The 56,595-nt window shown below is 62.5% G+C and carries 52 protein-coding genes (1 of these 52 cut by a window edge); 29 read left to right on the top strand and 23 right to left on the bottom strand.

What is annotated here, in order from left to right:
• Positions 1-523 precede the first annotated feature (523 nt).
• On the top strand, positions 524-2,839 hold the full coding sequence (bamA, locus tag P3T24_RS27290) for an outer membrane protein assembly factor BamA (protein ID WP_083611451.1): 2,316 nt from the start codon (positions 524-526) through the stop codon (positions 2,837-2,839).
• Between the two features lie 305 nt (positions 2,840-3,144).
• A complete protein-coding gene (locus P3T24_RS27285; protein ID WP_429439509.1) occupies positions 3,145-4,569 on the top strand; it encodes a short-chain fatty acid transporter in 1,425 nt (474 codons plus the stop codon).
• 95 nt (positions 4,570-4,664) lie between these two features.
• Here P3T24_RS27285 and P3T24_RS27280 read toward each other — a convergent pair whose 3' ends face one another.
• From P3T24_RS27280 to P3T24_RS27270, 3 genes are all read right to left on the bottom strand, one after another.
• Positions 4,665-5,009 (bottom strand): hypothetical protein, encoded by a 345-nt coding sequence (locus P3T24_RS27280; protein WP_083611450.1) that lies wholly within the window; start codon positions 5,007-5,009, stop codon positions 4,665-4,667.
• Between the two features lie 136 nt (positions 5,010-5,145).
• A complete protein-coding gene (locus P3T24_RS27275; protein ID WP_429439788.1) occupies positions 5,146-6,792 on the bottom strand; it encodes a tannase/feruloyl esterase family alpha/beta hydrolase in 1,647 nt (548 codons plus the stop codon).
• A gap of 71 nt (positions 6,793-6,863) precedes the next feature.
• The gene (locus tag P3T24_RS27270) at positions 6,864-7,970 is read right to left on the bottom strand and encodes an OpgC domain-containing protein (RefSeq protein WP_429286246.1); all 1,107 of its coding nucleotides are present in this window, start codon (positions 7,968-7,970) and stop codon (positions 6,864-6,866) included.
• 275 nt (positions 7,971-8,245) lie between these two features.
• Between P3T24_RS27270 and P3T24_RS27265 the strand changes: the two genes are divergently transcribed.
• The 3 genes from P3T24_RS27265 to P3T24_RS27255 all read left to right on the top strand — a co-directional run bounded on the left by P3T24_RS27265 (position 8,246) and on the right by P3T24_RS27255 (position 13,061).
• The gene (locus tag P3T24_RS27265; RefSeq protein WP_074265370.1) at positions 8,246-9,760 is read left to right on the top strand and encodes an ATPase domain-containing protein; all 1,515 of its coding nucleotides are present in this window, start codon (positions 8,246-8,248) and stop codon (positions 9,758-9,760) included.
• A 7-nt stretch (positions 9,761-9,767) separates the two neighbouring features.
• Positions 9,768-11,447 carry an ATP-binding protein gene (locus P3T24_RS27260; RefSeq protein ID WP_429439506.1) on the top strand — a complete coding sequence of 560 codons (1,680 nt, stop codon included), beginning with the start codon at positions 9,768-9,770 and terminating at the stop codon, positions 11,445-11,447.
• A 258-nt stretch (positions 11,448-11,705) separates the two neighbouring features.
• Positions 11,706-13,061, top strand: coding sequence for an MFS transporter (locus P3T24_RS27255; protein WP_429439503.1), 1,356 nt, complete (start codon positions 11,706-11,708; stop codon positions 13,059-13,061).
• Positions 13,062-13,159: 98 nt separating this feature from the next.
• On the opposite strand, the gene P3T24_RS27250 is transcribed toward P3T24_RS27255, so the two are convergent.
• Positions 13,160-13,669: a dihydrofolate reductase gene (locus tag P3T24_RS27250; protein ID WP_429439500.1), complete on the bottom strand. Its 510-nt coding sequence runs from the start codon at positions 13,667-13,669 to the stop codon at positions 13,160-13,162.
• An 84-nt stretch (positions 13,670-13,753) separates the two neighbouring features.
• Between P3T24_RS27250 and P3T24_RS27245 the strand changes: the two genes are divergently transcribed.
• Together P3T24_RS27245 and P3T24_RS27240 are read left to right on the top strand one after the other, a co-directional pair.
• Positions 13,754-14,317, top strand: coding sequence for a GNAT family N-acetyltransferase (locus tag P3T24_RS27245; RefSeq protein ID WP_429439497.1), 564 nt, complete (start codon positions 13,754-13,756; stop codon positions 14,315-14,317).
• Positions 14,318-14,524: 207 nt separating this feature from the next.
• Positions 14,525-15,253 (top strand): FadR/GntR family transcriptional regulator, encoded by a 729-nt coding sequence (locus tag P3T24_RS27240; protein WP_074265365.1) that lies wholly within the window; start codon positions 14,525-14,527, stop codon positions 15,251-15,253.
• A gap of 101 nt (positions 15,254-15,354) precedes the next feature.
• Here P3T24_RS27240 and P3T24_RS27235 read toward each other — a convergent pair whose 3' ends face one another.
• Entirely contained in the window at positions 15,355-17,097 is a 1,743-nt protein-coding gene (locus P3T24_RS27235; RefSeq protein ID WP_429439494.1) for an IlvD/Edd family dehydratase, read from the bottom strand.
• Between the two features lie 347 nt (positions 17,098-17,444).
• On the opposite strand from P3T24_RS27235, the gene P3T24_RS27230 reads away from it, so the two are divergent.
• The 4 genes from P3T24_RS27230 (at position 17,445) to aspS (ending at position 21,876) form a co-directional block, all read left to right on the top strand.
• Complete coding sequence (locus tag P3T24_RS27230) at positions 17,445-18,542, top strand: sugar ABC transporter substrate-binding protein (RefSeq protein ID WP_074265363.1); 1,098 nt, start codon at positions 17,445-17,447, stop codon at positions 18,540-18,542.
• Positions 18,542-19,531 carry an ABC transporter permease gene (locus P3T24_RS27225; RefSeq protein WP_074265362.1) on the top strand — a complete coding sequence of 330 codons (990 nt, stop codon included), beginning with the start codon at positions 18,542-18,544 and terminating at the stop codon, positions 19,529-19,531. Before P3T24_RS27230 ends, P3T24_RS27225 begins: the two co-directional genes overlap by 1 nt.
• A 12-nt stretch (positions 19,532-19,543) precedes the next feature.
• Positions 19,544-20,314, top strand: a complete 771-nt coding sequence (locus P3T24_RS27220; RefSeq protein WP_429286242.1) for an ATP-binding cassette domain-containing protein — start codon at positions 19,544-19,546, stop codon at positions 20,312-20,314.
• Positions 20,315-20,604: 290 nt separating this feature from the next.
• Positions 20,605-21,876: an aspartate--tRNA(Asn) ligase gene (aspS, locus tag P3T24_RS27215; RefSeq protein WP_429439491.1), complete on the top strand. Its 1,272-nt coding sequence runs from the start codon at positions 20,605-20,607 to the stop codon at positions 21,874-21,876.
• A gap of 142 nt (positions 21,877-22,018) precedes the next feature.
• Here aspS and P3T24_RS27210 read toward each other — a convergent pair whose 3' ends face one another.
• From P3T24_RS27210 to P3T24_RS27200, 3 genes are all read right to left on the bottom strand, one after another.
• Positions 22,019-23,137, bottom strand: a complete 1,119-nt coding sequence (locus P3T24_RS27210) for an alpha/beta hydrolase family protein (protein ID WP_429439488.1) — start codon at positions 23,135-23,137, stop codon at positions 22,019-22,021.
• A gap of 2 nt (positions 23,138-23,139) precedes the next feature.
• Positions 23,140-24,024, bottom strand: a complete 885-nt coding sequence (locus P3T24_RS27205) for an AraC family transcriptional regulator (protein ID WP_429439485.1) — start codon at positions 24,022-24,024, stop codon at positions 23,140-23,142.
• A gap of 175 nt (positions 24,025-24,199) precedes the next feature.
• The gene (locus tag P3T24_RS27200; protein ID WP_429286238.1) at positions 24,200-24,733 is read right to left on the bottom strand and encodes an arsenate reductase ArsC; all 534 of its coding nucleotides are present in this window, start codon (positions 24,731-24,733) and stop codon (positions 24,200-24,202) included.
• A gap of 258 nt (positions 24,734-24,991) precedes the next feature.
• On the opposite strand from P3T24_RS27200, the gene P3T24_RS27195 reads away from it, so the two are divergent.
• On the top strand, positions 24,992-25,258 hold the full coding sequence (locus P3T24_RS27195) for a hypothetical protein (protein ID WP_429408808.1): 267 nt from the start codon (positions 24,992-24,994) through the stop codon (positions 25,256-25,258).
• 198 nt (positions 25,259-25,456) lie between these two features.
• Here P3T24_RS27195 and P3T24_RS27190 read toward each other — a convergent pair whose 3' ends face one another.
• On the bottom strand, positions 25,457-26,191 hold the full coding sequence (locus P3T24_RS27190) for a response regulator (protein WP_429408809.1): 735 nt from the start codon (positions 26,189-26,191) through the stop codon (positions 25,457-25,459).
• A 321-nt stretch (positions 26,192-26,512) separates the two neighbouring features.
• Here P3T24_RS27190 and P3T24_RS27185 point away from each other — a divergent pair, with 321 nt between their 5' ends.
• Together P3T24_RS27185 and P3T24_RS27180 are read left to right on the top strand one after the other, a co-directional pair.
• Positions 26,513-26,929 (top strand): MarR family winged helix-turn-helix transcriptional regulator, encoded by a 417-nt coding sequence (locus tag P3T24_RS27185; RefSeq protein WP_074265355.1) that lies wholly within the window; start codon positions 26,513-26,515, stop codon positions 26,927-26,929.
• Between the two features lie 2 nt (positions 26,930-26,931).
• A complete protein-coding gene (locus P3T24_RS27180; RefSeq protein WP_429439482.1) occupies positions 26,932-28,740 on the top strand; it encodes a chloride channel protein in 1,809 nt (602 codons plus the stop codon).
• 32 nt (positions 28,741-28,772) lie between these two features.
• Here P3T24_RS27180 and rng read toward each other — a convergent pair whose 3' ends face one another.
• The 9 genes from rng to upp all read right to left on the bottom strand — a co-directional run bounded on the left by rng (position 28,773) and on the right by upp (position 37,190).
• Positions 28,773-30,242, bottom strand: coding sequence for a ribonuclease G (gene rng / locus P3T24_RS27175; protein ID WP_074265353.1), 1,470 nt, complete (start codon positions 30,240-30,242; stop codon positions 28,773-28,775).
• Between the two features lie 9 nt (positions 30,243-30,251).
• Entirely contained in the window at positions 30,252-30,881 is a 630-nt protein-coding gene (locus tag P3T24_RS27170; RefSeq protein WP_429439479.1) for a Maf family protein, read from the bottom strand.
• Positions 30,882-31,094: 213 nt separating this feature from the next.
• Positions 31,095-31,565 (bottom strand): 23S rRNA (pseudouridine(1915)-N(3))-methyltransferase RlmH, encoded by a 471-nt coding sequence (rlmH, locus tag P3T24_RS27165; RefSeq protein WP_429286233.1) that lies wholly within the window; start codon positions 31,563-31,565, stop codon positions 31,095-31,097.
• Positions 31,566-31,658: 93 nt separating this feature from the next.
• Positions 31,659-32,108, bottom strand: coding sequence for a ribosome silencing factor (rsfS, locus tag P3T24_RS27160; RefSeq protein WP_074265350.1), 450 nt, complete (start codon positions 32,106-32,108; stop codon positions 31,659-31,661).
• Between the two features lie 4 nt (positions 32,109-32,112).
• Positions 32,113-32,820: a nicotinate-nucleotide adenylyltransferase gene (locus P3T24_RS27155; RefSeq protein ID WP_254368910.1), complete on the bottom strand. Its 708-nt coding sequence runs from the start codon at positions 32,818-32,820 to the stop codon at positions 32,113-32,115.
• A gap of 100 nt (positions 32,821-32,920) precedes the next feature.
• Positions 32,921-33,844: an oxygen-dependent coproporphyrinogen oxidase gene (hemF, locus tag P3T24_RS27150; protein WP_429286232.1), complete on the bottom strand. Its 924-nt coding sequence runs from the start codon at positions 33,842-33,844 to the stop codon at positions 32,921-32,923.
• Between the two features lie 61 nt (positions 33,845-33,905).
• Positions 33,906-35,183 carry a phosphoribosylamine--glycine ligase gene (purD, locus tag P3T24_RS27145; protein ID WP_074265347.1) on the bottom strand — a complete coding sequence of 426 codons (1,278 nt, stop codon included), beginning with the start codon at positions 35,181-35,183 and terminating at the stop codon, positions 33,906-33,908.
• Between the two features lie 276 nt (positions 35,184-35,459).
• Positions 35,460-36,188 (bottom strand): YebC/PmpR family DNA-binding transcriptional regulator, encoded by a 729-nt coding sequence (locus P3T24_RS27140; protein WP_074265346.1) that lies wholly within the window; start codon positions 36,186-36,188, stop codon positions 35,460-35,462.
• A 351-nt stretch (positions 36,189-36,539) separates the two neighbouring features.
• Positions 36,540-37,190, bottom strand: coding sequence for a uracil phosphoribosyltransferase (gene upp, locus P3T24_RS27135; RefSeq protein WP_074265345.1), 651 nt, complete (start codon positions 37,188-37,190; stop codon positions 36,540-36,542).
• A 269-nt stretch (positions 37,191-37,459) separates the two neighbouring features.
• Between upp and P3T24_RS27130 the strand changes: the two genes are divergently transcribed.
• The 15 genes from P3T24_RS27130 (at position 37,460) to P3T24_RS27060 (ending at position 53,332) form a co-directional block, all read left to right on the top strand.
• On the top strand, positions 37,460-38,239 hold the full coding sequence (locus P3T24_RS27130; protein WP_429439476.1) for an SDR family oxidoreductase: 780 nt from the start codon (positions 37,460-37,462) through the stop codon (positions 38,237-38,239).
• Positions 38,240-38,314: 75 nt separating this feature from the next.
• Positions 38,315-38,704, top strand: coding sequence for a methylglyoxal synthase (locus tag P3T24_RS27125; RefSeq protein WP_429439473.1), 390 nt, complete (start codon positions 38,315-38,317; stop codon positions 38,702-38,704).
• A gap of 56 nt (positions 38,705-38,760) precedes the next feature.
• Positions 38,761-39,735, top strand: a complete 975-nt coding sequence (locus P3T24_RS27120; protein ID WP_074265342.1) for a quinone oxidoreductase family protein — start codon at positions 38,761-38,763, stop codon at positions 39,733-39,735.
• Positions 39,736-39,978: 243 nt separating this feature from the next.
• The gene (locus P3T24_RS27115; RefSeq protein WP_063495261.1) at positions 39,979-40,092 is read left to right on the top strand and encodes a hypothetical protein; all 114 of its coding nucleotides are present in this window, start codon (positions 39,979-39,981) and stop codon (positions 40,090-40,092) included.
• A complete protein-coding gene (kdpF, locus tag P3T24_RS27110) occupies positions 40,089-40,181 on the top strand; it encodes a K(+)-transporting ATPase subunit F (RefSeq protein WP_074265341.1) in 93 nt (30 codons plus the stop codon). Before P3T24_RS27115 ends, kdpF begins: the two co-directional genes overlap by 4 nt.
• Positions 40,178-41,983, top strand: coding sequence for a potassium-transporting ATPase subunit KdpA (gene kdpA, locus P3T24_RS27105; protein WP_429408818.1), 1,806 nt, complete (start codon positions 40,178-40,180; stop codon positions 41,981-41,983). Before kdpF ends, kdpA begins: the two co-directional genes overlap by 4 nt.
• A gap of 30 nt (positions 41,984-42,013) precedes the next feature.
• Entirely contained in the window at positions 42,014-44,098 is a 2,085-nt protein-coding gene (gene kdpB, locus P3T24_RS27100) for a potassium-transporting ATPase subunit KdpB (RefSeq protein ID WP_429286228.1), read from the top strand.
• 51 nt (positions 44,099-44,149) lie between these two features.
• A complete protein-coding gene (kdpC, locus tag P3T24_RS27095; protein ID WP_143787615.1) occupies positions 44,150-44,728 on the top strand; it encodes a potassium-transporting ATPase subunit KdpC in 579 nt (192 codons plus the stop codon).
• Between the two features lie 104 nt (positions 44,729-44,832).
• Positions 44,833-47,661, top strand: coding sequence for a DUF4118 domain-containing protein (locus tag P3T24_RS27090; protein WP_074265337.1), 2,829 nt, complete (start codon positions 44,833-44,835; stop codon positions 47,659-47,661).
• Complete coding sequence (gene kdpE / locus P3T24_RS27085; protein WP_074265336.1) at positions 47,654-48,352, top strand: two-component system response regulator KdpE; 699 nt, start codon at positions 47,654-47,656, stop codon at positions 48,350-48,352. The genes P3T24_RS27090 and kdpE overlap by 8 nt, the downstream gene beginning before the upstream one ends.
• A gap of 95 nt (positions 48,353-48,447) precedes the next feature.
• Positions 48,448-48,768 carry a quaternary ammonium compound efflux SMR transporter SugE gene (gene sugE / locus P3T24_RS27080; RefSeq protein WP_074265335.1) on the top strand — a complete coding sequence of 107 codons (321 nt, stop codon included), beginning with the start codon at positions 48,448-48,450 and terminating at the stop codon, positions 48,766-48,768.
• Between the two features lie 226 nt (positions 48,769-48,994).
• On the top strand, positions 48,995-49,606 hold the full coding sequence (locus tag P3T24_RS27075; RefSeq protein WP_074265334.1) for a DUF4126 domain-containing protein: 612 nt from the start codon (positions 48,995-48,997) through the stop codon (positions 49,604-49,606).
• Positions 49,607-49,707: 101 nt separating this feature from the next.
• Complete coding sequence (locus P3T24_RS27070; RefSeq protein WP_429439786.1) at positions 49,708-52,197, top strand: ABC transporter permease; 2,490 nt, start codon at positions 49,708-49,710, stop codon at positions 52,195-52,197.
• 64 nt (positions 52,198-52,261) lie between these two features.
• The gene (locus tag P3T24_RS27065; RefSeq protein WP_429408820.1) at positions 52,262-52,672 is read left to right on the top strand and encodes a group II truncated hemoglobin; all 411 of its coding nucleotides are present in this window, start codon (positions 52,262-52,264) and stop codon (positions 52,670-52,672) included.
• Positions 52,673-52,693: 21 nt separating this feature from the next.
• Positions 52,694-53,332 (top strand): DUF924 family protein, encoded by a 639-nt coding sequence (locus P3T24_RS27060; protein WP_429439469.1) that lies wholly within the window; start codon positions 52,694-52,696, stop codon positions 53,330-53,332.
• Between the two features lie 49 nt (positions 53,333-53,381).
• Here P3T24_RS27060 and P3T24_RS27055 read toward each other — a convergent pair whose 3' ends face one another.
• The 5 genes from P3T24_RS27055 to P3T24_RS27035 all read right to left on the bottom strand — a co-directional run.
• The gene (locus P3T24_RS27055; protein WP_429439466.1) at positions 53,382-54,128 is read right to left on the bottom strand and encodes an SDR family oxidoreductase; all 747 of its coding nucleotides are present in this window, start codon (positions 54,126-54,128) and stop codon (positions 53,382-53,384) included.
• Positions 54,129-54,195: 67 nt separating this feature from the next.
• A complete protein-coding gene (locus P3T24_RS27050; protein ID WP_429408822.1) occupies positions 54,196-54,780 on the bottom strand; it encodes a TIGR00730 family Rossman fold protein in 585 nt (194 codons plus the stop codon).
• Positions 54,781-54,782: 2 nt separating this feature from the next.
• Complete coding sequence (locus P3T24_RS27045) at positions 54,783-55,508, bottom strand: TetR/AcrR family transcriptional regulator (RefSeq protein ID WP_074265328.1); 726 nt, start codon at positions 55,506-55,508, stop codon at positions 54,783-54,785.
• A 172-nt stretch (positions 55,509-55,680) separates the two neighbouring features.
• Positions 55,681-56,379: a diacylglycerol kinase gene (locus P3T24_RS27040; RefSeq protein ID WP_429439463.1), complete on the bottom strand. Its 699-nt coding sequence runs from the start codon at positions 56,377-56,379 to the stop codon at positions 55,681-55,683.
• A gap of 20 nt (positions 56,380-56,399) precedes the next feature.
• Positions 56,400-56,595: the 3' end of a glycosyltransferase family 4 protein gene (locus P3T24_RS27035; RefSeq protein ID WP_074265327.1), read on the bottom strand. The gene runs 836 nt beyond the window's last position; 196 of the gene's 1,032 nt are visible here — the last part of the coding sequence; the start codon falls outside the window, past its right edge; its stop codon occupies positions 56,400-56,402.

The raw sequence follows: 56,595 nt of genomic DNA, 5'->3' as shown, positions 1-56,595 counted from the left end.
CGCAAATTGGTTTACGATCGGGGCTGCCTGAATATTACGTTTTGCCTTCTGCTGGGGGTGTTCTCCGGCGGCGTCTTCTGGCAAAATTTGCGGTCCGAAACATTCGCCCATGTTGGGTAATCCTCTCCTTCAGGGCGAATCCTTGCGTTAAGAACCGTTCGGTCGGGGGCTACCACCTGGCAGATGTTGCGTCGCATATTTTTCGTGTTATGGTATGCAACTTCTCGAAAATTGGCGGCAGAGCGTAAGTATGACCGCAGGGAATGTATGAATCTGTAATAAGTTGGAAGTAGTCCGCATGTAATCGAAGTAAGTCCCGCAGCCACAAAACCGTTCTATACTCCTGACCTGCTCGGCACGAGAAACAGAGCGTGAAGTGTGCGATGCCGTGCGAAGGTGATACCTCCGGCATCAGACTGCGGTAGACCCAAGAGACATCACCCATCCGCGCCGTGGGCCAGAGATTGGAAAAACAAGCGGCGGCGGTTCCCATGTTGCATTGAAATCTTGTCGCTTATCCTGCATGAAGGTTCAAACACTATCGGCCCGCAGCGCCAGGGCGCTGACATTTATCGGCCTGAGCGTCACAGCAGCCTCGGCCTTTGCCACCGACTCTTTTGTGGTTCGCGACATCCGGCTCGAAGGCTTGCAACGCGTCGAACCGAATACCGTCTTCGCGTACCTGCCCATCAAGCAGGGCGACACTTTCACTGACGACAAGGCCTCGCAGGCCATCCGTGCGCTGTACGCGACGGGCTTCTTCAACGACGTCAAGATTTCGACCGAAGGTAACGTCGTCGTCGTGCAGGTGCAGGAACGTCCGGCAATCGGCACCATCGATTTCTCGGGCCTGCACGAATTCGACAAGGACAACCTGAACAAGGCGCTGAACTCGGTCGGTTTGTCGCTGGGCCGCTATTACGACAAGTCGCTCGTCGACCGCGCCCAGCAGGAACTGAAACGCCAGTACCTGACGCACGGCTACTACGCAGCCGAAGTCACGACCACGGTCACGCCGATCGACCGCGACCGCGTCGGTCTGCTGTTCTCGGTGATCGAAGGTCCGAGCGCGAAGATCCGCCAGGTCAACTTCATCGGTAACAAGGTGTTCAGCGACGGCACGCTGCGCGATGAAATGCAGCAGTCCACGCCTAACTGGTTCTCGTGGTACACGAAGAACGACCTGTACTCGAAAGACAAGCTGACCACCGACCTCGAGAACATCCGCTCGTACTATCTGGATCGCGGCTACCTCGAGTTCAACATTGACTCGACTCAGGTCTCGCTGTCGCCGGACAAGAAGGACATGTACCTCACGCTCACCCTGCATGAGGGCGAGCCGTACACGATTTCGGGCATCCATCTGGCCGGCAATCTGCTGGACCGCGAGGCCGAGCTTTCGAAGCTGGTCAAGATCAAGGCGGGCGACCGTTTCTCGGCTGCCAAGCTGAAGGCTGCCACGAAGGCCGTGGTCGACAAGCTCGGTGAATACGGTTACGCGTTCGCCACGGTGAATGCGCAGCCGCAGATCGACCAGCTGCACCATACCGTCGACCTGACGCTGCAGGTGGATCCGAGCCGCCGCGTCTACGTGCGCCGCATCAACATTATCGGCAACACCCGCACGCGCGACGAAGTCGTGCGCCGCGAAATGCGCCAGCTCGAAAGCTCGTGGTTCGATTCGAGCCGTCTGGCGCTGTCGAAAGACCGGATCAACCGTCTCGGCTACTTCACCGATGTCGATGTGACGACGATACCGGTCGAAGGCACGGCGGACCAGGTGGACGTCGACGTGAAGGTCACGGAAAAGCCGACTGGCTCCGTTACTCTCGGTCTTGGCTACGGTTCCGGCGAAGGCCCGATCATTTCGGCAGGCGTGTCGCAGGACAACGTGTTCGGTTCGGGCACCAGTCTCGCGGTGAACGTGAATACCGCAACGACGTTCCGTACGCTGACAGTCACGCAGGTCGACCCGTACTTTACGGTGGACGGCATCAAGCGTATTACCGACGTCTACTACCGTACCAGCGAGCCGCTGTACTACTCGAACACGACCGACACGAGCTTTCGGATCATCACCGCAGGCGCGGATATGAAGTTCGGCATTCCGTTCTCCGAATCGGACATGGTGTACTTCGGTCTCGGCTTCGAACAGAACCGTCTCGACGTCGACGCCACTACGCCGCAAAGCTATATCGACTACGTGAACGACTTCGGCCGCGTGTCGAACAACGTGCCGCTGACGATCGGCTGGTCGCGCGACAATCGCGACAGCGCGCTGGTGCCGAGCCGCGGTTACTTCACGCAGGCGAACGCCGAATGGGGCTCGCCGATCGGCAGTACGCCTTACTATAAGGCCGACCTGCAGGCACAGTATTACTACTCGTTCGCGCGCGGCTTCGTGCTGGGCCTGAACTTCCAGGGCGGTTATGGTAACGGTCTCGATGGCAAGCCGTTCCCGATTTTCAAGAACTACTACGCCGGCGGTATCGGTTCGGTGCGCGGCTACGAGCCGAGCTCGCTGGGTCCGCGCGATGCGACCACGGGCGATCCGATCGGCGGTTCGAAGATGCTGGTGGGTAACATCGAACTGACGTTCCCGCTGCCGGGCACCGGCTACGATCGCACGCTGCGCGTCTTCACGTTCTTCGACGGCGGTAACGTCTGGGGCGACGAAGGCAGCAGTATCGGCGCGAATGGCCTGCGCTATGCGTATGGTGCGGGTCTCGCGTGGATCTCGCCGATCGGGCCGCTCAAGCTCAGCCTTGGCTTCCCGCTCGTCAAGCACTCCGGCGACCAGTACCAGAAGTTCCAGTTCCAGATCGGGACGGCGTTCTAAGTCTCGCATCAAGTCGCAAAACGAGGGCAGCCGGCGGCTGCCCTCAGTCGTTTACTGTCCCTCGCTGCACCTCTCTGCGCACCTTGCGGGCCATCTGCCTGCACGACACGCCGCCGCCGCGAGCGCCGCGGCGCGTGCTGCCGTCCTCAGAGCAGCAAATATGAAAATCAGGTAGGGTTCTTGCCGCGATTACAGCGCACAGTCGTGCGCGTATGCTGCATTTGCCGGCCCTCGGCGTTCTTCGTTCGAGGCTCGGTTCTTGAGAGATGCCGCTCCGGCGAGACGCGGCGAGAGGAAGAGACATCATGGATAACAACGGAACTGGACCAACCCACCCACACCCCCATCCCAGCGAACGCCGGCGCGGCATCGTAGCCGGGCTCGTCTACGTGTTCGAGCAGGTTATGCCGGACCCGTTCGTCCTGTCAATCGGTCTGACCGTGGTCGTCATTCTGCTGGCGTTCGCCTTTGCGCCGCACGCCACTGTCCCCGTGATCCTGACGTCCTGGTATGGCGGTACCTTCAACATTCTGGGCTTCGCGCTGCAGATGATCCTGATTCTGGCGACGGGTTACGCCATCGCCGAGGCGCCGCTCGTACAACGCGGTCTGCGGGCGATGGCAGCCGGCGTGAGCACACCAGCACGCGCCGCGCTGCTGGTCTTTCCGATCGTCGCGGTGGCCGCATGGTTGAACTGGGGGCTTGGTCTGATCGTCGGCGCGTTGCTGTCGCGCGAAATCGCGAAGCGCGTGAAAGTGGACTTTGCGTGGCTCGTTGCGGGCAGCTATTCGGCCTGGTCGGTCTGTAACAGCGGGCTGTCGAGTTCGATCGCGTTGTCGCAGGCTTCGCATGGCAATGCCTTGAACCTGGTGGAGAAAGCCACCGGACAGGTGATTCCGCTGAGCCAGACTGTGTTCGCCCCGTTCGTCTTCATTCCGACTGTGCTGGTGGTGGTGGTCATGACGGCGATCTTCATCCGGATGCACCCGAAGCCTGAACACGTGGTCGCTTTTAGCGAAACCGCGCCGGAAGCGGGCGCCGCTACGAATGGCAGCGCGCAAGCCCAGGCGGACGCCGATCCGCATGCGCGTGGCGCGTCGCCGACTTCGCTCGCCGCCCGCGCCGAGCGCTCGATGCTGGGCACGCTGATCCTGCTCGTGCTGGGCATCGGTTATCTGGCGATGACCTGGTCTGCGAAGGGCTTCGAACTCGACATCAACACGACGATCCTGATCTTCCTGCTGGTGGGGCTCGCGCTGCAGCGCACTCCCATCGCCTACGCCGATGCGATCCGCCGCGCCGCGCGGCAAACCGGTTCGATGCTGCTGCAATATCCGGTGTACGGCGGCATCATGGGCATCATGACGGGGACGGGCCTCGCATCGACGATTGCCAAGACCTTCGTGGCGATTGCCACACCGGTGACGCTGCCGGTGCTGAGCTATCTGAGTTCGCTGATCATTACGCTGCTGATTCCGAGCGCGGGCGGGCACTGGGCCGTGCAGGGGCCGTTCGTGCTGCCGGCGGCGCTGAGCCTGCATGCATCCGTACCGCGTACCGCGATGGGCGTGGCGATGGCCGAGAACGTCTCCAATATGCTGCAGCCGTTCTGGGCAGTCCCCGTCGTAGCGATTGCGGGGATTCGCATTCAGCGTGTGATGGGCTACACGGCTGTCACCTTTGTGGTGTCGCTGGTGATTTACGGTGTTGCGCTCTGGCTAATTCCGTAAGCGTCGCGATGACGGACGGACTCACTGACGCCACGCGCATGCACGACAACGGTGCGCGTGGCTCGCGGTGAAATTCCGGTGAGATCCAGCGAAACTCAAATGGACGGCGCCACCATCAGAATGGCGATGACTTCACCTGCCGTGGCGATCGCTACAGCCGATTCGACCGGGTTGGTGTTGAGGAACGTCCACAGGTCGATATCGTCGCGGAACTGACTCCAGGTGCCGAAAAAACCCAGCGAGAGTATCAGTCCGAACAGCAGGCTAAAGCCCAGTGTGATGCCTAGCCACTTGTCCTGACTCAGCAGATTGGCGGCGAAGGAAAAGGCAGCGAGACAGACGACCTGGGCGGCCAGAACAATGAGCATGCCGGGATGGTACTGGATGCCTTTATACGTAAACGAGCGCGACAGGCGTGAGCGCTCATAGCGGTTGCCCATGGTCTTTCCTTGCGAGTCCCGGCTCGCCAAACGTGCGGTGGTAATGTTAACGGTACGCCCAAATTCAATGAAGTCAAGGCACACCGGCTAAGGATAAGCGAGTAAGGATACCTACGGAATCCTGTCGCCGGTCCGCTCACGGTTCGGCGCAGGCAAAGCTGCTTGCGCGATTGATATTGCCTTTGCCGACATAGCGCGGAAAGGTCGGATACCGGCAGATCGGACGTGTGCGCCCGTTAGTGGCCAAGGCGATATCCGTCGCCGTCAGTGTCTCCGGCGCCACACCGTGCGTGACCCAATTGTCGAGTGCGCCGAGCAGGTCGACCGACGGAATGAACACACCATTGCCATGCTGGTAACCCGGCACCATGTAGAGGCGCATGAACGCATCGACCTTGTCGTTGCCAAAACGCCTGTTGAGCGCTTCGTAGTACGCAATGGTCTGGTTCGGGCTGATGACTTCGTCCGCGAGGCCCTGCAGCGTGATCAGTTTGCCGCCGTGCGCGATGTAGCGCGACAGGTCGGTGTCCATCGCGCCGATCGTTTCCGAAAGCGCGAACAACTGCTGCCGGTAGCGTCCTGGATGCAGCGGATCGAAGTTCAGCGAATTGAACTTCGCATCCTGAGTGACGAAGTAGCGCACGTAACTGTCGCCCTGGGTGAACATATAGCCGTTGGCAACAAACGTGGGCAGCGGCAGGCGCACGGGGTCATGTCCAAGACCGAGTGCGCTGGTGAAACGCGTGCCCTCGAACACGTTGTAGCCTGCATAGCGATTCGCGTTCCACGCGAGCGGGTAGGGCAGGGACAGGCCATCGGTGAGCACGCGCAGCGTCGCGATCTGCGCTTCCGTCAGACACGCGTCGTTGTTGCCCGATGACGCGACGGGCGTGGACGGCGTGGATGGCGGGCAGCGCAACGAATCAATGATCTCCTGCTCGTGCTGGTGGCATCCCTCCACGTCGCTGACGATGCCGTCGGCGGCGCCGTCGAGTTTGTCGCAAATCTCCAGCGAGCGTTGATAGATGCGCTCGAGCATCGCAGGTGGCAGGTAGCCACCCGGCGTGCCGTACTCGGCGTGCCCGAGCACCACACCGAGCAGGCGCACGCCGGAAAAATTCAGCGCGGGCGAATTGGCGATCACGCCGTCGTAGTCGTCGGCAAAACGCTGCATGACCGTGTAGCCTTCGCGGCCGCCGGTCGAGCCGCCCGCAAAGTACATCTTCTCGGGCGGCCGGCCGTACGCACGCTTGATGAGTTCAAGCACGGCATCGTGGGTTTTCTTCAGATGCGCGTAACCGAAATTGATCACAGCTTCGTTGACGAGGCCGAAGTTGGCGAGCGCGGAATTGCCGGTGTGACCGGAGTCGTCGCCGAAGGTCGCATAGCCTTCCGCGAGCGGCGCATGATCCGGCGAGAACGGCATCACGCCGGTGCCGCTCACCACCACGCCGTCATATCCGCCGCCGCCGATCTGCAGTGCGCGGCCGTTCCAGTTGACCGGCAAGTTCAGGTCGAAATGGATATCGGGCGTGTTTGCGTCGAGGGCCAGGATGCTGCCGGTGATCCGGCAGAATTCGCCGCTCTGGTTGCCCGAGGCGGTGGCGGGAATCATGACGGCGCTGTCGATCCGCGCGCCGCGGGTGGGTAAGGCGATCACCTGGGCAGGCAGCGTGCTGCTGGCGAGCGCTGTGCATTGTGCGGCGAGTGCGCCTCTGGACGACAAGGCGGCGGCATCGAGAGGCCTGAAGAGAAGAAGCATCGCGCAGAGCAGCACGGCCATCGCGTACGGCGCCTTGACGATTGCGGCGCGGATGGTTCTGGCGACGCATACGGTCCTTGCCACCGCCGCGCTCATCTGCACCCTGCGCCGGTCACGGCGGGGCGCGACGAATCACCTTTCCAGCCGCTCCAGCCGCGTGCGATGACGAGCATCGCGGTGATCGCAACGAGGTCGCCGCTGAGCGCTACGAGCTCGCCAGTGAGGCCGCGAAAGGCATGCGGCGTAGCCGTATCGACGATCAGGGACACCAGCGTGCCGGTCACGAAACAGACGAGACCGGTGCGCCCGACACGTACTACGGCCGGCAAGCGTTCCGCAATCCACGCGATGCTGCCGAGGCGCACCAGGCGGGTAGTCAGCCACAGAATGGCGAGAAAGTTGATCACGCGATCCACCGAGAGATTCTGTTTATACGTGCCGGGCAGCGGCTGCGTCAGCACGAAGAGTTTGACCACGGCGAAGGCAAGCACCGCGGCGAGGCCGGCACGTACCAGCCAGCGCGCCGTGTTCGACGCATGGAAGGCTTCGCTCAACGGATGCAGGCGGCACACGATGCCGAGTACGAACATCAGTTGCCATGCAAACGGATTGAAAGCCCAATCGATCACGTCGTCAATACTGAAGAACGCCGCCAGCGGCCGCGCCGCGGCCCACACGGCCACGCTCAGCAGCAATGCCGTGACAGCCGAACGCCGCGCGAGCGGCACGATGAGCGGCACGCACAACGCGAACATCACGTACATCGGCAAGACACTCGATAGGTACGGCTGGCGTCGCAACACGAGGATATCGAACGCTTCGCGCAGAGGATGACTGGCGAACGGCGGCCAACCGGTCAGCGCGACCATCGGCGGGTTCAGGTGAGACACCGCCAGCAGCGCGCCGGACAGCAGCGTCAATACGGCGGTCAGCAGATACGCGCGGTAAATCTCCCAGCAGCGTTTGACAAAGCGCATCTGCGCGGCCCCTGGACCACGACGTGTCAGCACCGCCGTATAGGCCGCGGCCGACGCATAGCCGCCAAGAAACACGAACACCTCGGCCGAGTCGCAAAACGCGTAGGCGTGCAGCATCAGATGCGACAGCGCGCTGCCGGGAATGTGATCCAGCACGATGACGATCAGCACGATCCCGCGGAAAAAGTCCACTTCGATCGAGCGTCCGCTTCCTGATTCCATGGAGTTCCCTGGGGAGAGAGGCCGGCTGGAACAGCTGGGTTCTCGCTTGTAAGAAACACCTTAGGAAGGATCGTTCCCGGTCACAGGCAGCGCCGTGCCTAATGGATTCACAACACTGAATTTGCCTTTTCGGAGCGGGGGTTACAGGGCTGGCCGGCGCGGTTGGCCCGCAATTTGCTCGGTTTGTCGCGCCGGCCGGCGGAATGAGCGCCTTTGCTGAGGCTCGCCCGGGCGGCACATGTTCAATAATCACGTCAGACCATGACGTCACAACCATGACGCAGAATAAGGCTAACGAGCGCGCTGCGCGATTATCTTCAGGGATCGAAGGGATCGACGACATCCTCGGCGGTGGCTTGACGCCGCATCGGATGTACCTCGTGGAGGGCGCGCCGGGGACGGGCAAAACCACCCTGGCGTTGCAATTTTTACTGAAAGGCACCGCTGAGGGGCAGAGAGGTCTCTACATCACGCTGTCCGAGACGAAGTCGGAACTGATCTCGGTCGCGGCCAGCCACGGCTGGGATGTCAGCCAGTTCAAGATCGTCGAACTGCTCTCCGACGAGGGGCTCGATCCGCGCTACGAACAGACCGTCCTGCAGCCCGCTGAAGTCGAGCTGGGCGAGACCGTGCGCGACGTCATCCAGCAGGTGGATGAACTCAAGCCCGTGCGTATCGTGCTGGACAGTTTGTCGGAATTGCGGCTGCTGTCGCAGAACCCGCTGCGCTACCGCCGCCAGATTCTGGCGTTGAAGCGCTATCTGGCCACCCGCGAATGCACGGTGCTGCTGCTCGACGACAACACGGCGGAGCCTGGCGATCTGCAATTGCATAGCATCGCGCATGGCGTGATCAGTCTGGACAGCATGGCGCACGACTACGGCGGCAACCGGCGCCGTCTGCGGATCGCCAAGATGCGCGGCATCAAGTTTCGCGAGGGCTATCACGACTTCTCGCTCGATACCGGCGGCATCAAGGTCTATCCGCGTCTGGTCGCGGCCGAGCACCATGCGAAGTTCGATTCGCATGCGCTCAGCACCGGCAGCGAGCGCTTGAACACGCTGCTCGGCGGCGGCCTGATTCCGGGCACCAGCGCGCTCATGATCGGGCCGTCGGGCGTCGGCAAGACCACGACGGTGGTGTCGTGCCTGATCGCGGCGCTCAAGCGCGGCGAGCGCTGTGTCTACTACCTGTTCGACGAGACGCTCAGCACGCTGTTGCTACGCTGCTCGAATCTCGGCATGGACCTGCAACCGCATATCGATGCAGGACTGTTGCACGTGCGCCAGATCGATCCGGCGGAACTCTCGCCAGGAGAATTTGCGGCGGACGTGCGCGATGCTGTCGAGAACCGCAACATGAAGTACGTCGCGATCGACAGTCTCAATGCCTATCTGCAAGCCATGCCGGGCGAGCGCTATCTGCTGCTGCAGATGCACGAGCTGCTCGGTTATCTAAACCAGAAGGGCGCCATCACGCTGCTGGTGCTGGGTCAGCACGGCATCATCGGCGAAGTGCAGAACGATATCGACATCAGTTACCTCAGCGACGTAGTGGTGTTGTTCCGCTACTTCGAGCACGGTGGCGAGGTGTTGACCGCGATCGCCGCGGTCAAGAGCCGTGCGAATGCGCACGAACGCTCGATTCGCCAGTTCCGCCTCGGCGCCGACGGCGTCGAGATAGGCGAGGCACTGCGCGACTTCGACGGCGTACTGACCGGCTTGCCTTCCTACAAGGGCGGCACTGCCTTGTTGTCCACTACGGAAAATGTTATCGCTCGTGCCGGCTAATCCATCCATGGAGCGTCGCGTCCTGATTCTGGCCCCGTTCGGCCGCGATGCCGACGTGATTTCCGAGTTGCTTACCCGGGACGGCCGCTCTTGCGTCCAGTGTGCCGACGCGCAGGCGCTGACGGCCGAGTTGGGCAACGGGGCGGCCACGGCGCTGATCACCGAAGAGGCGCTCGGCGGTGAGCAGGCCGCCGCGCTGTTCGACTGGCTGGAAAGCCAGCCCGCATGGTCCGACTTCCCGATCATCCTGCTCGCCAGCAACCGTGTGTCGCGGCGTTCGGCGCAAAGCCTCGAGGTGCTCGAGCGGCTTGGCAATGTGGTCGTGCTGGAGCGGCCCCTGAACTCCGAAACGCTGCGCCGGGCCGTGACTTCGTCGTTGCGTGCGCGTATCCGGCAGTACGATTCGCGCCGGCATCTCGACGAGTCGCGCCGGCATCTTGCACAACGCATCGAAGCCCAGGAAGCCCTGGTTCAGCTCAATGACTCGCTGGAAAGCAGGATTGCGGCGCGCACGCACGAGCTTGCGTCTGCGAACAACCGTCTGATGAAGGAGATTCACGAGCGTGCCAAGGTGCAGGCCGTGCTGGTCCAGTCGCAGAAGATGGAAGCGTTAGGTCAACTGACCGGTGGCATCGCGCACGACTTCAATAACCTGCTCAACGTCATCATGGTCAACGCGGAATTGATCGCGCGCGTGAGCGCCGATGAGCGCGTACGCACCATGGCCGCGACCGCGAAACGCGCCACCGAGCGCGGCGCGAAACTGACGGGCCAGTTGCTGACGTTCTCGCGCACGAGTAACTTCGATCTGAAAGCGGTGGATGTGGTGGCCTTGCTGCATGGCATGCGCGACATCATCACGGTCTCGCTAGGCTCGACGATCCAGTTCACCACTCACTTCGACGCCGAGGAGTTCTGGACCGAAGCGGATGCCAATCAGCTCGAACTGGCCATTCTCAACCTCGCCATCAATGCGCGCGATGCGATGCCGGGCGGTGGCAAACTCGATGTGCAGGTCGGTCTGCGCACGGCGCCGGATCCCACGCTCGCGGACGGGCACTACGTCGTCGCCGAGTTCCGCGATACCGGTATGGGCATTCCGGTAGACGTCATTTCACGCGTGTTCGATCCGTTCTTCACCACCAAGCCGATCGGCAAAGGTACCGGGCTCGGTTTGAGCCAGGTGTATGGGATTGCTCGCCAGGCCGGCGGCACGGCGCGTATCGAGAGCGAACCAGGACGGGGCACGACGGTGCAGCTATGGCTGCCATTGCGCGAGCGTGTCGTGTCGGAGTCCGAAGCAGTCTCTGCGGTCGAGCAGAAAGTGGAGGGCATCAAGCGGATTCTGGTCGTCGAGGACGACAACGAGGTCCGTGGCATGCTCGTCGACTCGCTCAAGATGCTCGGCTATGTGGTTACCGAGGCGCCGGACGGCAGGGCGGGTCTCGGGCGGCTCGCGAGCGACAAGCCCGATCTGCTGATGGTCGACTTTGCGATGCCAGGGATGAATGGCATCGATGTGATTTCCGCGGCGCGCAAGGTGCGAGATGACCTTCCTGTCATTCTCGCGACAGGATATGCCGACGTCGATATTTCGCGTCTGGCGGTAAGGCGCTGCAGTATTTTGCGCAAACCGTTCCAACTCGACGAACTGGCGCGAACGGTGCGGCTCAGTCTGATCGGATAACGCGGCGCCGGCGGCAACCGTTGCGGCCTTTGTGGCCAGCGCATTAGGGTTTCCTCTGCCTGCTTAATTGTGTGCCGGTGTGCGATTGTGCTGGGTGGCGCCGATCGATGCGGTCGACGCCGGTTGCATCGGGACGTGCGTTCGGCAAAACAGAATTCCCTTTGCCGGTGCCGATCGGGCGACTACCCTTTGGCTACCTGGGCGGATTGCCGCTCAAGCGTCGGTGATCCGCATCGAGTTTCGTGAAGGGGAGCATTCATGGAGATTGAGACCCGTACTCTGGCGCGCGTGACGGCGCGGCTAGTACCGTTTCTGGTCGTCTGTTATTTCGTCGCTTATCTGGATCGCGTCAACGTCGGTTTTGCCGCGCTTCAAATGAACAAGGATCTGGGCCTGTCCTCAAGCGCATTTGGCTTCGGCGCCGGGATCTTTTTCATTGCCTACTTTTTCTTCGAAGTGCCGTCGAACCTGTTGCTGGAGAAATTCGGTGCGCGGCGCTGGATTGCGCGGATCATGTTCACGTGGGGCATCCTTGCCGGCGCGATGGCGTTCATACCGGACCTTTCCAGATACACCGGCATGTCCCCCGCTCACGTGTTCTACACGCTGCGCGTCCTGCTTGGCATCGCCGAGGCCGGGTTTTTCCCAGGCATCATCTTTTTGCTGACGCTGTGGTTTCCCGCCATGTATCGCGCCCGCGTGGTCGGCTATTTCATGGCGGCAATTCCGCTGTCCACGGTGATTGGCTCGCCGATTTCCGGCGCCTTGCTCGGTCTCAATGGCATGGGCGGTATGGCAGGGTGGCAGTGGGTGTATCTGCTCGAGGCGGCGCCCGCTTTGGTGCTGTCGATCGTGGTGTTCTTCTATCTGACCGACCAGCCCGCCAAGGCTACCTGGCTCAAAGACGAGGAGCGCGACTGGCTCGTCACGCGGCTTGCTCAGGAGCGCTCCAAGCGCGAGGCCGTGCGCAGTTTCAGCGTGCGCGAAGCGTTATTCAACCCGCGCGTGCTGGCAATCGCGCTGATCTATTTTGGTGCAAACGCAACCAATTACGGTCTGAGCTTTTTCTTGCCGCAGATCGTCAAGGCGTTTGGCCTCACGAACCTGCAGACGGGCTTTGTGACCTCGCTGCCCTATGTGGTCGGCGTGATCAGCATGATCTTCTGGGGGCGGCGTTCGGATCGCAAACTCGAACGCAAGTGGCACGTGGCGATTGCGCTGCTGGTGGCCGCGGGTGGGATCGGCGCGGCAGCTGGGCTGGATAACCCGGTGTTGAAGATGGCCGCGCTGTCGGTTGCCGGCTTCGGCATTTTTGGTTGCCTGCCGATCATCTGGACGCTGCCGGCGGCGTTTCTGTCCGGCGCAGCGGCTGCGGCTGGCATTGCTACGGTGAACTCGCTGGGCAATCTGGCGGGTTTCTTCGGACCGTATGCGATGGGCTGGATCAAGGATAGTACGGGTGGCTTTGGCGCGGGCCTGCTGTGTCTGTCCGGTGCCGGGCTGGTGGGCGTAGCAGCAGTGCTGCTGCTGCATCACGACACGGCGCTGGAGCACGAGCCGGGAACGCTAGCCACACCTTCGGCTGCGGGGAATGAGGCTGGGCATCACGTCTAGCAGGGTTTGACAAGCGGCTGCGCAGGCACCTCGCTCGGCTCAGGTGCCTGACGCAGGCACCTGAACTGGCAGGTTGATGCTTCGATCCGGCGCCTTGATCAGGTGCCTTGATCCGCGTTACGGCACGTGCGCTGATAGGTCAGGAACGTATACGCCGGTTCGGCGCTGACTTCCACCCGCTCGATGCATTCGAAGTCGGCCGGCAACTCTGGAAACACCGCGTCGCCGACCGGCTCTACTGCGACTTCCGTCAGGTAGAGCGTGTCCGCATAGGGCAAGAACAGCTTGTAGATCTGTTCGCCACCCGCAATGAAAATTTCCGTGCGTGCATCGTCCGCGATGATCCTGGCTGCTTCATCGAGCGAGCGGCACGTCGACACGCGCTCGGCCTCGATCACCTGCGAGCCGATCACAAGCACATCGCGCTTCGGAAGCGGCCGGCCGATCGACTCATAGGTGCGCCTGCCCATCACCACCAGATGTCCTTCGGTCAGTTCGCGAAAGCGCCGCTGTTCTCCGGGCGCCTTCCATGGAATATCGTTGGCCGCGCCGATTACCCGATTCGTTGCCATTGCCGCCACCATCGAAATTCGCTTTCCGTTGAGCATGGTTATTTTCCGTCATCTGGACAGGGCTTCATTCTAGCGGCCGCGTCGTGCTAAGTTGTGAGCACTATTCATACGGGAGTGCCGATGGAATACCGCGTTGAGCTATTGACCGAGCGTCTGCATCTGCGCCGCGCCAGAAAAGGCGATGCGGCCGTGCTGTTTCGCAACTACACCGGCAGTCAGGCTTGTTCGCGCTTCCTGCAACGCCGCGCCGACCCCGACGCTGCTCGCACCCAGTCCATGCTGAGTAACTGGTGCGATGCGGCCTGGAAGCGGGACGATGAGGCGTCGTTCGCATGGGTCATCAGCACACGCGCAGAGGAAGAGGCGGTTGGCCTCTTTGTCGTCATTCCGCATGGACACAAGACCGAGATCCATTACGGAATCGGCGAGCGTTTCTGGGGGCAGGGACTGGTGGCCGAGGCGGGGCGTGCTGCGTTGTCCGCGCTCTGGCGAAACCCGGCCACCCAGCGCATCTGGACGGTTTGCGATCCTGAGAACACGGGGTCGAGGCGCGTGCTCGAAAAACTTGGTTTGCAGTGCGAAGGCACGTTGAAGAAATGGCTGGTGCTCCCCGCGTTCGGCGAAGAAGCGAGGGATTGCCTTGTCTTCTCCACGACTTCGCGCCCCGCAGGCGCGCCGGCGTAAGACCACGCATCCGGGCCGGCAGCCAGAAGTCGTCTGAAGCCTGATCTGCGGCGTAAATGCGGTCTGCCTGCGTGTTATGCTTGGATGCGCCCCGCACACGCTACCGGCAATCCCGCGCGATGCGCCATGGCTACGGGGCAGGAGTCGTCTCACGCGCTGCATCGGCCGCGCCACGATCAAAACAAGCACGGCCCACTTTCTCTTCATATGGATTATCGTCATCTGCAACAACGCAAGAGCCTGCATGGCCGCATCGTGCAGGAACTCGGCATCTTTATCGTCAGCGGCAAGGTTCAGCCGGGACAGCGCTTGCCTGCCGAAGCCGAGTTGTGCGAACGCTATGGCGTGAGCCGCCCGGTGCTGCGCGAGGCAACGCGCGTGCTGGTGGCCAAGGGACTGGTGGTGTCGAAGCCGCGCGTGGGCAGCGTCGTGAGGCCACGTGAAGAATGGCACATGCTCGACCCCGACGTGCTGTACTGGACACTGAGCAGCGTGCCCGAAGGCGAGTTCTTCCGCTCACTGCTGACCGTGCGCCGCGTCATCGAGCCGGCCGCGGCCGCACTCGCTGCGACTGCAGCAACCAGCGAAGATCTGGCCCGTATCGCTTCCGCTTACGACAGCATGGAGCACGCGCCAACCGCCAACGCGTTGCTCGAACCGGACCTCGAGTTTCATCGCGCCATCATGGCGGCCACGCACAACGACCTGCTTGCGCATATCGGCAATATGCTGTCGCTCGCGCTCTCGGAGTCGATCAAGCTGACAAGCCGTCATCCGGACACGCATGCGCTGTCATTGCCGCGGCATAAGGCGATTCTCACGGCGATCCAGAGCCGTGATCCGCTCGGCGCGCGGCAGGCGAGCCTCGTTCAACTCGAGAATGCGAGTGCAGATGCCGAGAGCATCCTCGAAGTGGGACGTGGGCACGCAGCCTGAATCTGCAGACGGCTTTCCCGCTAACACACTTTAGGCTTGCGACGCGGCCGCTCCTGGCACCGCGCGCATCAGCGCACCTTCGCGTCCACCCGCGTGCATGCTCAATGCGAATGCCGCGGCACTTCCGCACCCCGGCATCCCACCAGGAAGTCGAAGTCGCATCCCTGGTCCGCCTGCAATACGTGTTCGACGTACAGGTTCCGGTAGCCACTTGCATCGGCGGAGACCGGTTGTTTGGCCTGCTTCCATTCGTCGAGGCGCGCCGCCAGTTCTGCGTCGCTCACATCCAGGTGTAGACGGCCGCCGTGACAGTCCATTTCGATCCAGTCGCCGTCTCGCACCACGGCGAGTGGACCGCCGGCACGCGCCTCGGGCGCCACGTGCAACACCACCGTGCCGTAGGCCGTCCCGCTCATGCGGGCATCGGACAGACGCACCATGTCCGTGACGCCTTGCGCGAGCAGCTTTGGCGGCAAGCCCATGTTGCCCACTTCGGCCATGCCCGGATAACCCTTCGGCCCGCAATTCTTCATCACGAGCACGGAGTCTGCGGTCACGTCGAGGTCGGGGTCGCCGATGCGTGCCTTGTAGTCTTCGAAATTTTCGAACACAACGGCGCGGCCGCGGTGCTTGAGCAGGGCCGGCGTAGCGGCGGACGGCTTCAGCACCGCGCCGTTCGGCGCGAGATTGCCGCGTAGCACGCAGAGTCCGCCGTCGGCGACGAGAGGTTTGTCCAGAGGACGGATCACTTCGTCGTTATAGAGCGGCGCGTCTTTGCAGTTGTCCCACAAGGTCTTGCCGTTGGCGGTTAGCGCGGTGGGATGCGGCAGCAGGCTCGCCTCGCCGAGGCGCCGTATGACCGCGGGCAGACCGCCTGCGTAATAGAACTCCTCCATCAGGAAGCGACCCGATGGCTGCAGATCGACGAGCGTCGGCGTGCCGCGGCCCATGCGGGTCCAGTCGTCGAGTTCGAGGTTCACACCGATACGCCCAGCAATCGCCTTCAGATGGATCGCCGCATTGGTCGAGCCGCCGATCGCCGCGTTCACTCGAATCGCGTTCTCAAACGCTTCACGCGTTAGCAGTTTCGACAGACGCAGGTCTTCAAGCGCCATCTCCACGATACGCATGCCCGACATATGAGCGAGCACGTAGCGGCGTGCGTCCACGGCAGGAATCGCAGCGTTGTGCGGCAACGTGACACCAAGCGCTTCGGCCATGCACGCCATCGTCGATGCGGTGCCCATCGTATTGCAGGTGCCCGCCGAGCGTGACATGCCGGCTTCCGCAGACATGAACTCATGCAGAGAGATCTTGCCCGCCTTGACCTGCTCGCTCAGTTGCCACACGACGGTGCCAGAGCCGATATCGCGCCCGTGGTGTTTACCGTTGAGCATCGGCCCACCGGTTACCGCAATGGCGGGCACATCGCAGCTGGACGCGCCCATCAGAAGCGCGGGGGTGGTCTTGTCGCAGCCGACCAGCAGAACCACCGCATCGATCGGATTGCCGCGAATCGACTCTTCCACGTCCATGCTCGCGAGGTTGCGCGTAAACATGGCAGTGGGCCGCAGGTTCGACTCGCCGTTCGAGAAGACCGGAAACTCGACGGGAAAGCCGCCCGCTTCGAACACCCCGCGCTTCACATGTTCTGCAAGCTTGCGGAAGTGTGCGTTGCACGGCGTCAGTTCGGACCACGTATTGCAGATGCCGATGATCGGCTTGCCTTGAAACTCGTGATCGGGAATCCCCTGGTTTTTCATCCAGCTGCGGTACATGAAGCCGTTCTTGTCGGCTGTGCCGAACCATTGGGCTGAACGTAGCGTGCGTTTGGCTTCCGTCATGGGGCTGTCTCCGTAGTCTTTGATGATAGTAATACTATTCCCGCCGCATGGAGTATCGGTGTCTACCTGGCGTTCAGGATGCGCAAACTTTGGGTTTAAGGCGAGCACGAAGTGCCGGCCATTGTTTAGTACAGCGCATGCCGGGGAATAGTCCGACTAGTTAAGGGTATACATCGATTATGGGGTGCAGGCACGTGATATAGCATTTTCCGTGGACCTTGATGCGGAACCTTAAGCGCTTGAGCAAGCGGGTTTCGTTGTACGTGGTAGTGCCCGGCAAAGGCGCTTTCCCGGCCGGCGTCGTCATGAACAGTGCGTGTTGAACAACTGAGAGACGGGAGACTGATATGGCCGAGGAGCGGGAAGACCAGAAGGGTGAAGCACGGGACGAAGTAATACAGACCACGCGACGTGGTTTGCTGCAAGGCGCGGGGCTGGCAGCAGCGATGGCAATGCTTGGCGGTGTATCGACGCCGGCATTCGCAGCTGAAGGGTCGCCGTTCCCTTCGCACAAGAAGTGGAAGATTGTCTTCGTTAATCACGTTACAACCAATCCGTTCTTCGTACCGACCCAGTACGGTATTGAGGACGCCTGTGGATTGTTGGGAATGGATTATCAGTGGACGGGTTCCGCCAACGCCGACGTCGGCGAGATGGTCAATGCGATGAACGCAGCGATTGCCGCCAAGGCCGATGCTATCGCGGTGCCGATCGTCGATCCGAAGGCGTTCGATGGTCCGATCCAGAAAGCGCTGGATGCCGGCATTCCGGTGTTCGCCTACAACGCGGATGCGCCACGCGGCAGCACCAATCCACGCCTCGCGTACATTGGCCAGGACCTGTACCTGTCGGGTTATCAGATGGGCGAGCGCATCGCCAGCCTGGTCGACAGCGGCACTGTCGCACTCTTTATCGCCACGCCAGGGCAGCTGAACATCCAGCCCCGGCTGGACGGTGCATCGGATGCGATCAAGAAGTCCGGCAAGAAGATCGACGTGCAGACGATTGCAACGGGCGCTACGGTCAACGAAGAACTCTCGAAGATCAAGTCGTTCTATCTTGGACACCAGGATGTGAAGGGCATGTTCGCGGTCGACGCGGGCAGCACGCAAGGTGTGGCCGAGGTGATGAAGGAATCGAATCTGCCGGCCAAGGGTGTGCATGGCGGTGGCTTCGATCTTTTGCCGCGCACGGTGCAGCTGATTCACGACGGCTTCCTCGACTTCACGATTGATCAGCAGCCCTACGTGCAAGGCTTTTATACCGTGGTGGAAGCGTTCACGTTCCTCGCCTCGGGTGGCCTCGTCGGACCGGCCAACGTCAACTCCGGCCTGAAGTTCGTCACCAAGGGCACGGTCGATCCGTACCTGAACACCGAAACGCGTTACGAAGGCAAGAGCACCAAGCCGCAAATCGTGCCGCATAGCGGTGGGATCAAGTCGTAATGTCATCTGTGACAGACGCGACGAAATCCAGTGGTCGCGCCAGGCGCTGGCCTGGCGCGATAGGACGCTCCAGCGAGATTCGCATTCTGGCGGTCGCGCTGATTCTGGCCGCCTACTTCGAGATCGCGAATCACGACTTTCTGCTGACCAGCGCGAGCCTCGAGAACCTGTCGCAGTTCATCGCGCCGGTGGCGATTATCGCGTGCGGCGAAATCATGTTGATGATTGGCGGCGAGATCGATCTCTCTGCCGGCATGGTGTTCGCCTTTGCACCGTTCATCATGCACTTCGTGCACGAGGCGGGGGCGCCGACGTGGATCGCGTTGATCGTGGGCGTGGCGGCCGCCGGGGTGGTAGGGCTTATCAACGGTGCCGTCACGGTCTATCTGCGCATTCCCTCGTTCGTGACGACGCTTGGCACGCTGTTCTTCATCAACGGTCTCACGCTGACGATCTCGCGCGGCACACCGGTGTCCACGCCGGAAGGCGAAGGCTTCGCCTCCTTCATGGGCGCCTGGGGGTACAGCGAGATCATCTGGACCGTTGGGATCGCGATGATCATGCATGTGCTATTGCGCAACACGCGCTGGGGCTTGCATACGATTGCGTCCGGAGCGAATCCATTAGGTTCGAGCGAAGCGGGTATCAACGTGAAGCGGCTGAAGCTCGGCAACTTCATTATCGCGGCGGTGCTGGCCGGCTTTACCGGGATTCTCGAAGGCTTTCGCATCACCTCGATCGATCCGCAGGCCGGCGGCAACCAGATCATGTTCCTCGCGGTGGCTGCGGCGGTGATCGGCGGGACGCCGCTCGCGGGTGGGTCGGGTACGATCATCGGCGGCCTGATCGGCGCAGCGGTGCTGGGCATTCTGAACGACGGCTTCACGCTGATCGGCATCAACGCCTTCACCTTCAACATGATTCTTGGCGCTGCGATTCTCGGCGCGATGATCTTCAACATCCACGTCGTGCGTCTCGCGCGTAAGTAAGGGAGAGTCGTGATGTCCGAAGTGGCGTATGCGCTGCGCGGCGAAGAGATCGTCAAACGCTTCGGTGCGGTTACCGCGCTCGATGGTGTGTCGCTAACGCTCAAGCAGGGAGAAATTCTCGGCGTGCTCGGCGACAACGGCGCGGGCAAATCGACGCTGATCAAGATACTCACCGGCTTTCATCAGCAGACCACCGGCAAGCTGTTTATTGGCGGCGAGGAAACGTTGCTGCGCTCGGTGGATCATGCGCGCGCGCTCGGCATCGAATGCGTTTATCAGGATCTGGCGCTGGCGAATTCGCTGAGCATCTACCACAACATGTTCCTGAACCGCGAGATCATCTATCCCGGTCCATTCCGCCTGTTGAACAACCGCGCGATGCGTAATCGCGCGGCGGAATGTCTCGAGGAGATCGGCGTGCGGATCCCTTCCGTCGACTTGCCGGTCGAGCAGCTTTCCGGCGGACAGCGGCAGGCGATTGCCGTGGCGCGCGCTGTGAACTCCAATGCGAAGATCCTCCTGCTCGACGAGCCGCTCGCCGCAATGGGCGCACGCGAAGCCGGCCTGATCATCGATCTCGTGTTGCGCCTGAAGGAGAAGGGCGGCCTCTCGATCGTGATGATCATGCACAACTACGCGCAGACGCTCGATATCGCAGACCGCGTCATGCTGATGCAGCGTGGCCGTGTTACGTACGAGAAGGAAGCGGCCAGCACCTCGGTCGCAGAGTTGATGGATATCGTGCGGCGGGAGTACCGGGCCATGCGTGCGGCCGAGCAGTGATCCGCGTGACCGCTTTGCGCTTTTGCCCAAACTTTGTTACCTTAGCTGCGGTCGGCCTGTTCTTCGCACGTGAATCTGGCGCAGGCAAGCCGACATTCGATCCGCCACGTTGACTATTTTTCTCCAGACCATGTGCCGTTTTAGCCGTCTCAGCCTGAATAATAATTTGTCGCCTTTGGGTGACAGGAGATTATTTGTCTGTTGAAAAATAAGCACCGTCAAGCCAAAGGCACTCACGAAACTGAGTGCCTTTTTTTATTTCCGCGCGCTTTTCATCAAGGCAGAAGACCATGAGGACCTTAGTTGAAGACCTGAAGCACCATGTGGGTGAAGTCGTCACGCTGTATCTCACGCTGGATGTGCTGAGGGACCAGAAAAACCTGCAGTTCCTGCTTGCTCATGATGTGACCGGGAAGATTCAGCTTGTCGTCGACAAGTCGTCTGTCGCGGAGCATCCGCAAGTGGGGCAGTTGTTGGTGGGTTCGACTTTCGCCACGACGGGACGGATCGTTGCTGCCGCGCAGAGCAAGACTTACGGCGTGGAAATTCAGGTACAGTCCGTGGAGATTTTTTCCAAGGCGCAGCCTTATCCGGTTACCGAGGCGAGCAGTGTCGATCTGCGCTTCAACTTTCGTGTGGTGGACCTGAAGGCGCCGAAGTGGCAACTGATGCTGCGCTTGCGCAGCGCGTTCGAATTCGCGTGCCGCGAGTTCGCCCTGAGCCACGGCTTTACCGAGTTGCACACGCCGAAGCTGATGGGCAACGCCAGCGAGAGCGGTGCCCAGGTGTTTCGTGTCGACTACTTCGAGACGCAGGCGTTTCTCGCTCAATCGCCGCAGTTCTATAAGCAGATGGGGATTGCGTCGGGTCTCGAAGGCGTCTTCGAGATCGGTCCCGTGTTCCGCGCGGAGGAGAGCCGCAGCAGCCGCCATATGACCGAGTTCACCGGTCTCGATGTCGAATTCGCGTGGGTTTTCGAAACAGCTCAGGTCATGGCGTTCGAGGAGCAGATGCTGAGTTATGCGTTTGCGAAACTCGAACCGTTTTCTGAAGACGTCAAAGCGCTGTTCGGCGTCGACTTGCCGCTTGCGCCGAGTGTCAGGTATCTCACGCTGAGCGAAGCCAAGGAGATCCTCTCGGCCCACGGTATGAGTCTCGGTCCCGCGCAAGACCTGCCGGATGAAGGCGAGAGCATGCTGCACAAGCTGCTGGGTAGCGACCTCATCTTCGTGAGCGACTATCCGATCGCCAGGCGTCCTTTCTATCATGCGTGGGACTGCGGGCAGGGCACCACGAAAAGCTTTGATCTGATCTTCAAAGGGATTGAGATTACGACCGGAGCGGTGCGCGAGCATCGGTACGAGGTCTTATGTGAGCAGGCTACTGAGAAGGGTGTCGAACTGGCTTCCATCACGCATTATCTCGACAACTTTCGCTACGGTTGTCCGCCGCACGGTGGCTTTGGCCTGGGCGTCGACCGGGTGATCGCCAGATTGCTGGGGCTGTCGAACGTGAAGGAAGCGGCCTTTGTGCCACGGGATCCGGAGCGGCTGGTGCCGTAACAGCAGTGCGGAGCATAGGTTCCCCGTTCGGATATATGCTTCGTTATGCGAATGGATTGATGACGTTGCCCGGCTGCGCATAAAACGGATCGCAGAGGCTGTACGAACGGCGCGGACGACGCCTTGGCGGAGTCGTTCCACGTCATTGCGCGTTGGCGGGCAATGCATCCTTGAAAAACGCAAGCGCCCGTTCGACTGTCTGTGCATGGACGGCGTCACGGTCTACCCCCGGCCCGTCGTTGCAGATTGCAGCGGCCTGATCAGCCAGCGCCGGTATGCACGTATCCAGGAAGGTGTTATGCAAGGCACCCGGCACCATGCTGACTTTCGCATTTGGCATGAGGCTGGCGATACGCTGAATGTTGGTCGCAATCGGGGCGATTGGATCATTGGTGCCCGCCGTCAGCGAGATGGGGATGTCGACGCCTGCGAAGGCGTCCGTGCCGAAAGCCTCGCCCAGGGCGGGAGCGATCGCAAACACCGCCTTGACGCGAGCGTCGCGATAGGAGTCGCCGGAGCGTGCCATGGACGCAGTTGTCGCGGGCGAGAAGCTCGCCGGTTTCACCGGGCCGTCAGGAAGACGCTTCATTTCGGGCGGATGGCAGATGGCGTCGGCAGCGGGCGACGCGCAGAAGTCCTGGAATCGTTTGAGGTCCGTTCGTGCGCCGGCCAGTTCGAGCACGGTATAGCCGCCGAGCGAAAAGCCCACCGCGCCGATGCGGGTCGTGTCGATACGGGCACCCAGTACCGGATCGTCGAGCATGCCGTCGAGCACTTCGCTCAGGTCGGTGGCTCGCTCCCACCACAGCAGAAAGCCATCCAGGGTCACCGGTTCAAGTGCGTTATTGCCCGGATGATTGACGCCAGCCACGATATAGCCGTTTGCGGCAAGCGCGGAGGCGAGCCAGTCGAGCGTTTCGGCGGTCCCGCCAGTGCCGTGCGACAACACCAGAAGCGGGTATCGGGCGTGAGCCGGCGACAGCGGCGCGCCGCTCGCAAAAGGGTGCGCCTGGAAGGGTGAATCACCCATCGCATGAGGCGTTTCAGGGATGGCAGGGTCGACCGGATACCAGATTCTTGTCACGAGCGCTTCGGTGTGCGCACCACGCCAGTTGCGCGCGACGTCAGGGTGAAAGACACGCACGGCGGCGCCGACGTGATAGGGCACAGCGTTGCCGCTATCCGCGGCGAGAGCGGCGGCGCTTTCGCATGCAGCGACGAGTACAACGAACTTAAGGGCGCAGAGAAGCAGGCGAAGCATGGTCACTCCTTGCGGATGGGGATCATGAGGTCGGTGACGTATTCGTGCTGCCTGTCGGCCGAGGGCCGGCTGCGATAGAACTCGAGAGCGGGCCGGTCGTCGGGTTCGTAGCCGCTGCGTGGCAGCCAGCCGCCGAACAGTGCCCGAAAGGTCGGTGCGATCAGCGCATATGGACCCACGAGCCGGTGGGCCGCATACAGACCGCCTTCGATCCGCACGGCTTCGACCTGGCCGCTCGCCTCCATTGCCGCAGCCGGAACGACGCCGGCGAGGTAGCGGAAATCGCCATCCTCCTCGGGGTCACCGGTACTCATGCCGATCGTGCCTTGAGCCAACGCCCAGTCGGCGCTGCAGCCCAGCATTTGCCATAGCGTCCTGAAGGTCTGGCTGATGGTGGCGGCGGGACCCTCGTGCCGCAGACAAAGCAGATCGAGCGGCGCGAGTTCTACGAGTTCGACGAGCTCGTAGAACGTTACGTCGGCATGCGTCGCAGATGCATCGTCGTCTGCGGCTTCAGATCCGTCTGCCGGCGATACAGTCAGGCGTCGCTGGCGCGTCTGGAATGCGCTGGGGCTGACACCCGTGAAGCCGCGGAAAGCTCTCGCGAACGCTTGCGGGCTGTCGTAGCCCACGGCCCCCGCGACGGTGGTCACCGAATCGTCTGCCACGGTCAGGCGGTGGGCCGCCCGCGCGAGCCGCACCCGCTGAACGGTCTCGACGATGCTTTCGCCGGTCAAGGCACGGTAGATCCGGTGGAAGTGGTACGGCGACAGATGCGCGAGCGCGGCGAGGCTCTCCACGTTGTGGGGCGCGCCTGGGTCTGCCAGGATCGCCTCGATGACGCGGGCGATCCGCCGGTGGTAATCGCGTTCGGTGCTGGGCTTCATGATGGCCGTAGCATAGTCCGTCCGCTGCCTGATGGCGGTGCAGAGCTTGCTGAATTTTGTCCACACAAACCGTTCATAAGGCTGTGGACAATTCGCGGGCAAGCGGCGCAAGTGGCTGAAACGATAGGCTTTGTGCGGCGCGCAACCGGAGTGTGCAGTTGAGCGTCCGGTTGCTTCAGCCAGGACAGACGATGTCCGGCTCGCGCGCGACCCCTTCGTCCACCATGCCGGCGGGCGCCTCGGGCAGCGCGGACGGAGCCTCGGACAATGCGTACCGGGGCAACTCCATGAACAGCGTCACGCGCCGCACGATCTGCCAGAAGACCTTTTCGAACGACCGGGCGCGCTCCTCTGGCGTCATCCCTTCCGCCAGAGGATCCGCAAACTCCCAGCTGACAAATAGGGGTTTGCCCGGAAACACCGGCGCATGGTATTCGGCGACCCGCTCGTCCAGCGCGACGATCAGATCCATGTGCGGCGCCCATTCGCCGGTGAATTCGAGCCAGCTCTTGGGATTGAGCAGGCCGAGCTCGGAGATACCCGGGCGCAGTTGCGCAATCGCCAGCGCATGAACCCGTGCAGCGGGATCGGATCCCGCGCTGAATACCTCGAACCGATGGCCCGCCAGCTCGCGCAGCAGAGCCTCTGCAATGATGCTGCGTGCTGAGTTCTCGCGACAGAGAAACAGCACCTTATATTTTCTGGTCACCCTCTTTGCCCCGTTGCCTGTATTTTCATTGTGACCGGGATTCTGCCAATCGAGTCTTGCACTTATGTGACACTACAATGACTGGTAAGGCATGCTCGCTCGACTGGCGCTGCATCGAAACTGTCATCCCGGATTTGCTGTTTTTGCTATTTTTTCTGCTGTTCCGCTCTCGTGGTTCATTCGAGCCGCTTCTCCGGGCGCGGGCAGCAGCCCGCTAACGCTCGGAAAGCACTTAAAACGTGTTCGGTGAACCATCCCATGCCTGACATCCCGGCAAAACCGGCTCGCCCGCCGGAGGCGATCGAAAACGATTTCACGGACCTCATGGCCTCGAGGTTACCCATTACCGTAGCACGAGAAAAATTCGAACGGCTATGGGATGAAGCGAATTCCATTGCCGCGCGACTCGTTTGCACGGAGCAGGGCAAACCGTATCTCGTGCTGCTCAGGCGCATGCACGAGGCTTTCGAAAATCACTATCGCGGCGTGCCGCAGCGCAATCCGTCGGGCGGGCGGCTTCATTGAGCGGCTGGCGGGTCTGGCTGGCTTCTGGGTGTTGTCTGGCGGAGAAGAGCAAAACGGGCGAGGTCGTACTGCGTCGATCCTAAGGGTTACTAAGGTTTAGCATCCGGAGGACTACGGCTACCTACGACTACGGCTACCTACGACTACGGCTACCTACGACTACGGCTACCTACGACTACGGCTACGACGCTCTTGACCCTAGGCGTATTCCCGTTGCGGCACATGTTGCTCACCGTCGGGAACGAACACGTAGCCGCGACCACGGACGGTTTGAATCAGGCGTGGCGAGGACGGATTGGTTTCGAGAATCTGCCGCAGACGCCAGACCTGCACGTCGACGCCGCGATCGGTATGTTCGTCTTCGGGACCGTACAGCAGGTCGATCAGGCGCTCGCGGGTGAGCGTGCGCATTGCATGATTGATGAAAACCTTGAGCATGGCGAATTCGGTGGCCGACAGGATCTGCGAGCGGTCTGCGGCTTTCAGGGTGCGGGACTCGAAATCGAGCGTGAAGCGTCCAAAGCGGAATGGTTCGCGGTGTTCCAGCGCAGTGGGTGACAACGCCACGCGACGCCGCCGCAAGATGGCTTCGACGCGTGCGATCAGTTCACGCGGGTTAAACGGCTTGCCGATGTAGTCGTCCGCACCCATTTCAAGTCCGACGATCCGGTCGATGTCATCGGAGCGTCCGGTCAGCAGGATCACGGGGATATCGTCGCCTGAGGCACGCAGGCGCCCCAGCGCGGTTAGCCCATCCACGCCCGGCATCAGCACGTCGAGGACGATCACGTCCGGCCGGTCTCTTTCGAGCCAGTGTTGCAGCGCACCCGCGTCGTGCAGCGTCGAGATTTCGATGCCCTGGCGTCCCAGGTAGTCGCATAGCAGGGTGCGCAGTTCTGGATCGTCATCAACGAGAAGAATTCGAATGGTCATGGCGTTTGAGCTCGTACGGAGTGGGCTGGCGCGTCGATTTGCAGGAGTGCTTTTGATGCTTAAACGGCTGGGAGCGTGGAATCCGTCGCTGCGAGGAGATTTTTTTTGCGCAGCGCACGGGCGGGGATTATCGCGAACGAGGCGGCACTTTCTGACAAGAAGCTTTCTTCCCGGCCGGAGCGCCTGAGATCGTGCCTCGGTGCCTTGCTGGGCATGGCCGAGGAGCGACTCACCGGGATGATTACGGAGGCGGATCCGATTGCGGGCCTAAGTATCACAAAGTGATACAATTTGGTTTTTGCATTTTCCTTCGGGACTCCGATGAAAACACTCGCGCGCGGTTTGACCAAGACGAACTTCGAGCAACTGTCCGAGTTTCGCTACCAGATGCGCCGCTTCGAGCGATTTTCCGAGCAGGCCGCGCAGGGCGAAGGCATTACTCCTTTGCAGTACCTGTTGCTGCTGCATATCAAGGGCTATCCGGAGCGCGACTGGGCGACCATCGGCGAACTCGCGGAACGGCTTCAGTCGCAGCACCACGGCGTGGTCGCCCTGGTGTCCCGTTGTGAGGCACTTGATCTCGTCCGGCGCAAGATCAGCGACACCGATCGCCGCCAGGTCGAGGTTCATCTGCTGAAAGCGGGCGAGCAGGTGCTCTCCCGTCTGGCGGAAATGCATCGTGCCGAATTGAAATCCCTCAAGGGTGCCTTCAAGGTTCCCCAGATCGACGTTGAGTAACCATGAACCACGATACGCATAAGCGCGACTTCTCGTCCAACGCGCGGCTTCCTGGAATTTCCCTGCTAGCGGCAGCGATTGGCGCGCTCAGCACGCTCGCGGCGTTTGTGCTGCTGAGCCTGATTCACCTGTTCACGAATCTGTTTTTCTTCGGTGCGTTCTCTTTCGCGGATCGATCGCCGGCACTGAACACGCTCGGTGGCTGGGTGATCGTGATACCGGTGGTGGGTGGCCTGATCGTGGGTCTCATGGCGCGCTACGGTTCGGAGAAAATCCGCGGCCACGGTATTCCGGAAGCAATCGAAGCCATCCTGTTCGGCAAGAGCCGCATGTCACCGAAAGTCGCGATTCTCAAGCCGCTGTCGTCCGGCATCGTGATCGGCAGCGGCGGCCCGTTTGGTGCCGAAGGCCCGATCATCATGACAGGCGGTGCACTCGGTTCGCTGATCGCGCAGTGCGTGAAGGTGACGTCGGCGGAACGCAAAACGCTGCTGGTGGCCGGTGCGGCTGCCGGTATGACAGCAGTCTTCGGGACGCCCGTGGCCGCCGTGCTGCTGGCGGTTGAACTGCTGTTGTTCGAATGGCGGCCGCGCAGCTTCTTGCCGGTTGCACTGGCGTGCGCAGTCGCGGGCTTTGCGCGCGCGGCATTCTTCGGTACAGGTCCGCTGTTTCCCCTCGAAACGGCGCCTCCTGGCGCGCTCTCGCTCGTGTCATGCGTGATTGCCGGCCTGTTGAGCGGGGCGCTAGCCTCCGGCCTGTCCGCTGCTTTGTACAAGACCGAAGACCTGTTCGGCAAGCTGCCTGTTCACTGGATGTGGTGGCCCGCGCTCGGCGGCCTTGTGGTGGGGATCGGCGGATTTCTCGAACCTCGCGCGCTTGGCGTGGGCTACGACGTGATCGGAGACCTGCTGCATCAGCATGTCGTGCTGCAGGTCGCTATCGCCATTCTGGTTGTGAAGGCCATTATCTGGGTGGTTGCACTGGGCTCCGGCACGTCGGGCGGGGTGCTCGCTCCGCTGCTCATGTTGGGTGCAGGACTTGGCACCGTGCTTGGCCACGTGCTGCCAGGCGGCGAACCAGCGCTGTGGCCGCTCGTTTGCATGGCAGCGACACTCGGTGCAACGCTTGGTGCGCCGCTCACGGCAATCGTGTTTGCGTTTGGCCTGACGCACGATAGCAACGCGTTGTTGCCGCTCCTGGCCGCTACGCTCGTGGCACACGGCTTTGCGACCGTGGTCATGCGGCGCTCCATCATGACGGAGAAGATCGCTCGCCGCGGATACCACATCTACCGCGAGTATGGTGTCGATCCGCTCGAGCGCCACTACGTCGACGAGGTGATGTCCCGGTCCGTCGAGACGATCGACGCCAACCTGTCGGTGAGCGAGGCGCTGATGACATTCTTCGGCACCACGCAAACGCATCGAGCCTATCCGGCGCTCAAGGACGGTGTGGTGACCGGCATGGTAGACCGCGCGGCGCTAGAGCGGTTTCGTGACAAGGGGACCGCAGGGGCTGCCCAGGCGTCCGACGCGCGCCTTGCCGATCTGTTGAGCGCAAACGCGCCGATTGTTGCGTTACCCGATGAAACCTGCAGGCTGGTCGCGACGCGGCTCGCAGTCCATGGTCTCGAACGTTTGCCCGTGGTTGCCGACAGGCAGACGCTCCGTCTGGTCGGGATCGTCTCGCGAAGCGATCTGATCAAGCCGTCTCTCGCGCATTTCGAAGACGAACACAAGAGAGAGCGGTTCCGTCGCGTTGCGTTTAACCGTAGTGCGAAGCGTTTTCCGCCAGTGCGGCGGACGGGATGAATTGAAACTTCTGGAATATGACCTGCTTTGAACTACATCAGCACGATGTCGTACTGCTCCTGGCTCAAATTCGACTCCACCTGCAGCGACACCGGCTTGCCGATGAAATCGATCAGCATCGCCAAATGTTGCGACTCCTCCTCGAGGAATAGATCAATCACCTGCTGCGAAGCCACCACGCGAAACTCACGCGGATTGAACTGCCGCGACTCACGCAGAATCTCGCGCAGCACGTCGTAGCAAACAGTCCGTGCGGTCTTGACCTGCCCCTTACCCTGACACACCGGACACGGTTCGCAAAGCACATGCGCCAGCGACTCGCGAGTCCGCTTACGCGTCATCTCCACGAGCCCAAGCTGCGAAAACCCGTTGACCGTCACCCGCGTGCGGTCGCGCGACAGCGCCTTCTTCAGTTCACCCAACACCTGGTCGCGATGTTCGACGTTCTCCATGTCGATGAAGTCGATGATGATCACGCCGCCCAGATTGCGCAGGCGCAACTGCCGCGCGATCGTATGCGCAGCTTCGAGGTTGGTTTTGAAAATCGTATCGTCGAAGTTACGCGCGCCGACGTAGCCACCGGTGTTCACGTCGATGGTCGTCATTGCTTCAGTCTGATCGATGACGAGATACCCGCCCGACTTCAGATCCACGCGCCGCGACAATGCCCGCTGAATTTCGGTCTCGATGTTGTAGAGATCGTAGAGGGGCCGTTCGCCCGCGTAGTGATGCAGCTTCGATGACACCGCGGGCGTAAATTCCGCCGCGAAATCGGACAGCATCTGGAACGTCTCGCGCGAATCGACCTGAATGCGCGACGTCTCATCGTTTACAAAATCGCGCAGCACGCGTTGAGCCAGATTCAGATCCTGATACAGCAGGCTCGTCGGCGGCATGCGCTGACCCTGCGAGAGAATCGTCGTCCACGTCTTGCGCAGATATGCCACGTCGCTGGCCAGTTCCTCGCTGGTGGAGTCCTCGGCGATCGTGCGCACGATGTAGCCGCCTTTCTCATCAGCGGGCAACACGGCAGTCAGCCGGGCGCGAATCGCTTCGCGTTCTGCTTCGCTTTCGATCTTCTGCGAAATCCCGATATGCGGTTCCTGCGGCAGATAAACGAGTGTGCGCCCCGCGATACTGACCTGCGTGGACAGCCGCGCGCCCTTGGTGCCAATCGGATCTTTGACGACCTGGACCATCAAGGTCTGACCTTCGAAGACGATCTTTTCGATCGGCTGATGCGGCGCCTGATGCTGCGGTTCGCCCGCGAGGCGCGGATGCCAGATGTCGGCCACGTGCAGGAACGCTGCGCGCTCGAGGCCTATATCGATAAAAGCGGATTGCATGCCCGGCAACACGCGAACGACCTTGCCGAGATAGACGTTGCCGACGCGTCCGCGCGACAGTGTGCGTTCGACGTGAAGTTCCTGGACGGCGCCTTGCTGGACCAGCGCGACGCGCGTTTCCTGCGGCGTGACATTGATCAGGATTTCTTCATTCATGGTGTTGTTCTAGAAGTCGATGCGCGCCGCACGCAGGAGTGCAGCGGTTTCAAAAAGAGGCAAACCCATGATACCTGAATAGGACCCTTCGATACGTTCGATAAACTCCGCGGCACGCCCCTGTACGCCGTACGCTCCTGCTTTGCCGAACGGCTCGCCGCTGTCCACATAGTGTTGCAGGGCGCCCGCCTGCACTGCAGCAAAACGCACGCGCGATACCGACAACGCAGCCGGCAGCAGCGCCCCGTTCGCATCGACCACGGCCAGCGCCGTCAGCACCTCGTGTTCGCGTCCGGCGAGGCGCGTGAGCATGGCGAGCGCGTCGTCGGCATCGGTGGGCTTGCCGAGAATCGCGTCATCGATCGTGACGGTTGTGTCCGCAACGAGGATCGGCGCAGACACATGAGCGCCCGCGACCAGGCGCGCACGTGCCGCTTGCGCTTTGGCCTGGCACACGCGCACTACGTAGTCGTGTGCAAGCTCGCCGGCCAACTCGGCTTCGAGCGCTTCGGCGTCTTCGTCGGGGCGGGGCAGCAGCAGCTCGTAGCGCACGCCTAGCTGTTGCAGCAGCTCCTGGCGGCGCGGACTTTGGGAGGCGAGATAGACGAACGAATGGAGTGCAGCAGCGGGCGTTGCCATAAAGGGTCTCAGTCGGGCATGGGTTGGTTTTGAGGTCGCGCGTGAACAGCGTACGGCATACGCGAACGGCGCGCATTCACCGGGCACATCAAAGGCACATTCGGAAAAGCGCGTATGACCGCGGCGCGCAGGTGGCATATACGCAAGACGCAAGCGACTAAACAAAAGGTGCGCCGGAATGTCCGGACAGCCGTAGGCGCTTACCTCAGCCGCTCACACGCGGTGATAGGGGTGATTTTGCGTGATGGTCCACGCGCGGTAAAGCTGTTCGGCAAGCAGCACACGCACCATGGCGTGCGGCAGCGTCAGGCTGGAGACGCGCAACAGCATGTCGGCGCGCGCCTTGAGATCGGGGTCGAGTCCATCGGCGCCGCCGATCAGGAACGCCACGTCGCGTCCATCCTGCTGCCAGCCGGGCAGCGCGGCGGCAAGCTGCATGGTGGTCCAGTCCTTGCCGCGTTCGTCGAGCGCGACAATGCGCGCGTTCTTCGGCAACGCGGCTTCGATCTTCAACCGCTCCGCCGCCATCACGCTCTCGGCGGGACGCCCCGACGATCGCTGTTCGGGCTTGATCTCGCGCAACTCGATACGCAGCTCGGGCGGCATGCGCTTCGCGTACTCGTCGAAGCCGGTGGCGATCCAGTCCGGCATCTTGTGGCCGACGGCGAGGATGTGCAGTTTCATTACGGATGTGATTGCGGACGCACTCGCGGATGTAATCGCTGACGGATGGTCAACGTTACGTACAGCAAACCGCTCTCGTGCTCACCCACGTACTTATCGACGGCGCGCCGGCGTCTTGCGAGCCGGCTTGGCGGCCGGTTCGTCCTCTTCGTCTTCATCGAGCGGCTCGCTGGCGCTGGCACCGCCGAACGGGCTCGAGCTCGTCAGCTTGATGCGCACGGGCTTGTCGCCCCAGATTTCTTCGAGGTTGTAGTACTGGCGCAGCGCCGGTTGCAGGATGTGCACGACCGCGTCGCCGCAATCGACCAGCACCCATTCGCCCACGTCTTCACCTTCCGTGCTGATGATTTCGCCGCCGTTTTCCTTGACCTTTTCACGCACGCTGGAAGCGAGCGCCTTGGTCTGACGGTTCGAGGTGCCGGAGGCGACGATCACGCGGTCGAACAGTCCGGTCAGATGGCTGGTGTTGAACACCTTGATGTCTTGCGCTTTCACGTCTTCAAGGGCGTCGACGATCGTGCGTTGTAGTTTGCGAATATCCATGGGGTTACCGGTGGTACAGATGGTGTTGAAGAATATAGTCCCACACCGCGGTGGGGACATGGCTCGCGGCCTCGTTCTGTTGCTGGCCGCCGGCATGCTGAGCTAGACGTTCGCGCAGATGCGCGCGGATATCGGTGGCCGAAACGTCGAAGGCCAGCGTGGTATCGATCAGCAGATGACCACTGGGTGTTGCTTGCAGCACGCTGGCGTCAGCCTGGCGTGCGGCGATTTCGGCGGTGACCGGCGGCGGGATCGAGGCGAGCTCGAAGCCGGGGCGGGTCGACGCGCAGATATGCGCGAACTCGAACAAACGGTGCCACTCGCGCCAGGTATCGAGCCGCACGAGCTGGTCGGCGCCGATCAGCAGCGACAGCGATGCCTGCGAACCTTCCTTCTCGCGCCAGCGTTGCAGCGTCTCCACCGTGTAGGTGGGGCCGTCGTGTTCGATCTCGTCGGTGGCGACGCTCACCTTTACGCCCGGTAGCTCCAGCGAGCCGGCTGCGGCTCGGGTCATCGCCAGGCGGTCGGCGGCCGGCGAGACATCCGGCTTCTGCCAAGGCTGGCCGGCTGGCAGCAGCACCAGCTCGGTGAGCTGCAGCACCTCGGCAAAGCGGCGCGCAAGCGCCAGATGGCCGTCGTGAATCGGGTCGAAGGTGCCGCCCAGCAGGCCGATCCGGCGGGGCAGGGCAACAGGGTGAGCGTTCGCGTTCAGGTGAGAATCCTTTGTCGTGACGGCGCTAGCGGGCGGCGAGGCCGGCGGGTAGCCCAGGCCTTCAGTGGCCCTTGGTGCGCATCGATGCGTTCAGCGCTCTTCAGACCCACTCGCGCGGCACGAGGAAATCGCTGTAAAGGCGTGCTTCGGGCGTGCCGGGCTCCGGCTGCCAGTTGTAGCGCCAGTTCACCACAGGCGGCATCGACATCAGGATCGACTCGGTGCGTCCGCCGCTCTGTAGCCCAAACAGTGTGCCACGGTCGAAGACCAGGTTGAACTCAACATAGCGGCCGCGCCGGTATGCCTGGAATTCGCGCTCGGCCTCGCCGTACGGAATGTTGCGGCGCTTTTCGATGATCGGCAGGTACGCTTTGAGGAACCCGTCACCCACGCTTTTCAGCATCGCGAACGATTGCTCGAAGCCCGGCTCCGAGAAATCGTCGAAGAAAATCCCGCCGATACCACGCGCTTCGTTGCGGTGCTTGAGGAAGAAATACTCGTCGCACCAGCGCTTGAAGCGCGGATACAGCTCGGCGCCATAGGGCTGCAGCGCGTCGCGGCAGACGCCATGGAAATGCTGTGCATCTTCCTCGAAGCCATAGTACGGCGTCAGATCCATGCCGCCGCCGAACCAGAACACCGGTGCTTCGCCTGCCTTGGTGGCGATCAGCAGGCGCACGTTCATATGCACGGTCGGGCAGTACGGATTGTGCGGGTGCAGCACGAGCGACACGCCCATTGCTTCGAAACCGCGTCCGGCGAGCTGCGGGCGGGCGGCGCTCGCCGAGCCCGGCAGTGCGTCGCCGGCGACGTCGGAGAAGCCGATTCCGGCGCGCTCGAAGAACTGGCCGCCTTCCAGAATCCGCGTGATGCCGCCCCCGCGCAGCTTCTCGCCGGGGGCGCGCTGCCAGGCGTCGGTGGCGAACGGGGTGCCGTCGAACGCGCCGAGCGTCTCGGCGATGTGCGTCTGCAGGCCTTGCAGCCAGCTACGTACAGCCTGTACGTCGTAGTTCGAATCCGTCATGAATGCAGGTGCTGGGGCGGCGCGCAGGGCGCGCCGCGGGTTCGTCGGGTTGCGATGTGGCTCAGCTATGTTTGCGGTTCAGCGCACGATAGCCGATGTCGTGACGATATTGCATGCCGTCGAACGAAATCTGGTTGATCGTCTCGTAGGCCACAGATTGCGCGCTGCGCACCGAATCCGCCAGCCCCACCACGCATAGCACCCGGCCGCCCGAGGTGGTCAGCTTGCCGTCGGCCAGGGTGGTGCCGGCGTGGAACGTTACCGAATCGTCGGTCTCGGCCGGAATATCGCTGATCCGGTCGCCCTTGCGCGGGCTGTCCGGATAGTTGTGCGCAGCCAACACCACGCCGAGCGCGGTGCGGCGGTCCCATTCCAGTTCGACCGTGTCGAGCGTGCCGGCGATCGCCTGCTCCACCACCTTCGAGTAGTCGCCCTTCAGACGCGCCATGATCGGCTGCGTTTCGGGGTCGCCCATGCGGCAGTTGAATTCGAGCGTCTTCGGGTTGCCGTGGGCGTCGATCATCAGGCCCGCATACAGGAAACCGGTGAAGCGGATGCCTTCCTTCTCCATGCCCTGCACGGTCGGCAGAATGATTTCGCGCATCACGCGGGCGTGCAGTTGTGGCGTGACGATCGGCGCGGGCGAATAGGCGCCCATGCCGCCCGTATTCGGGCCCTGATCGCCGTCGAGCAGCCGCTTGTGGTCCTGGCTCGAGGCAAGCGGCAACACATGCTTGCCGTCCACCATCACGATGAAACTCGCCTCTTCGCCAGCGAGGAATTCTTCGATCACGACGCGTGCGCCGGCATCGCCAAGCTTGTTGTCCGACAGCATCATGTCGACCGCGGCGTGCGCTTCTTCGAGCGTCAGCGCGACCACCACGCCCTTGCCGGCGGCGAGGCCGTCGGCCTTGATGACGATCGGCGCACCCTTGGTGTCGAGGTAGGCGTGGGCGGCAGCGACATCTGCGAAGGTTTCGTATTCGGCCGTCGGGATCGCATGACGCTTCATGAACGCCTTGGCGAAGTCTTTCGAGCTTTCGAGCTGCGCAGCTTCCTTCGTGGGCCCGAAAATCTTCAGGCCGCGCGAGCGGAACAGATTGACGATGCCCGCTGCGAGCGGCCCTTCCGGCCCCACCAGCGTGAAGGCGATCTGTTCCTTCTCGACAAAATCGGCGAGCGCAGCCGGCTCGGTGATGTCGACGTTGCGCAGACGCTCGTCCTGGGCGGTGCCGCCGTTGCCAGGTGCCACGTAGACGAGCTGGACTCGCGGCGATTGCGCGAGCTTCCATGCGAGCGCATGTTCGCGACCGCCGGACCCGACGACGAGTAACTTCATGTGATTCCCCGAAGACTTAAAAACCATGAACGACCGGCGCATTGGCGGCGCCGGCCGTGAATATCCACAAGGTTCGCACAAGGCGAACGGCTAACCTGTGACGCCGGCACAAAAAGACGCCTGACGTGCAGCTGGTTTGCAAAAAACGTTGGCAAAGCAAAGACGGCAGACAGCGGGACACAGCGACCGACAGCACCGGCAAAGGACTTCATGCAAGACGCGTGCTACGCACCGCGACAGCCTGCGGGCGCCACGCATGGCGCGCCCGCGCGGCGCTCATTCGCCGGCGATGGCAGCGTTTGTATAGACTTCCTGCACGTCGTCCAGATTTTCGAGTGCGTCGAGCAGCTTTTGCATCTTCACCGCGTCGTCGCCGGTGAACTCCACTTCCGTCTGAGGTTTCATCGTCACCTCAGCCAGTTCCGCCTTGAAGCCGGCGGCTTCGAGCGCAGTCTTCACCTTCGGGAAATCGTTCGGCGGGCACAGCACTTCGATACTGCCGTCCTCGTTCGTCACCACGTCGTCGGCGCCGGCTTCGAGGGCTGCTTCCATCAGCTTGTCTTCGGGCGTGCCCGGCGCGAACAGGAACTGGCCGACGTGATCGAACATGAACGCCACCGAGCCGTCCGTGCCCATGTTGCCGCCGTTCTTGGAGAACGCGTGACGTACTTCCGCGACGGTGCGGATGCGGTTGTCCGTCATGGTGTCGACGATCACTGCCGCGCCGCCGATGCCGTAGCCTTCGTAGCGGATTTCTTCGTAGCTTGCGCCGTCGACGCCGCCAACGCCACGCTGGATGGCGCGATTGACGTTGTCTTTCGGCATGTTGGCGTCATACGCCTTTTCGACGGCGAGCCGCAGACGCGGGTTCGTGTCGATTTCGCCTCCGCCCATGCGGGCAGCGACTTGAATTTCCTTGATGAGCCGCGTCCAGATCTTGCCGCGCTTGGCATCGGTCGCTGCTTTTTTATGCTTGATGTTGGCCCATTTCGAATGACCCGCCATACCTTTCTCCGTCGCGCGCGCCTGCGGGGCGCACGCATAGTGCAATTGTCGTTGCGATGTCGGGCGCTTGGGAAGGCGCGCCTCGATGTCAAACCGCGCTGCCGGACCGCGATGTCCGACCCATTTCATCTTGAACCTGAAGCGCCCGGCAATCGGACCGGACCGGTCTGAACTGGGTCCCGCGGACCCCGCAAAGGCGTGATGCGCCGGGCGATTGTGCAAGTTGAGCCGCTTGATGAGCGGATGCGAATTTTATCATGCCGCGGGGGTGCGGCAGAGGGGTGGCGACGCGAAAGAGCGTGCCTGTTGGGGTTGCGGCGCCAATTTAGCGCCGCTGCGACTCTTTCAAACTCAGTTCTTCGTCCCAAACAGCCGGTCACCCGCATCGCCCAGCCCCGGCACGATATACGCGTGTTCGTTCAGATGCGAATCGAGCGACGCTACGTAAAGTTTCACGTCCGCGTGCGCGTCCTGGAACACCTGCACGCCTTCCGGCGCGGCCACCAGCGCGAGGAACATGATGTTTTCGCCCGGCACGCCGCGGCGCTTGAGCACATCCACGGCATGCACCGCCGAGTAGCCGGTCGCCACCATCGGATCGCACAGGATGAAAATCCGGTCTTCCAGATCCGGCAGCCGCACCAGATACTCGACCGGCCGGTGGTCGTCCGCCCGGTACACGCCGATATGGCCGACGCGGGCCGACGGAATCAGCTCCAGCAGGCCGTCGGACATGCCGACGCCGGCCCGCAGCACCGGCACGATCGCCAGTTTCTTGCCAGCGATCACCGGTGCATCGATCTCGAGCAGCGGGGTGGTGACGCGTCGCGTGGTCATGGGCAGGTTGCGGGTGATCTCATAGCCCATCAGCAGCGTGATCTCGCGCAGCAACTCGCGGAAGGTGCGCGTCGAGGTGTCCCGGTCGCGCATATGCGACAGCTTGTGCTGGATCAGCGGGTGATCGAGGATGAAAAGATTGGGGAAACGGCTGTCCTGTGTCATGGCGGGAGCGCTAGCGGCGGCAAGAGGAATCGGTCGGCGGCCCGTTTAACCGGCAGAACCGGCAGGTGGGCTCGCCACGCGCTGCAAGTTTACCGAAACTGCTGCCCGAAGATACCGGAGATTGCGGGGGCCGTCGGCAGTCAGGCACCGTTTCTTCTAGAATCGGGGGAAACCGTCCGCTCGGGCGCAAGCGGCAGTCGTGGCGTTGCCCTTTCTGAGGCTCCGCCGCGCCGTCATAGGATCAGGAAGAGATAGAGGAGGATGGGCAGATGGACATGGGAATCGCAGGACGTACCGCGCTGGTCTGCGCGGCCAGCAAGGGGCTCGGCCGCGGCTGTGCGGAAGCGCTGGCCGCCGAGGGCGTGAATCTGGTGATCGTCGCCCGCACGGCGGAGACGCTCGAGGCCACCGCCGCCGAAATCCGCGCCAAAACCGGCGTCAAGGTCAAGACCGTGGCGTGCGACATCACCACGCCGGAAGGGCACGCGGCTGCGCTCGCCGCATGTCCAGAGCCGGACATCCTCGTGAACAACGCAGGTGGGCCGCCGCCCGGCGACTTCCGTAACTTCACGCACGACGACTGGATCCGCGCGCTTGAATCGAACATGCTGACGCCGATCGAACTGATCCGCGCCACCATCGATCCGATGATCGCGCGCGGCTTCGGCCGCATCGTCAACATCACGAGTTCGGCGGTGAAGGCGCCGATCGACGTGCTGGGTCTCTCGAACGGCGCCCGCTCAGGTCTGACCGGTTTCGTCGCCGGCCTCGCGCGCAAGGTGGCGCGCGACGGCGTGACGGTCAACAACCTGCTGCCGGGACTGTTCGACACCGACCGCATTGCCACGACCATCAACGCTCAGGCGAAGGCCCAACACCTGTCCGTGGAAGAAACACGCAAGCAGCGCATGGCGTCGATTCCGGCGGGCCGTTTCGGCAATCGCGATGAATTCGGCCGCGCCTGCGCGTTTCTGTGCAGCGTGCATGCCGGCTACATCACCGGGCAGAACTGGCTGCTGGATGGCGGCGCCTATCCGGGCACCTTGTGAGCGGTCGCTGTTTCAGCGCCACACCCCGAAATCACAACCACAACAACACATCTGGATCTGGAGATTGAGTCCCTCATGACGACCCGCATCGCGCTGATTGCGCACGACCACAAAAAGGACGCCATCGTCCAGCTTGCCGGCGAATACGTCGACACGCTACGGCGTTGCGACATTGTTGCAACGGGCACGACCGGCTCGCGAATCGCGGACAAGCATGGGCTGAACGTCGAGCGAATGCTGTCCGGCCCGCACGGCGGCGATCTGCAGATCGGTGCGCAACTCGCCGAAGGTCGCGTCGATATGGTGATCTTCCTGCGCGATCCGATGACGCCGCAGCCACACGAACCGGATATCAACGCGCTGGTGCGCGCCTGCGACGTCCACAACGTGCCGTGTGCGACCAACATTTCGACGGCGCGGATGATTCTTGACGTCCTGACCTTGCGGCTCGCGGAGAAGGTCTGAGATTCGCACCTCGAATTCACTCATCGCAGATAACTTGTACGTCGACAGGAAACATCATGGTCAAGGCAATTCGTTTCGATAAGACAGGCGGCCCCGAGGTGATGAAGTGGGTCGATGTCGAGGTAGGGGAGCCGGGTAATGGCGAGATCCGCATCAGGCAGCATGCGGTCGGCCTGAACTATATCGACGTCTATTTCCGTACCGGTTTGTACCCCTTGCCGCTGCCGGGCGGTCTCGGCATGGAAGCGGCCGGCGAGATCACGGCGGTGGGCGCCGGCGTGACGGGTCTGAAGACCGGCGACCGGGTCGCGTATGTGGCGCGTCCGCCGGGCGCCTATGCCCAGGAGCGCGTGTTGCCCGCGGTTCAGGTCGTCAAGCTGCCGGATGCGCTGAGCTACGAGCAGGCCGCCTCGGTGATGCTGCAGGGCTTGACCGCGCAGTATCTGTTGCGGCGGACCTATCCGGTTAAGGCAGGCGACACGATCCTGATCCAGGCGGCTGCTGGCGGCGTCGGCCTGCTGGCGTGCCAATGGGCAAAGGCGCTGGGCGCGACGGTGATCGGCACGGTCGGCTCGGACGAAAAGGCGGAGATCGCCAAAGCGCATGGCTGCGATCACCCCATCGTCTACACGCGCGAGAATTTCACCAAGCGCGTGCGCGAGATCACCAACGGCGCGGGCGTGCCGGTTGTCTACGACTCGATCGGCAAGGACACGTTTACCGCCTCGCTCGACTGCCTCGCACCACTCGGCCTGTTCGTGAGCTTCGGCAATGCGTCGGGTCCGCTGCCGCCGATCGATTCCTCCGAGTTCGCCGGACGCGGGTCGCTCTTCTTCACCCGGCCGACCCTGTTTACGTACATCGGTAAGCGGAGCGATTACGAGGCGATGTCGGCGGAGCTGTTCGACGTATTGGTGTCGGGCAAGGTCAAGACCAGCATCAACCAGCGCTATCCGCTGTCCGAAGTCGGGAAGGCGCACACCGAACTGGAAAGCCGCCGCACCACCGGTTCGACGGTGCTGCTGCCGTAGCCGCAGTCCGCATCAAGGTGTAATAGCGGCGCCATAAAAATTCCGCGCCGCACCACGCTCCGCACGAGCATGGTCTCTCCGCCGTAAAAGCCAGCCCCCACGCGCGCCAGGCCGTTCCAGCCACACCGGAACGGCCTTTTTCGTTTACACATTTTTTACATCGCCCCTGCCATCTTTGACCAGGACTTTACGCCGATCGGCATAACGTTCTACCCATCCAAAGTCCGCTACTGGAGAACACAAATGGATGTGCTGTATGTCGGGGGGATGGTGCTATTTGCAGCGCTGACCTTTGCTTTGATTGCCGGCTGCGAGAAGTTGATGCAGTTCCGGCGTGGCCAGGGAGCACGCTCATGACCTGGATTCTGTGGTTATCGGGCGCTGCCACTGCGCTGCTTTTCATATACCTGGTCTATGCGCTGCTGCGCGCGGAGGACATTGAATGAACTCGAACAATGTCCTTCAAACGGTCATTTATCTGGTCGTGCTGCTTGCACTCGCCGTACCGGTCTCGCGCTATATCACGCGCGTGATGGATGGCACCTCCCGCGTGGTCCGCTTCGGCGGTCCGCTCGAGCGCGTGCTGTATCGCATCGCCGGCGTCGATTCGTCGGCCGAGATGAGCTGGAAGCATTATGCGATCGCCACCATCGCGTTGAATGCGCTCGGCACGCTATTCCTGTACCTGATATTGCGCGTGCAGGGCTGGCTCCCAGGCAACCCGCAGCAGTTCGGTCCGATGTCGGTCGACAGCGCCTTCAATACGGCTGTCAGCTTCGTCACCAACACCAACTGGCAGGATTACACGCCTGAGCAGACCACCGGCTATCTGACGCAGATGCTTGGCTTCACGGTGCAGAACTTCCTGTCCGCAGCCACAGCCATCGCCGTGGTGATCGCGCTGATTCGTGGCTTTGCCCGGCACACGGCGCAGACCATCGGTAACTTCTGGGTCGACATCACACGGGCAACGCTGTACGTGCTTATGCCGATGGCGGCCATCATCGCCGCGTTGCTGATGAGCCAGGGCGTGATCCAGAACTTCAAGGCATATCAGGACGTGCCGACCCTGCAAACCACTACCTATGCCGCGCCGAAGCTCGACGCACAAGGCAACCCGGTGAAGGATGCGAAGGGTAATGCGGTGACGGTCGACACCAAGCTGACGACGCAGACTATCGCGATGGGCCCGGTGGCATCGCAGGAAGCGATCAAGATGCTCGGCACCAACGGTGGCGGCTTCTTCAACGCGAACTCGGCGCATCCGTACGAAAATCCGACGCCGTTCAGCAACTTCCTGCAGATCGTCGCGATCCTTATCATTCCCGCGGCGCTGGCTCTGGTGTTCGGACGGATGATCGCGGACCGCAGGCAGGGTATCGCGGTACTTGCCGTGATGACGATTGCCTTCACCGCCTGTGTGGTGGGTGAAATCAGCGCCGAGCAGGCAGGCAACCCGGCCTTTACCGCACTGCATGTCGATCAGTCCGCCAATGCGCTGCAGTCGGGCGGCAACATGGAAGGCAAGGAAACGCGCTTCGGCATCGCGCAGTCGGGCATCTTTACGGTCGCCACGACGGCGGCGTCGTGCGGTGCAGTCGACAACACGCATGACTCGCTGACCCCGCTCGGCGGCCTCTACCCGATGTTGCTGATCCAGTTGGGCGAAGTGATCTTCGGCGGTGTGGGCTCCGGTATGTACGGGATGCTCGTGTTCGCGCTGCTCGCCGTGTTCGTCGCAGGCCTGATGATCGGTCGTACGCCTGAATATGTCGGCAAGAAGATTGAAGCGTATGAGATGAAGATGGTGTCGATCGTCGTGCTGCTCACGCCGCTGCTGGTGCTCGTGGGGACCTCGATCGCAGTGCTGAGCGATGCGGGCAAGGCCGGTATCGCCAACCCCGGTCCGCACGGCTTCTCGGAAATTCTCTACGCGTTCAGCTCGGCTGCAAACAACAACGGTAGCGCGTTCGCGGGACTGTCGGTGAATACGCCGTTCTACAACTGGCTGACGGCGATCGCGATGTGGTTTGGCCGCTTCGGCACGATCGTGCCGGTGCTGGCGATTGCCGGCTCGCTGGCAGCCAAGAAACGCCTGGCTGTCACCGGCGGCACGCTGCCTACGCATGGTCCGCTGTTTGTGGTGCTGCTGCTTGGCACCGTGCTGCTCGTCGGCGCACTGACGTACGTGCCTGCGCTCGCTCTTGGCCCAGGCGTCGAACATCTGTTGATGATCGCCGGCCATTGATCCGGGCAACCAGGAAAAAACGAGGCTTCAATGACTGAACATAATGCAACGCGGTCCATGTTCGATCCGGCGCTAGTGCGTCCGGCGATCGTGGACTCATTCAAGAAACTCACGCCACGCACCCAGTTTCGCAACCCGGTGATGTTTTGCGTGTATGTCGGCAGCATTCTGACGACGATCCTCTGGATCGCCGCGCTGGGCGGCCAGGCCGAAGCGCCTGCGGGGTTCATCCTCGCGGTGTCGCTGTGGCTGTGGTTCACGGTGCTCTTTGCCAACTTCGCGGAAGCGCTCGCTGAAGGCCGTTCCAAGGCCCAGGCTGCGTCGCTGCGCAGTGCGAAGAAAGACGTGATGGCCAAAAAGCTCAACGAGCCGCATCCGAAGTCGCCGATCCGCATCATGACGGCTTCCGATCTGCGCAAGGGCGACGTCGTACTGGTGGAAACCAACGACGTGATCCCGGCTGACGGCGAAGTGATCGAAGGTGTGGCATCGGTGGACGAGTCAGCAATTACCGGCGAATCCGCACCGGTGATCCGCGAATCGGGCGGCGATTTTTCGTCGGTAACGGGCGGCACGCGCGTGCTGTCCGACTGGATCGTCGTGCGCGTTACGGCGAATCCGGGCGAAGCCTTCCTCGACCGCATGATTGCGATGGTCGAAGGCGCGAAGCGTCAAAAGACGCCGAATGAAATCGCACTGACGATTCTGCTGGTCGCGCTGACCATCGTGATGCTGCTCGCTACCGCGACGCTGCTGCCGTTCTCGATCTTCTCCGTCGAAGCCGCCAAGGCTGGCCAGGTGGTGAGCGTCACCGCGCTCGTGGCACTGCTGGTGTGTCTGATTCCGACCACGATCGGCGGCCTGCTGTCCGCCATCGGTGTGGCCGGTATGAGCCGCATGATGCAGGCCAACGTGATCGCGACGTCGGGCCGTGCGGTGGAAGCGGCTGGTGACGTCGACGTGCTGCTGCTCGACAAGACCGGCACGATCACGCTCGGTAACCGTCAGGCTTCGACCTTCGTGCCGGCGCCGGGCGTGACTGAAGAAGCGCTTGCCGATGCTGCGCAACTCTCGTCGTTGTCTGACGAAACGCCGGAAGGCCGCAGTATCGTCGTGCTCGCCAAGCAGCGCTTCAACATCCGCGCTCGCGACATGGCTTCGTTGCAGGCAACCTTCCTCGCCTTCACCGCGCAAACGCGGATGAGCGGTGTGGATCTGCCTGGCCGCGAAATCCGCAAGGGCGCGGCCGACGCCGTCAAGACCTACGTCGAAGCAAACGGTGGCCGCTATCCGGCGGAAGTGAACAACGCGGTAGCCGAAGTGGCACGCCGCGGCAGCACGCCGCTGGTGGTAGCCGAGAAGGGTGAGCACGGTGCACGCGTCCTTGGCGTGATCGAGCTGAAGGACATCGTCAAGGGTGGCATCAAGGAACGTTTCGCCGAGCTGCGCAAGATGGGGATCAAGACCGTCATGGTGACGGGCGACAACCGTCTGACGGCGGCCGCGATTGCAGCCGAAGCAGGCGTGGATGACTTCCTGGCGGAAGCCACCCCGGAAGCCAAGCTGACGACGATCCGCGCGCACCAGGCCGAAGGCAAGCTGGTGGCGATGACCGGTGACGGTACCAACGACGCCCCGGCACTGGCGCAAGCCGACGTCGCAGTGGCGATGAATACCGGCACGCAGGCGGCGAAGGAAGCCGGCAACATGGTCGACCTCGATTCGAACCCGACCAAGCTGATCGAGATCGTCGAAATCGGCAAGCAGATGCTGATGACGCGCGGCTCGCTGACGACGTTCTCGATTGCCAACGACGTCGCCAAATACTTCGCCATCATTCCAGCTGCGTTCGCTACGACGTATCCGGCGCTGAACGCGCTGAACGTGATGCATCTGGCGACGCCGGCCTCGGCGATCATGTCGGCGGTGATTTTTAACGCGCTGATCATCGTGCTGCTGATTCCGCTGGCACTGAAGGGCGTGAAGTACCGGCCGCTCGGTGCTTCGATCCTGCTGCGCCGCAATCTGCTGATATATGGCCTGGGCGGGATCATCGTGCCGTTTATCGGCATCAAGCTGATCGACATGGTACTGGCCGCGTTCGGCTGGGTTTAACAGGCAGCGGCCGGCGGCGTGGGCTGCCGGCTGCGTCTAAAAGGATTGCCAATCATGAAACTTTTTCGTCCGCTTATCGTGATCTTTGTCGTGCTGGCGGCGATCACGGGACTCGCTTACCCCGCTGTAATGACGGCCGTGGGCCAGGCTGCGTTCCACGATCAGGCCAACGGCAGCATGATCGAGCAGAACGGCAAGGTGGTCGGCTCGAAGCTGATCGGCCAGCAGTTCGATGCGCCGCAGTACTTCTGGGGCCGTCTGTCGGCCATTAGTCCGAAACCGTATGACCCGACGAGTTCGGGTGGCTCCAACATCGGACCGACCAACCCGGCGTTGTCGGATGAAGTCAAAGGCCGTCTCGACGCGTTGAAGGCGGCGGGTACCGATATGTCGAAGCCGGTACCGGTCGACCTCGTGACCTCGTCGGGTAGCGGCCTTGATCCGGAAATCAGCCCGGCTGCGGCGGCTTACCAGATCGACCGTGTCGCGAAGGCGCGCAAGATGTCGCCGAATGACGTGCAGGCGCTGGTCGACCGCTACACCAGCGGCCGTCAGTTCGGCGTGCTCGGTGAAGCTCGCGTCAACGTGCTGGAGCTCAATCTCGCGCTCGACGCTGCGCATCAAGGCTAAGTCTGTAGTCGTGACAAGGACGGCGGCTGGTTTGGCGCCGTCTTTGGCTTTTGTAGAGCGCGCTGTATGATCGAACAGAACAGAACCATAACTAACCACACCGCATGAACCGACCCGATCCAGACGAGTTGCTCGACAAGCTGCAACGCGACGAAGAAAAACGCCAGCGCGGCAAGCTGAAGATATTCTTCGGTGCGTCGGCGGGTGTGGGCAAAACGTATGCGATGTTGCAGGCCGCAAAGCGGCGCAGCGACGAAGGCGTGGATGTGCTGGTCGGCATCGCCGAAACGCATGGCCGTGGTGAGACCGCAGCGCTGCTCGAGGGGCTTGAGGTTTTGCCGCTCGCGCATATCGAATACCGCGGCCGCAAGCTCGGAGAATTCGATCTCGACGCCGCGCTCGCCCGCAAGCCGCAACTGATCCTCGTCGACGAACTCGCGCATTCGAACGTGCAGGGCGCACGCCATCTGAAGCGCTGGCAGGACGTCTACGAACTGCTCGATGCCGGCATCGACGTCTACACGACGGTCAACGTTCAACACCTCGAAAGCCTTAATGATGTGGTCGGACAGATCACCGGCATCCGCGTATGGGAGACGGTGCCTGACCGCGTGTTCGACCGTGCCGACGAAGTCACGCTGGTCGACTTGCCGGCCGAGGAACTGCTCGACCGGATGCGCGACGGCAAGGTTTATCTGGCGCAGCAGGCCGAGCGCGCGGTGCGCAACTTCTTTCGCAAGGGTAACCTGATCGCGCTGCGTGAACTGGCGCTGCGCCGCACGGCGGACCGGGTCGACGCGCAGATGCGTGAGTACCGCGCCGATCGTTCGATTCAACGTATCTGGCAGGCGCGCGACCGGCTGCTGGTGTGCGTGGGCCCAGGTCCCGAAGCGCCGATTCTGGTGCGCGCCGCGGCCCGTCTTGCCTCCAGTCTGAAAGCCGACTGGCTGGCCGTGTATGTCGAGACACCGAAGCTGCAACGGCTGCCGGAAGCGCGTCGTGAGCGCACGCTCAACGCGTTGCGGCTTGCCGCCGAACTCGGCGCGGAAACCGCCACGCTCGCGGGCGCCGATGCTGTCTCCGCATTGATCAGTTATGCGCGCGTGCGCAACGTCTCGAAGCTGGTAGCAGGAGCGTCGGCGCGTATCGGTGTAGCGCGCTTGCTGCGCCGCCCGCTTGGCGATCGCATCGCGGAGAAGGCCGGCGATCTCGACTTGACCTTGATTCGCGCGTCGTCGGAACGCGACGGCCTCGAACGCCGCACGATCGCCGACGAAGGCGTGAACGCGTGGCGCGAGGCACTCTCCGCGGCTCGCGAACGGCGTTCGCCGCCAGGTGCGTATGGTTGGGCACTCGCGATCTGCGCGGGCATCACCGCAGTGGCCAGCCAGCTGTTCGCCCATATCGACCTGACCAATCTCGTGATGCTGTACCTGCTCGGGGTGATCTTCACCGCGGTCAAACTGGGACGCGGGCCGGGCGTGGTGCAGTCGTTTGTCAGCGTGGCGGCGTTCGATTACTTTTTCGTGCCGCCGCGCATGTCGTTCTCGGTGTCCGACACCCAGTATCTGCTGACCTTCTTCGGCATGCTGCTGACCTCGCTGGTGATCAGCCATCTGACGTCGAGCCTGCGCCGGGAGGCGAGCGTCGCGCGGCGTCGCGAACAGCGCACTGGCGCAATGTACGCGATGGCGCGCGAGCTGGCCGCGGCGCTGACGATGGAGCAGATCGTCGGCATCGGCAGCCGCCATGTGAGCGAAGTGTTCGGCGCGCGCGTCGCGATCCTGTTGCCGGATAGTGCGGATCAGGTGAAGCAGAAGATCGAAGATCCGGATGCAGCGATCACGCTCGAAGGCGAATCGCTCGATATCGACGTCGGCCAGTGGGTGTATGACCAGCAGAAGCCGGCCGGTCATGGCACCGATACGCTGCCGGCCGCCACTGCACTGTATTTGCCGCTGAAGGCGCCGATGCGCACGCGCGGCGTGCTGGCGGTGGTGATGCGCGACGAGCGTGAGCTTGCCGTGCCGGAGCAGCAGCGCATGCTCGACGCGTTTGCCGCGCAGATTGCGCTCGCCGTGGAGCGGGTGCACTACGTCGACATCGCGCGTGACGCGCTCGTCAACATGGAGTCGGAGCGCTTGCGCAATTCGTTGCTGTCGGCCATTTCGCACGATCTGCGCACGCCGCTGACGACGATTGTCGGCTTTTCGTCAATGCTTGCGCAGACCCGCGAGGGCCAGGCGGTCAAGCAGCCTGGCGACGAACTTGTGGAAGCGATCCACGAGGAGGCGCTGCGCATGACCGGCATCGTCACCAATCTGCTCGACATGGCGCGTCTGCAGGCGGGCGGTCTGCAACTGAACCGCCAGTGGTCGCTGCTCGAAGAAACCGTGGGCGCCGCGCTGCGCGCATGCCGGCGCGTGCTCGCGAAACACCCGGTGCAGGTGAAACTGGCGCCCGATCTGCCGCTGCTGCAACTCGACGCAGTGCTGATGGAGCGGCTCTTCTCGAACCTGTTCGAGAACGCAGCGAAGTACACGCCGGCCGATACTCCGCTCACGATCGGCGCGGACATCATCGACGAGGACGGCAAGCCGTTCGTCCGCGTGACCGTCGACGATACCGGCCCGGGGCTGCCCGTCGGCATGGAAGCGCGCGTGTTCGAAAAATTTACCCGCGGCGAGAAAGAGTCGGCCAAGCCTGGTATCGGTTTGGGCCTGGCGATTTGCCGGGCCATTGTCGAAGCCCATGGCGGTACTATCGGCGCAATGAACCGGGTGGCGCGCGACGGCCATGTCGAAGGCGCGCGCTTCTGGTTCAATCTGCCGGTGGAGACGCCTCCGCCTGCGCCCGACGTGCAGGAAGATAACGACGAGGGGATGTCCCCCGAGCCGTACCCCAAGCAGACTTCAAAGCCTACCCATGAGTGACCCGAGCATCACCGTCGTCCTGATCGAAGACGAAAAACAGATTCGCCGTTTCGTGCGTGCCTCGCTGGAAGGCGAGGGTATCGTCGTCCATGACGCCGAGACCGGCAAGCAAGGGCTCGTGGAAGCCGCGACGCGCAAGCCCGACCTCGTGATCGTCGATCTCGGCCTGCCCGATACCGACGGGCTCGACGTGATCCGCGAACTGCGCGGCTGGAGCGACCTGCCGGTGATCGTGCTGTCGGCGCGAACCCAGGAGACCGAAAAGGTGGCCGCGCTCGACGCCGGTGCCGACGATTATCTGACCAAACCGTTTGGCGTGTCGGAGTTGCTGGCGCGGATTCGCGCCCATATGCGCCGGCGCAACCAGGGCGGCGCCAATGAATCACCGCAGGTGCATTTCGGGGCGGTGACGGTCGACCTGGCGTTGCGGCAGGTGAGCCGCGACGGCGCCGCGATCCATCTGACGCCGATCGAATACCGGCTCCTTGCCACATTGGTGCGGCATGCCGGCCGGGTGCTCACGCACCGGCAGTTGCTGCGCGATGTGTGGGGGCCGTCGCATGTGGAGAGCCATCACTATCTGCGCATCTATATGGCCCATTTGCGGCAGAAGCTCGAGCGCGACCCGGCGCAACCGGAACATATCGTTACCGAGACGGGGGTCGGATACCGGCTGGTTGGAGCCGCATAGGAGCGCCCAATCTTGATATAATTACAGATCGTAAGGACGACCTTGCGCATCTGCATCGAACGGGGACGGCCCCATCTGAATCATGGAGTCGTTTCATGTCCTGGTTTCTTCTGCTGATTGCCGGTTTGCTCGAAGTTGCGTGGGCAGCCGGTCTCAAGACCTCCGAAGGCTTTACCAAGCTGTGGCCGTCCGTGTTCACGGTCGTGACTTCCCTCGGCAGCTTTGCGCTGCTCGCCATCGCCATGCGCCAGTTGCCGCTTGGCACCGCCTACGCGGTGTGGACCGGAATCGGCGCTGTGGGCGCGTTTATTTTTGGCATCGTCATAATGGGCGAAGCGTTGACGGTGGCGCGGGTGGCCAGCGCGTCCCTGATTGTGATCGGCCTGATCGGACTCAAACTCTCCTCCGGCCATTAAAACGGCCCCCTGACTGCTCGTTTTGCAGTCTATAGCCGGTTTTCGCGGATATTAGAGCCTGAAATTGCAGTCTGCTCTGCGGTCTGCGAATTAACGTGGCTATAATGAAGTCGATCTCAATTTAATCTGTCCCGCGTCCGGCTTGGCGCGGGTCTGACAGCTTCGCTGCAGCGGGTGTCCGCAGTGGCAGAAGCGCCCGGCACGCGCAACGTGCCTGGAGGCTGCCATGCTTGAACCTCTCTCGCTAGCGGCGGGCCTGTCCTGGGGCAGTGGCCTCCGTCTCTATCTGACCGTCCTGTTAGCCGGCGTGTTTGCGCGCCTCGGTCTCGTCCATCTTCCCGATACCTTGTCCGTGCTGGCCTCGCCATGGGTGATCGGGGTGGCGGCTGTGCTGACGGTCACCGAGTTTCTGGCCGACAAAATTCCTGCTTTCGATTCCCTCTGGGACGCGATTCACACCTTTATCCGGATTCCCGCCGGTGCCGTGCTGGCTGCCGGTGCGCTCGGCCATGCCGATCCGGCGCTGCTGACCGTGGCGGCGCTCGCCGGCGGCACGTTGGCCGGTACCGCGCATCTGGCGAAGGCTGGTACGCGCGCGCTGATCAACCTCTCGCCTGAGCCGGTTTCGAACATCGTGACCTCGACCGCCGAGGATGGGCTCGTGTTCGGCGGTTTGTTGCTGGCGCTCTTCGTCCCGGTGCTGTTCCTGTTGCTGATGGTCGGCTTTCTGATGCTGGCGGCCTGGGTGTTGCCGCGTCTGTGGCGCGGCGTGCAGGGCGGCTTTCGCGGCATGGCGACCCATATGGTGTCGCGCTTCGCCAGGAGTCGGCACGATTGAGCGATTCGGCACGAGTATCGCCGGCGCCGCCAGCGGCCGTCGTCCGCGCCGCGCCGGGGCGTCGTTTTAGCGGGGGCGATCTGGTGCGTCAGGCCGTGCGGATGACCGCCCGCGACTGGCGCGCAGGCGAGTTGACGATGCTGCTGCTGGCGCTGGTGCTGGCCGTGGCGGCCCTCTCGAGCGTCGGCTTTCTCGCCGACCGATTACATCTGGGGCTTGAGCGCGATGCGCGGCGAATGATCGGCGCCGACTTCATCGTGCGCTCCGATCATCCCGTCGATCCGCAATTCAGCACCGAGGCCAAATCGCTTGGCCTGCAGATGGCGAACACCGCCATTTTCCCCAGCATGATCAGTACGATGGGCGCCCAGCCGGTCTCGCGGCTGGCGGCGCTCAAAGCCGTTACATCGGCGTATCCGCTGCGTGGCGCGCTGCGCATTACGACTGCACCGAACGCGCCCGATCACGAGGCGCGAGGGATTCCCGCGCCCGGCACGGTGTGGGTCGATCAGGCGCTGCTCGACGCGTTGAAGGTGCATGTCGGCGATACGGTGAGGGTCGGCAACCGCACGTTCACGATCGCCGCGATCATCACGCGTGAACTGGACCGCGGCTTCGGCTTCGTCAATTTTTCGCCACGGTTGATGCTGCGTGACGATGAGCTCAAGTCCACCGGTTTGATCGTGTTCGGCAGCCGCGTGACGTACCGGTTGCTGGTGGCGGGTGCGCGCCCGGCGGTCGAGAAGTTTGCCGCTTTTTCGCATGCCCGCGTCGACGACGGCAAGATGCGCGGCGTCGCGCTCGAATCGCTGAAGGACGGTCAGCCGCAGGTGCGCGAAACGCTCGATCGCGCGGGACATTTTCTGACCCTGGTGTCGCTGCTCACCGCGATGCTGGCGGCGGTCGCGATTGCGATGGCTTCGCACCGCTACATGCGGCGCCATCTCGATGGCTGCGCGGCGATGCGCTGTCTCGGTGTCAGTCAGCGCACGCTGCGTTCGCTGTTTCTGCTGGAGTTTCTCGGACTCGGTCTGCTTGGCGGAGCAATCGGCGTGCTGCTTGGCTATGCGGGACATCTGGCGTTGCTGAGCTGGCTGGGCACGTTGATCGACGTAGTGCTGCCGTATCCGGGCGCGTGGCCCGCGGTCGAAGGGATTGCGGCGGGTCTCGTGCTGCTGCTCGGCTTCGCGTTGCCGCCGTTGTTGCCGTTGACGCGTGTGCCGCCGGTGCGCGTGCTGCGCCGCGAATGGGGCGAGGAGGCGCGCACGGCATGGGCCGCGTATGCCCTGGGAATCGTGCTGTTCGCTGCACTGCTGATCGTGGCGGCCGGCGAAGTGAAGCTTGGCGGGATCGTCGCTGGCGGCTTTGCCGGCGGCCTGCTGGTTTTTGCCTTGATCGCCCGTCTCGCGTTGTGGGGCGCCGCGCGCATCGTGCGTAGCGAACGCGTCAATGCCGGCATTGGCTGGCGCTATGCGCTGGCCTCGCTCGAGCGGCGCAGCAGCGCCAGCGCGTTGCAGATCACGGCACTCGGTATCGGCCTCATGTGTCTGCTGTTGATTGCAATGACACGCAACGATCTGGTGGACGGCTGGCGCAAATCGACGCCGCCCGACGCACCCAACCAGTTCATCATCGACATCCAGCCCGACCAGCGTGCAGGGGTGACGCAGTACCTCAAGAGCCACGACGTGCCCGATGCGGCGCTTTCGCCGATGGTGCGCGGGCGGCTGATTGCGATCAACGGCAAGCCCATTAATCCGGACCAGTACAAGAGCGACGATGCCAAGCGCCTCGTCGACCGCGAATTCAACCTGTCGTACACGACGAGTCTGCCCGACGACAATCGGATCGTCGCGGGTAAGTGGTACGGCGACACGAAGGCGCCGCAGATTTCGATCGAGGAAGGGCTCGCGAAAACGATCCACGTGAAGGCTGGCGACACGCTGCGCTTCGACGTGACCGGTTTGCAGATCGATGCGCCGGTGACGAGCATCCGCAAGCTCGACTGGGGTTCGTTCAAGGTCAACTTTTTCGTGTTGATGCCGCCTGCTGCGTTGCAGGATTTCCCGGCCAGCTTCATCACGAGTTTCCACTTGCCGCCTGAGAAGAGCGCCACGATCGATGGTCTGATCGGTGCCTATCCGAATCTCACGGCCATCGATGTGGGCCCGATTCTCGCGCAGATGCAACGCATGCTGGAGCAGGTGATCGGCGCGGTGCAATTCCTGTTTGCCTTCACGCTCGCCGCGGGTGTGCTGGTGCTGTACGCGGCGCTCGCGGGCACGCGCGACGAGCGTATGCGAGAATCCGCGCTGCTGCGCGCGCTCGGTGCGTCGCATCGGCAGGTGCGCGCCGTGCAGGTGGCGGAGTTCGTCGCGGTAGGGGCGCTGGCTGGGCTGATGGCGGCGGCAGGCGCTGAAGTGGTGGGCTGGCAACTCGCGACGCGGGTGTTTTTCTTCTACCTGAACTTCGACCCGTGGCTGCTGCCTGCCGGTATCGCAGCAGGCATCGCTTGCGCGGGTGTGGGCGGCTGGTTGAGCCTGCGTCATGTGCTGGCCCGTCCCGCGTTGCAATCGCTGCGTGATGCGTGATACCTGAGCGGCAGTGACCGGGCAGTTCTTTCTTCGATTCCTTTTGCAGATAGCAGTTGACCGTATGACCGATCCGATCGACGAAGCGCCAGCGCAACCGACGGCCTTCGAACTGGTGGGCGGCGAGACGCGCGTGCGCGAACTCATCGACCGTTTCTACGACCTGATGGACCTCGAGCCCGAATTCGCGGGGATCCGAGCGCTGCATCCGCCGACCCTCGACGGCTCGCGCGACAAGTTCTTCTGGTTCCTGTGCGGCTGGCTCGGTGGCCCGGACCATTACATCAGCCGCTTCGGCCATCCGCGTCTGCGTGCCCGGCATCTGCCGTTTGCGATTGCTTCGAGTGAGCGCGATCAGTGGCTGCGGTGTATGGCGTGGGCGATGCAGGACGTGGGACTGGACGAGCCGCTGCGTGAGCGCCTGCTGCACTCGTTCTTTGATACGGCCGACTGGATGCGGAATCGGCCGGATTGATTGGAAGGGGAGACACGTCAGATGAGCGGGCTGTCTGGTTCCTTCGCCTATGACGCCGCAGCCGATTACGCCGCGCTCGACGAGCGGGCGCGAGTGGTGTTGGACTGCTGGTTTGGCGCGCCGGATTCCGTTACGTATGGGCAGGACAGAAAGCTGTGGTTCAAGCGCGATGCCGCGTTCGACGCCATGCTGCACCAGCGCTTCGGTGAACTGCTCGAGCTCGCTGCGCAGGGAGCCTTGGACGCGTGGGCCGTTACACCGCTTGGGGGTCTTGCGCTCGTTATCGTGCTCGATCAGTTTTCACGCAATCTATATCGCGGAACAGCGCGAGCATTCGCTGGCGATGCCCATGCGCTGAGGATTGCCAGGCAAATGATCGCAAACGGTGCAGACCAGCTTCTGCCGACCCTGCTTCATCGTGCCTTTGCTTATTTGCCGTTCGAGCACGACGAGTCGCTTGCCGGTCAGCGTGAATCGCTGCGGCTGTTCAAACCGTTCGAAGCGCAGCCGAAGAGAATCGCAAGTTACTACCAGGCCGCAGCCAGACACGCGGCGGTCATCGAACGGTTTGGGCGGTTTCCACATCGCAACGCGGCGTTGGGACGTGTGTCTACCGAAGAAGAGCAGGATTTCCTGCGCAAACCGGGATCGTCGTTCTGAGGAGCGCGTGCTGTGCCCAGGTTATCGAGCGCGGCAGGCGAACGAAAAATCAGCGTCCGCCGGCTATATCAAGCACTGCGCCGGTTACATACGAAGCCGCATCGCTCAGCAGCCAGACGATGCCTTCCGCGACTTCATCTGCGCTGCCGGGACGACCCAGCGGCGTCTGCGAGCCAAGCACCGCGGCGCGGTCCGGACGCCCACCGCTGGCATGGATCTCGGTATCGATCAGACCAGGCCGCACCGCGTTCACGCGTATCCCTTGCGGGCCGAGTTCCTTGGAGAGGCCAATCGTCATCGTATCGATGGCGCCTTTTGAGCCCGCGTAATCGACGTACTCGTTCGGCGCTCCGAGACGCGCGGCGGCCGAAGAGAGATTGACGATCACACCACCTTCGCCGCCGCGGTCTTTCGACATCCGGCGGGCAGCTTCCCGGGCGCATAGATAAGCACCGAGAACGTTGACGTCGAACATGCGCTGCAGGCGTGCCACATCCATATCGGCCAGCGGCATGCCGGGCGCGACGATGCCCGCGTTGTTCACCAGTGCATCGATCCGGCCAAATGCCTCAACGACCGCATCGAACATTCCAATCACGTCTGCTTCGCTTGCCACGTCGCCTTTGATCACGCGGGCATGGCCGCCAGCCCGCACGACCTCCGCCGCGGTTTCCTGCGCGGCGTTTTCGTTGCTAGCGTAGTTCACACCGACCGACCAGCCGCGTGCGCCCAGCAAACGCGCTGTCGCGCGGCCGATGCCGCGGCTTGCGCCCGTGATCAGAACGACCTTCGTCATGAATGACTGCCCCTGTAAGCGGTAAGCGGTAAGCGGTAAGCGGCGAGCGGCGAGCGGCGAGCGGCGCTCAAACTGCGTCGCGGTTTTCGGCCCATTTGTCTTTCGGCGGCGACTGATAACCGCGCAGCCTGGCGATCAACGCCACCGGGTCTGAATCGACCTGCAGGATGTCGTGATAGGTCTGGCGCATGAAGCCTTCCTGCACCGTATGCTCGAGCATCGCGATCAGCGGATCGTAGTAGCCGTCTATGTTGAGCAGTGCCACCGGCTTCTGGTGATAGCCGAGTTGCGCCCACGTATAGGCTTCGAACAGTTCTTCGAGCGTCCCCACGCCGCCGGGCATCGCAACGAACGCATCCGACAGGTCCGCCATCATCTTCTTGCGCTGGTGCATGTCGGGCACGACGTGCAATTCGGTCAGCCCGTTGTGGCCGACTTCCTTGTTGACGAGCAGCTCTGGAATCACGCCGATGGCGCGGCCGCCGGCCTCCATCACCGCGTCGGCAATCGTGCCCATCAGGCCGACCTTGCCACCGCCATAGACGAGCGCCAGGTCCGCAGCGACCAGAGCCCGGCCGAAGCTGCGAGCGGCCTCGGCGTAGAGCGGTTTGGCTCCGTTAGAAGAGCCGCAGTACACACATACCGCCTTCATATTCAAACGTCCTTCGGTTCGTTGCGCGGCGTGGCGCCTTCTTTTTGCGGCAGGTAGTCGTAGAACTCGCGCTTGGGCAGTTTGCCCGAAATCAGATCGTCGAACAGTTGCCGCGAGCGGCCACGCAGATACGGCGCCATCAGCGAAACGATCTGCACGCTGACCTGATGCAATTCAGCGCGAATCGCTTCCTGCTCGTTGTATTTGCGCGGGTTCATCACGAACTGGTACGACAGCCAATAAGTGCCGATTACGCCGACGTTGGTGGCGATCACGTTTAGTTCATCCGGCGTCGCCACCATTTCGCCGTCTGCGACGAGTTGATCGCAGAACTGGCTGGCAAAGCGCACCTTATGGCTGATGATCTGCTTGAAGTGCGTCTCGAGCGTGCGGTTGCGCGCCAGCAGATCGTTCAGGTCGCGATACAGGAAGCGATAGCGCCATGTGAAATCGACCATGTACTGCAGATAGGACCACATCTCGTCGATCGTCGCGCGGTGATCGTCCGGAAAGCGCAGACGCTTTTCGATCTCCTGCTCGAACTGGCTGAAGATGCTGTTGATGATGTCGTCTTTGTTGCGGAAGTGGTAGTACAGATTGCCCGGACTGATTTCCATTTCCTCGGCGATCGTCGTCGTGGTGACGTTCGGCTCGCCGATTTCGTTGAATAGCTTCAACGACAGTTCGAGAATCCGTTCGCGGGTGCGGCGGGGAGGTTTTGCTTCCATGTCGTCCGGCCCTGGTAGCGCCGGGCTGGCCGCGCAGCGCTGTGCCGCTGCTGCCTGCTAACCCTGACGCGGTTGGTATATTTCGAGACTATCGAACGATTATAAACCGACCGTTCTGATACCCAAGCCAAAGTCAGGGTTTTCACGCCGTGGTCGCATGCGCAGCGCGAGGCTAGAGCCACGCGCCGATCCAATGCACCAATAATGGGCCAACAATCAGCACCCACGTCATCAGACACATACCGAGCGCCACCATCACGGCCGCGCTGCCGAGATCCTTGGCGCGCCGCGACAACTCGTGCCGTTCGAGCGAGATACGGTCAATAGCGGCCTCGACGCTCGAATTCAGCAGTTCGACGATCAGCACCAGCAGCACCGAGCCGAGCAGCAACACGCGGCTCACCGGATCGACGGGGACGATCACGCCGCAGGGCACGAGGATGGCTGCCAGCGTCAGTTCCTGACGGAACGCGCTTTCTTCGCGGATTGCGACCTGAAAGCCGGCCAGCGAGTTTTTCATCGCGTGCCATGCACGCGTCACGCCGCGATTGCCTTTGTACGGGTTGAACGGCAATGGCGCGAGGGGATCGTCCGGACCTAGCGGTTCATGGGCTTCAGCGTGCGCGTCGTGAGCAGCGCCTGTCGCGGCATCGGATTGCCGTGCGTGGCCGCGGGTCTGCGCGTCGTTTGCAGAATGTGAATTCGGTTGCAGCGAAGGGCCAGGCCCGCGGCGCAGCGATGCGCCGTCCGTCGTTTGCGGCGCGCTCGCTTCGTGGACGTCGTCGAACGGATCGATACCGGTCCGATCCGTTTCGACGGAGTGCAGCGTGTCGTGCGGTGCACGACGGGCGCTGGAGGGTCTTGCTCGCATGGGCGGCTTGGCGGAGCGCGTCACGCGGCCGCGCTCTCCTCGCTGAACGTAGGCCGCGGCAGCGGCTTCAGATGCGCGGCGAACTGCTCGGAAGCGGCGGTCCACGAAAAGCGCTCGGCCCATGCGCGAGCATGATTGCGGTCGATTTTCAGCGCTTCGAGGCAGGCCTCGCGCAGATCTTCGTTCATCGCGCCGGCGCCGCCGTCGCCCAGCACG

The sequence above is a fragment of the Paraburkholderia sp. GAS33 genome (assembly GCF_050436645.1).
GTDB lineage: Bacteria > Pseudomonadota > Gammaproteobacteria > Burkholderiales > Burkholderiaceae > Paraburkholderia > Paraburkholderia phenazinium_B.
Note: the sequence above shows the minus strand (reverse complement) of the source record. Positions and strands in the feature narration are given on the sequence as shown.

Bases quoted from the DNA above. Each gene is read 5' to 3' on its own strand.
- bamA (WP_083611451.1), top strand. From the start codon at position 524: ATGAAGGTTCAAACACTATCGGCCCGCAGCGCCAGGGCGCTGACATTT.
- P3T24_RS27285 (WP_429439509.1), top strand. From the start codon at position 3,145: ATGGATAACAACGGAACTGGACCAACCCACCCACACCCCCATCCCAGC.
- P3T24_RS27280 (WP_083611450.1), bottom strand. From the start codon at position 5,009: ATGGGCAACCGCTATGAGCGCTCACGCCTGTCGCGCTCGTTTACGTAT.
- P3T24_RS27275 (WP_429439788.1), bottom strand. From the start codon at position 6,792: ATGGCCGTGCTGCTCTGCGCGATGCTTCTTCTCTTCAGGCCTCTCGAT.
- P3T24_RS27270 (WP_429286246.1), bottom strand. From the start codon at position 7,970: ATGGAATCAGGAAGCGGACGCTCGATCGAAGTGGACTTTTTCCGCGGG.
- P3T24_RS27265 (WP_074265370.1), top strand. From the start codon at position 8,246: ATGACGCAGAATAAGGCTAACGAGCGCGCTGCGCGATTATCTTCAGGG.
- P3T24_RS27260 (WP_429439506.1), top strand. From the start codon at position 9,768: ATGGAGCGTCGCGTCCTGATTCTGGCCCCGTTCGGCCGCGATGCCGAC.
- P3T24_RS27255 (WP_429439503.1), top strand. From the start codon at position 11,706: ATGGAGATTGAGACCCGTACTCTGGCGCGCGTGACGGCGCGGCTAGTA.
- P3T24_RS27250 (WP_429439500.1), bottom strand. From the start codon at position 13,669: ATGCTCAACGGAAAGCGAATTTCGATGGTGGCGGCAATGGCAACGAAT.
- P3T24_RS27245 (WP_429439497.1), top strand. From the start codon at position 13,754: ATGGAATACCGCGTTGAGCTATTGACCGAGCGTCTGCATCTGCGCCGC.
- P3T24_RS27240 (WP_074265365.1), top strand. From the start codon at position 14,525: ATGGATTATCGTCATCTGCAACAACGCAAGAGCCTGCATGGCCGCATC.
- P3T24_RS27235 (WP_429439494.1), bottom strand. From the start codon at position 17,097: ATGACGGAAGCCAAACGCACGCTACGTTCAGCCCAATGGTTCGGCACA.
- P3T24_RS27230 (WP_074265363.1), top strand. From the start codon at position 17,445: ATGGCCGAGGAGCGGGAAGACCAGAAGGGTGAAGCACGGGACGAAGTA.
- P3T24_RS27225 (WP_074265362.1), top strand. From the start codon at position 18,542: ATGTCATCTGTGACAGACGCGACGAAATCCAGTGGTCGCGCCAGGCGC.
- P3T24_RS27220 (WP_429286242.1), top strand. From the start codon at position 19,544: ATGTCCGAAGTGGCGTATGCGCTGCGCGGCGAAGAGATCGTCAAACGC.
- aspS (WP_429439491.1), top strand. From the start codon at position 20,605: ATGAGGACCTTAGTTGAAGACCTGAAGCACCATGTGGGTGAAGTCGTC.
- P3T24_RS27210 (WP_429439488.1), bottom strand. From the start codon at position 23,137: ATGCTTCGCCTGCTTCTCTGCGCCCTTAAGTTCGTTGTACTCGTCGCT.
- P3T24_RS27205 (WP_429439485.1), bottom strand. From the start codon at position 24,024: ATGAAGCCCAGCACCGAACGCGATTACCACCGGCGGATCGCCCGCGTC.
- P3T24_RS27195 (WP_429408808.1), top strand. From the start codon at position 24,992: ATGCCTGACATCCCGGCAAAACCGGCTCGCCCGCCGGAGGCGATCGAA.
- P3T24_RS27190 (WP_429408809.1), bottom strand. From the start codon at position 26,191: ATGACCATTCGAATTCTTCTCGTTGATGACGATCCAGAACTGCGCACC.
- P3T24_RS27185 (WP_074265355.1), top strand. From the start codon at position 26,513: ATGAAAACACTCGCGCGCGGTTTGACCAAGACGAACTTCGAGCAACTG.
- P3T24_RS27180 (WP_429439482.1), top strand. From the start codon at position 26,932: ATGAACCACGATACGCATAAGCGCGACTTCTCGTCCAACGCGCGGCTT.
- rng (WP_074265353.1), bottom strand. From the start codon at position 30,242: ATGAATGAAGAAATCCTGATCAATGTCACGCCGCAGGAAACGCGCGTC.
- P3T24_RS27170 (WP_429439479.1), bottom strand. From the start codon at position 30,881: ATGGCAACGCCCGCTGCTGCACTCCATTCGTTCGTCTATCTCGCCTCC.
- rlmH (WP_429286233.1), bottom strand. From the start codon at position 31,565: ATGAAACTGCACATCCTCGCCGTCGGCCACAAGATGCCGGACTGGATC.
- rsfS (WP_074265350.1), bottom strand. From the start codon at position 32,108: ATGGATATTCGCAAACTACAACGCACGATCGTCGACGCCCTTGAAGAC.
- hemF (WP_429286232.1), bottom strand. From the start codon at position 33,844: ATGACGGATTCGAACTACGACGTACAGGCTGTACGTAGCTGGCTGCAA.
- purD (WP_074265347.1), bottom strand. From the start codon at position 35,183: ATGAAGTTACTCGTCGTCGGGTCCGGCGGTCGCGAACATGCGCTCGCA.
- P3T24_RS27140 (WP_074265346.1), bottom strand. From the start codon at position 36,188: ATGGCGGGTCATTCGAAATGGGCCAACATCAAGCATAAAAAAGCAGCG.
- upp (WP_074265345.1), bottom strand. From the start codon at position 37,190: ATGACACAGGACAGCCGTTTCCCCAATCTTTTCATCCTCGATCACCCG.
- P3T24_RS27130 (WP_429439476.1), top strand. From the start codon at position 37,460: ATGGACATGGGAATCGCAGGACGTACCGCGCTGGTCTGCGCGGCCAGC.
- P3T24_RS27125 (WP_429439473.1), top strand. From the start codon at position 38,315: ATGACGACCCGCATCGCGCTGATTGCGCACGACCACAAAAAGGACGCC.
- P3T24_RS27120 (WP_074265342.1), top strand. From the start codon at position 38,761: ATGGTCAAGGCAATTCGTTTCGATAAGACAGGCGGCCCCGAGGTGATG.
- P3T24_RS27115 (WP_063495261.1), top strand. From the start codon at position 39,979: ATGGATGTGCTGTATGTCGGGGGGATGGTGCTATTTGCAGCGCTGACC.
- kdpF (WP_074265341.1), top strand. From the start codon at position 40,089: ATGACCTGGATTCTGTGGTTATCGGGCGCTGCCACTGCGCTGCTTTTC.
- kdpA (WP_429408818.1), top strand. From the start codon at position 40,178: ATGAACTCGAACAATGTCCTTCAAACGGTCATTTATCTGGTCGTGCTG.
- kdpB (WP_429286228.1), top strand. From the start codon at position 42,014: ATGACTGAACATAATGCAACGCGGTCCATGTTCGATCCGGCGCTAGTG.
- P3T24_RS27090 (WP_074265337.1), top strand. From the start codon at position 44,833: ATGAACCGACCCGATCCAGACGAGTTGCTCGACAAGCTGCAACGCGAC.
- kdpE (WP_074265336.1), top strand. From the start codon at position 47,654: ATGAGTGACCCGAGCATCACCGTCGTCCTGATCGAAGACGAAAAACAG.
- sugE (WP_074265335.1), top strand. From the start codon at position 48,448: ATGTCCTGGTTTCTTCTGCTGATTGCCGGTTTGCTCGAAGTTGCGTGG.
- P3T24_RS27075 (WP_074265334.1), top strand. From the start codon at position 48,995: ATGCTTGAACCTCTCTCGCTAGCGGCGGGCCTGTCCTGGGGCAGTGGC.
- P3T24_RS27070 (WP_429439786.1), top strand. From the start codon at position 49,708: ATGACCGCCCGCGACTGGCGCGCAGGCGAGTTGACGATGCTGCTGCTG.
- P3T24_RS27065 (WP_429408820.1), top strand. From the start codon at position 52,262: ATGACCGATCCGATCGACGAAGCGCCAGCGCAACCGACGGCCTTCGAA.
- P3T24_RS27060 (WP_429439469.1), top strand. From the start codon at position 52,694: ATGAGCGGGCTGTCTGGTTCCTTCGCCTATGACGCCGCAGCCGATTAC.
- P3T24_RS27055 (WP_429439466.1), bottom strand. From the start codon at position 54,128: ATGACGAAGGTCGTTCTGATCACGGGCGCAAGCCGCGGCATCGGCCGC.
- P3T24_RS27050 (WP_429408822.1), bottom strand. From the start codon at position 54,780: ATGAAGGCGGTATGTGTGTACTGCGGCTCTTCTAACGGAGCCAAACCG.
- P3T24_RS27045 (WP_074265328.1), bottom strand. From the start codon at position 55,508: ATGGAAGCAAAACCTCCCCGCCGCACCCGCGAACGGATTCTCGAACTG.
- P3T24_RS27040 (WP_429439463.1), bottom strand. From the start codon at position 56,379: ATGCGAGCAAGACCCTCCAGCGCCCGTCGTGCACCGCACGACACGCTG.